At 62.4% G+C, this 56,181-nt stretch carries 57 protein-coding genes, 1 pseudogene and 1 riboswitch (2 of these 59 only partly in view); of the genes and pseudogenes, 30 read left to right on the top strand and 28 right to left on the bottom strand.

Features of this window, described 5'->3' with window-relative positions; translation table 11 throughout:
* On the bottom strand, positions 1–49 hold the 5' end (the start) of the coding sequence (locus tag J3B00_RS18985; protein WP_209870189.1) for an AraC family transcriptional regulator. The gene continues 776 nt to the left of window position 1, outside the view; only the first 49 of its 825 coding nucleotides appear in the window; the start codon lies at positions 47–49; its stop codon lies off the left edge, out of view.
* A gap of 506 nt (positions 50–555) precedes the next feature.
* Here J3B00_RS18985 and J3B00_RS18980 point away from each other — a divergent pair.
* Complete coding sequence (locus J3B00_RS18980; protein ID WP_209870185.1) at positions 556–894, top strand: DUF3077 domain-containing protein; 339 nt, start codon at positions 556–558, stop codon at positions 892–894.
* Positions 895–1,113: 219 nt separating this feature from the next.
* On the opposite strand, the gene J3B00_RS18975 is transcribed toward J3B00_RS18980, so the two are convergent.
* The gene (locus J3B00_RS18975; protein ID WP_209870182.1) at positions 1,114–2,025 is read right to left on the bottom strand and encodes a hypothetical protein; all 912 of its coding nucleotides are present in this window, start codon (positions 2,023–2,025) and stop codon (positions 1,114–1,116) included.
* Between the two features lie 128 nt (positions 2,026–2,153).
* Here J3B00_RS18975 and J3B00_RS18970 point away from each other — a divergent pair, with 128 nt between their 5' ends.
* Complete coding sequence (locus J3B00_RS18970; RefSeq protein ID WP_209870180.1) at positions 2,154–2,312, top strand: hypothetical protein; 159 nt, start codon at positions 2,154–2,156, stop codon at positions 2,310–2,312.
* Positions 2,313–2,645: 333 nt separating this feature from the next.
* Positions 2,646–3,356, top strand: a complete 711-nt coding sequence (locus J3B00_RS18965) for a hypothetical protein (RefSeq protein ID WP_209870177.1) — start codon at positions 2,646–2,648, stop codon at positions 3,354–3,356.
* A gap of 126 nt (positions 3,357–3,482) precedes the next feature.
* Here J3B00_RS18965 and J3B00_RS18960 read toward each other — a convergent pair whose 3' ends face one another.
* Entirely contained in the window at positions 3,483–4,154 is a 672-nt protein-coding gene (locus J3B00_RS18960) for a type II CAAX endopeptidase family protein (protein WP_209870173.1), read from the bottom strand.
* Positions 4,155–4,489: 335 nt separating this feature from the next.
* Between J3B00_RS18960 and J3B00_RS18955 the strand changes: the two genes are divergently transcribed.
* The gene (locus tag J3B00_RS18955) at positions 4,490–4,897 is read left to right on the top strand and encodes a nuclear transport factor 2 family protein (RefSeq protein ID WP_209870170.1); all 408 of its coding nucleotides are present in this window, start codon (positions 4,490–4,492) and stop codon (positions 4,895–4,897) included.
* A gap of 106 nt (positions 4,898–5,003) precedes the next feature.
* On the opposite strand, the gene J3B00_RS18950 is transcribed toward J3B00_RS18955, so the two are convergent.
* The 3 genes from J3B00_RS18950 to J3B00_RS18940 form a co-directional block, all read right to left on the bottom strand.
* Complete coding sequence (locus J3B00_RS18950; RefSeq protein WP_209870166.1) at positions 5,004–5,888, bottom strand: hypothetical protein; 885 nt, start codon at positions 5,886–5,888, stop codon at positions 5,004–5,006.
* 190 nt (positions 5,889–6,078) lie between these two features.
* Positions 6,079–6,777: an RES family NAD+ phosphorylase gene (locus J3B00_RS18945; protein WP_209870162.1), complete on the bottom strand. Its 699-nt coding sequence runs from the start codon at positions 6,775–6,777 to the stop codon at positions 6,079–6,081.
* Entirely contained in the window at positions 6,771–7,172 is a 402-nt protein-coding gene (locus J3B00_RS18940; protein WP_209870158.1) for an antitoxin Xre-like helix-turn-helix domain-containing protein, read from the bottom strand. Before J3B00_RS18940 ends, J3B00_RS18945 begins: the two co-directional genes overlap by 7 nt.
* 163 nt (positions 7,173–7,335) lie before the next feature.
* On the opposite strand from J3B00_RS18940, the gene codA reads away from it, so the two are divergent.
* The gene (gene codA / locus J3B00_RS18935) at positions 7,336–8,577 is read left to right on the top strand and encodes a cytosine deaminase (RefSeq protein ID WP_209870154.1); all 1,242 of its coding nucleotides are present in this window, start codon (positions 7,336–7,338) and stop codon (positions 8,575–8,577) included.
* A gap of 356 nt (positions 8,578–8,933) precedes the next feature.
* Positions 8,934–9,668, top strand: a complete 735-nt coding sequence (locus J3B00_RS18930; protein ID WP_209870151.1) for a hypothetical protein — start codon at positions 8,934–8,936, stop codon at positions 9,666–9,668.
* 1 nt (position 9,669) lies between these two features.
* Here J3B00_RS18930 and J3B00_RS18925 read toward each other — a convergent pair whose 3' ends face one another.
* Positions 9,670–10,245, bottom strand: coding sequence for a WYL domain-containing protein (locus J3B00_RS18925; RefSeq protein WP_209870148.1), 576 nt, complete (start codon positions 10,243–10,245; stop codon positions 9,670–9,672).
* 207 nt (positions 10,246–10,452) lie between these two features.
* A riboswitch (TPP riboswitch) is annotated at positions 10,453–10,571 on the top strand.
* Positions 10,572–10,649: 78 nt separating this feature from the next.
* Here J3B00_RS18925 and J3B00_RS18920 point away from each other — a divergent pair.
* Both J3B00_RS18920 and tenA read left to right on the top strand, forming a co-directional pair.
* Complete coding sequence (locus J3B00_RS18920; RefSeq protein ID WP_209870145.1) at positions 10,650–11,297, top strand: TenA family protein; 648 nt, start codon at positions 10,650–10,652, stop codon at positions 11,295–11,297.
* Positions 11,294–11,962, top strand: a complete 669-nt coding sequence (tenA, locus tag J3B00_RS18915; protein WP_209870141.1) for a thiaminase II — start codon at positions 11,294–11,296, stop codon at positions 11,960–11,962. Before J3B00_RS18920 ends, tenA begins: the two co-directional genes overlap by 4 nt.
* A 281-nt stretch (positions 11,963–12,243) precedes the next feature.
* Here tenA and J3B00_RS18910 read toward each other — a convergent pair whose 3' ends face one another.
* Complete coding sequence (locus tag J3B00_RS18910) at positions 12,244–13,158, bottom strand: LysR family transcriptional regulator (protein WP_209870138.1); 915 nt, start codon at positions 13,156–13,158, stop codon at positions 12,244–12,246.
* Positions 13,159–13,441: 283 nt separating this feature from the next.
* Here J3B00_RS18910 and J3B00_RS18905 point away from each other — a divergent pair, with 283 nt between their 5' ends.
* On the top strand, positions 13,442–15,391 hold the full coding sequence (locus J3B00_RS18905) for a TonB-dependent receptor (RefSeq protein ID WP_209870135.1): 1,950 nt from the start codon (positions 13,442–13,444) through the stop codon (positions 15,389–15,391).
* 151 nt (positions 15,392–15,542) lie between these two features.
* Here J3B00_RS18905 and J3B00_RS18900 read toward each other — a convergent pair whose 3' ends face one another.
* The 6 genes from J3B00_RS18900 to J3B00_RS18875 form a co-directional block, all read right to left on the bottom strand.
* Positions 15,543–16,877, bottom strand: coding sequence for an ATP-binding protein (locus J3B00_RS18900; RefSeq protein WP_209874994.1), 1,335 nt, complete (start codon positions 16,875–16,877; stop codon positions 15,543–15,545).
* Between the two features lie 25 nt (positions 16,878–16,902).
* Positions 16,903–17,655 (bottom strand): response regulator transcription factor, encoded by a 753-nt coding sequence (locus J3B00_RS18895; protein ID WP_209870133.1) that lies wholly within the window; start codon positions 17,653–17,655, stop codon positions 16,903–16,905.
* 213 nt (positions 17,656–17,868) lie between these two features.
* Positions 17,869–18,120 (bottom strand): bacteriocin immunity protein, encoded by a 252-nt coding sequence (locus tag J3B00_RS18890; RefSeq protein WP_209870131.1) that lies wholly within the window; start codon positions 18,118–18,120, stop codon positions 17,869–17,871.
* Positions 18,120–18,704, bottom strand: a complete 585-nt coding sequence (locus J3B00_RS18885; protein ID WP_209870129.1) for an S-type pyocin domain-containing protein — start codon at positions 18,702–18,704, stop codon at positions 18,120–18,122. Before J3B00_RS18885 ends, J3B00_RS18890 begins: the two co-directional genes overlap by 1 nt.
* A gap of 24 nt (positions 18,705–18,728) precedes the next feature.
* Positions 18,729–19,211: a hypothetical protein gene (locus tag J3B00_RS18880; RefSeq protein ID WP_209870126.1), complete on the bottom strand. Its 483-nt coding sequence runs from the start codon at positions 19,209–19,211 to the stop codon at positions 18,729–18,731.
* 105 nt (positions 19,212–19,316) lie between these two features.
* A complete protein-coding gene (locus J3B00_RS18875; protein ID WP_209870123.1) occupies positions 19,317–20,744 on the bottom strand; it encodes a PLP-dependent aminotransferase family protein in 1,428 nt (475 codons plus the stop codon).
* A gap of 333 nt (positions 20,745–21,077) precedes the next feature.
* Between J3B00_RS18875 and J3B00_RS18870 the strand changes: the two genes are divergently transcribed.
* Together J3B00_RS18870 and tam are read left to right on the top strand one after the other, a co-directional pair.
* On the top strand, positions 21,078–22,490 hold the full coding sequence (locus tag J3B00_RS18870) for an amino acid permease (RefSeq protein WP_209870119.1): 1,413 nt from the start codon (positions 21,078–21,080) through the stop codon (positions 22,488–22,490).
* A gap of 102 nt (positions 22,491–22,592) precedes the next feature.
* Entirely contained in the window at positions 22,593–23,369 is a 777-nt protein-coding gene (gene tam / locus J3B00_RS18865; RefSeq protein WP_209870116.1) for a trans-aconitate 2-methyltransferase, read from the top strand.
* Here tam and J3B00_RS18860 read toward each other — a convergent pair.
* Positions 23,366–23,728, bottom strand: coding sequence for a DUF2784 domain-containing protein (locus J3B00_RS18860; RefSeq protein ID WP_209870113.1), 363 nt, complete (start codon positions 23,726–23,728; stop codon positions 23,366–23,368). The two genes, tam and J3B00_RS18860, sit on opposite strands and share 4 nt — an antisense overlap.
* A 130-nt stretch (positions 23,729–23,858) precedes the next feature.
* Positions 23,859–24,728, bottom strand: a complete 870-nt coding sequence (locus J3B00_RS18855) for a LysR substrate-binding domain-containing protein (RefSeq protein ID WP_209870110.1) — start codon at positions 24,726–24,728, stop codon at positions 23,859–23,861.
* A 189-nt stretch (positions 24,729–24,917) separates the two neighbouring features.
* Between J3B00_RS18855 and J3B00_RS18850 the strand changes: the two genes are divergently transcribed.
* From J3B00_RS18850 to J3B00_RS18830, 5 genes are all read left to right on the top strand, one after another.
* Positions 24,918–26,234, top strand: coding sequence for an MFS transporter (locus J3B00_RS18850; protein WP_209870107.1), 1,317 nt, complete (start codon positions 24,918–24,920; stop codon positions 26,232–26,234).
* A gap of 13 nt (positions 26,235–26,247) precedes the next feature.
* Complete coding sequence (locus J3B00_RS18845) at positions 26,248–27,639, top strand: FAD-dependent oxidoreductase (RefSeq protein ID WP_209870104.1); 1,392 nt, start codon at positions 26,248–26,250, stop codon at positions 27,637–27,639.
* 311 nt (positions 27,640–27,950) lie between these two features.
* Positions 27,951–28,664, top strand: a complete 714-nt coding sequence (locus tag J3B00_RS18840) for a YebC/PmpR family DNA-binding transcriptional regulator (protein ID WP_209870102.1) — start codon at positions 27,951–27,953, stop codon at positions 28,662–28,664.
* Positions 28,665–28,752: 88 nt separating this feature from the next.
* Positions 28,753–29,697: a LysR family transcriptional regulator gene (locus tag J3B00_RS18835; RefSeq protein WP_209874992.1), complete on the top strand. Its 945-nt coding sequence runs from the start codon at positions 28,753–28,755 to the stop codon at positions 29,695–29,697.
* 82 nt (positions 29,698–29,779) lie between these two features.
* Positions 29,780–31,192: a DOPA decarboxylase gene (locus tag J3B00_RS18830; protein ID WP_209870099.1), complete on the top strand. Its 1,413-nt coding sequence runs from the start codon at positions 29,780–29,782 to the stop codon at positions 31,190–31,192.
* 260 nt (positions 31,193–31,452) lie between these two features.
* Here the strand turns inward: J3B00_RS18830 and J3B00_RS18825 are convergent, their stop codons facing one another.
* Entirely contained in the window at positions 31,453–32,829 is a 1,377-nt protein-coding gene (locus tag J3B00_RS18825; protein ID WP_209870096.1) for an MFS transporter, read from the bottom strand.
* Positions 32,830–33,158: 329 nt separating this feature from the next.
* Here J3B00_RS18825 and quiC point away from each other — a divergent pair, with 329 nt between their 5' ends.
* Together quiC and J3B00_RS18815 are read left to right on the top strand one after the other, a co-directional pair.
* Positions 33,159–35,066: a 3-dehydroshikimate dehydratase QuiC gene (quiC, locus tag J3B00_RS18820; protein ID WP_209870093.1), complete on the top strand. Its 1,908-nt coding sequence runs from the start codon at positions 33,159–33,161 to the stop codon at positions 35,064–35,066.
* 154 nt (positions 35,067–35,220) lie between these two features.
* On the top strand, positions 35,221–35,892 hold the full coding sequence (locus J3B00_RS18815; protein ID WP_209870090.1) for a TetR/AcrR family transcriptional regulator: 672 nt from the start codon (positions 35,221–35,223) through the stop codon (positions 35,890–35,892).
* Positions 35,893–35,898: 6 nt separating this feature from the next.
* On the opposite strand, the gene J3B00_RS18810 is transcribed toward J3B00_RS18815, so the two are convergent.
* Positions 35,899–36,906, bottom strand: coding sequence for a GlxA family transcriptional regulator (locus J3B00_RS18810; RefSeq protein WP_209870087.1), 1,008 nt, complete (start codon positions 36,904–36,906; stop codon positions 35,899–35,901).
* Positions 36,907–37,191: 285 nt separating this feature from the next.
* Here J3B00_RS18810 and J3B00_RS18805 point away from each other — a divergent pair, with 285 nt between their 5' ends.
* From J3B00_RS18805 to J3B00_RS18795, 3 genes and pseudogenes are all read left to right on the top strand, one after another.
* Complete coding sequence (locus tag J3B00_RS18805) at positions 37,192–37,404, top strand: PLDc N-terminal domain-containing protein (RefSeq protein ID WP_209870084.1); 213 nt, start codon at positions 37,192–37,194, stop codon at positions 37,402–37,404.
* 69 nt (positions 37,405–37,473) lie between these two features.
* Positions 37,474–37,641, top strand: a pseudogene (locus J3B00_RS18800) (RidA family protein); the annotation flags it as partial.
* Between the two features lie 131 nt (positions 37,642–37,772).
* The gene (locus tag J3B00_RS18795; protein ID WP_209870081.1) at positions 37,773–39,875 is read left to right on the top strand and encodes an EAL domain-containing protein; all 2,103 of its coding nucleotides are present in this window, start codon (positions 37,773–37,775) and stop codon (positions 39,873–39,875) included.
* Positions 39,876–40,057: 182 nt separating this feature from the next.
* Here J3B00_RS18795 and J3B00_RS18790 read toward each other — a convergent pair whose 3' ends face one another.
* On the bottom strand, positions 40,058–40,417 hold the full coding sequence (locus J3B00_RS18790) for a response regulator (RefSeq protein ID WP_209870078.1): 360 nt from the start codon (positions 40,415–40,417) through the stop codon (positions 40,058–40,060).
* A gap of 261 nt (positions 40,418–40,678) precedes the next feature.
* Between J3B00_RS18790 and J3B00_RS18785 the strand changes: the two genes are divergently transcribed.
* The 6 genes from J3B00_RS18785 to J3B00_RS18760 all read left to right on the top strand — a co-directional run bounded on the left by J3B00_RS18785 (position 40,679) and on the right by J3B00_RS18760 (position 47,725).
* Positions 40,679–44,140 (top strand): response regulator, encoded by a 3,462-nt coding sequence (locus tag J3B00_RS18785; protein WP_209870074.1) that lies wholly within the window; start codon positions 40,679–40,681, stop codon positions 44,138–44,140.
* Positions 44,137–44,958, top strand: coding sequence for a protein-glutamate O-methyltransferase CheR (locus J3B00_RS18780; RefSeq protein ID WP_209870072.1), 822 nt, complete (start codon positions 44,137–44,139; stop codon positions 44,956–44,958). Before J3B00_RS18785 ends, J3B00_RS18780 begins: the two co-directional genes overlap by 4 nt.
* Positions 44,955–45,530 carry a chemotaxis protein CheB gene (locus J3B00_RS18775; protein ID WP_209870070.1) on the top strand — a complete coding sequence of 192 codons (576 nt, stop codon included), beginning with the start codon at positions 44,955–44,957 and terminating at the stop codon, positions 45,528–45,530. The genes J3B00_RS18780 and J3B00_RS18775 overlap by 4 nt, the downstream gene beginning before the upstream one ends.
* Positions 45,524–46,750, top strand: coding sequence for a hybrid sensor histidine kinase/response regulator (locus J3B00_RS18770; RefSeq protein WP_209870068.1), 1,227 nt, complete (start codon positions 45,524–45,526; stop codon positions 46,748–46,750). The genes J3B00_RS18775 and J3B00_RS18770 overlap by 7 nt, the downstream gene beginning before the upstream one ends.
* A gap of 44 nt (positions 46,751–46,794) precedes the next feature.
* On the top strand, positions 46,795–47,172 hold the full coding sequence (locus J3B00_RS18765) for a response regulator (RefSeq protein ID WP_209870066.1): 378 nt from the start codon (positions 46,795–46,797) through the stop codon (positions 47,170–47,172).
* A 151-nt stretch (positions 47,173–47,323) separates the two neighbouring features.
* Positions 47,324–47,725, top strand: a complete 402-nt coding sequence (locus tag J3B00_RS18760) for a hypothetical protein (RefSeq protein WP_209870065.1) — start codon at positions 47,324–47,326, stop codon at positions 47,723–47,725.
* A 3-nt stretch (positions 47,726–47,728) separates the two neighbouring features.
* On the opposite strand, the gene J3B00_RS18755 is transcribed toward J3B00_RS18760, so the two are convergent.
* Entirely contained in the window at positions 47,729–48,346 is a 618-nt protein-coding gene (locus J3B00_RS18755; protein ID WP_209870062.1) for a LysE family transporter, read from the bottom strand.
* 178 nt (positions 48,347–48,524) lie between these two features.
* On the opposite strand from J3B00_RS18755, the gene J3B00_RS18750 reads away from it, so the two are divergent.
* The 3 genes from J3B00_RS18750 to J3B00_RS18740 all read left to right on the top strand — a co-directional run bounded on the left by J3B00_RS18750 (position 48,525) and on the right by J3B00_RS18740 (position 50,693).
* A complete protein-coding gene (locus J3B00_RS18750; protein ID WP_209870060.1) occupies positions 48,525–48,746 on the top strand; it encodes an MbtH family protein in 222 nt (73 codons plus the stop codon).
* A gap of 10 nt (positions 48,747–48,756) precedes the next feature.
* The gene (locus J3B00_RS18745; protein ID WP_209870057.1) at positions 48,757–49,476 is read left to right on the top strand and encodes an alpha/beta fold hydrolase; all 720 of its coding nucleotides are present in this window, start codon (positions 48,757–48,759) and stop codon (positions 49,474–49,476) included.
* A 134-nt stretch (positions 49,477–49,610) separates the two neighbouring features.
* Positions 49,611–50,693: a DUF1615 domain-containing protein gene (locus tag J3B00_RS18740; RefSeq protein ID WP_348635985.1), complete on the top strand. Its 1,083-nt coding sequence runs from the start codon at positions 49,611–49,613 to the stop codon at positions 50,691–50,693.
* A 104-nt stretch (positions 50,694–50,797) separates the two neighbouring features.
* Here the strand turns inward: J3B00_RS18740 and J3B00_RS18735 are convergent, their stop codons facing one another.
* The 8 genes in view from J3B00_RS18735 to J3B00_RS18700 are tightly spaced (at most 16 nt apart) and all read right to left on the bottom strand, a layout consistent with a single transcriptional unit that may run on beyond the window.
* The gene (locus tag J3B00_RS18735; RefSeq protein ID WP_209874988.1) at positions 50,798–51,703 is read right to left on the bottom strand and encodes a zinc ABC transporter substrate-binding protein; all 906 of its coding nucleotides are present in this window, start codon (positions 51,701–51,703) and stop codon (positions 50,798–50,800) included.
* A gap of 2 nt (positions 51,704–51,705) precedes the next feature.
* The gene (locus J3B00_RS18730; protein ID WP_209870054.1) at positions 51,706–52,605 is read right to left on the bottom strand and encodes a metal ABC transporter permease; all 900 of its coding nucleotides are present in this window, start codon (positions 52,603–52,605) and stop codon (positions 51,706–51,708) included.
* On the bottom strand, positions 52,605–53,351 hold the full coding sequence (locus J3B00_RS18725; protein WP_209870051.1) for a metal ABC transporter ATP-binding protein: 747 nt from the start codon (positions 53,349–53,351) through the stop codon (positions 52,605–52,607). Before J3B00_RS18725 ends, J3B00_RS18730 begins: the two co-directional genes overlap by 1 nt.
* Positions 53,348–54,265, bottom strand: coding sequence for a metal ABC transporter substrate-binding protein (locus J3B00_RS18720; RefSeq protein WP_209870048.1), 918 nt, complete (start codon positions 54,263–54,265; stop codon positions 53,348–53,350). The genes J3B00_RS18725 and J3B00_RS18720 overlap by 4 nt, the downstream gene beginning before the upstream one ends.
* 16 nt (positions 54,266–54,281) lie before the next feature.
* The gene (locus tag J3B00_RS18715) at positions 54,282–54,851 is read right to left on the bottom strand and encodes a DUF6162 family protein (RefSeq protein WP_209870045.1); all 570 of its coding nucleotides are present in this window, start codon (positions 54,849–54,851) and stop codon (positions 54,282–54,284) included.
* Entirely contained in the window at positions 54,848–55,168 is a 321-nt protein-coding gene (locus J3B00_RS18710; RefSeq protein ID WP_209870042.1) for a hypothetical protein, read from the bottom strand. The genes J3B00_RS18715 and J3B00_RS18710 overlap by 4 nt, the downstream gene beginning before the upstream one ends.
* Entirely contained in the window at positions 55,165–55,704 is a 540-nt protein-coding gene (locus J3B00_RS18705; RefSeq protein ID WP_209870039.1) for a thiamine pyrophosphate-binding protein, read from the bottom strand. The genes J3B00_RS18710 and J3B00_RS18705 overlap by 4 nt, the downstream gene beginning before the upstream one ends.
* Positions 55,701–56,181, bottom strand: partial view of a PepSY domain-containing protein gene (locus J3B00_RS18700; protein WP_209870036.1) — the final stretch only. It continues 719 nt past the right edge of the window; 481 of the gene's 1,200 nt are visible here — the last part of the coding sequence; its start codon lies off the right edge, out of view — the gene reads right to left on this strand; it ends in the stop codon at positions 55,701–55,703. The genes J3B00_RS18705 and J3B00_RS18700 overlap by 4 nt, the downstream gene beginning before the upstream one ends.

The raw sequence follows: 56,181 nt of genomic DNA, 5'->3' as shown, positions 1-56,181 counted from the left end.
TACGTATGACCCAGTCGGGGGTGGCTGTGTGGGTTGTTTTTCGTGCCATGAGTGGTTTGCTTGCGATTCGCTCAGAGTGATTGATTATTGCCTGAATGCGAGATTTCAGGGGGGTGATGGTATGTGGAGTACATATGTACTCCTTCTGGCTATCGTTGCCGGTGGCCAGCTTGAAGCGGCCATGCATTCATGCGCTCTTGCACAGCTGCGGCCTCTTCAGGTCAAGCGTCTAGTTATATACGGCTACAAATGCCCGCTGCATCTTGTAGGAAATCGGCATTTTCGTCTGATGATCGTGTAGTCCATTTCCCAATGGGCACCTTTCCCCCTGTACCCCCGTTGTGGCGTTTTGGAGGCCGCTCTAGTCTCGGCTCGCCTGTCGTTTTTCACCGCTGTGGTTGGCCAGGTTACGGGCAGCGATCTGCGTAGGGTTGCGCGGGTCGGCGTGGCGGGCCGCGGCGGTGTTGAGCGACAGGCTCCTTTTTACAATCGGGCGTGGGTAGGGTTGTCGCTCGCGGCAGACTTTTCCGCGCCGTAAGACAGCGGGGTAGGAGCATGGAAAAGGACAATCAGCCCAAGCAGGCGGGAGGGCTCAAGGTGGTGAGCGTGGTTGGGCGTGCACGCAAAGGCGCACATCGCGATTGGGTCAAGGGTGACGGCGAACTGCCCATCAAGGAAGTGCTGGAAGAAACCCTCTTGATCCTCGAGTGCATTACCGGGCTTAGCCAGAAGGCACTCGAAAAGCCCAGTGAAGCCAAGGCATTGATGCGCGCCACTTACTATTTGAGCGGAATGGCCAAGGCAATGGTCGATGCGCAACTGCCGGGGCTTATTCGGCAGATGGTGGCGGAGGGGAAAGCACGCCGGGAGGAGGCTGAGACCGAAACAGAGTGATAGGGGTTAATCAAGCCGCTTTGAACCACCCGCCTCAATGGCGGGTTTTTTATGCTTGCCATCCGGGCCTACCTGGAAAAGCACTATGGATGCAGTGATCCACGCCTTCAAATCAACCATCGAAGCCGCTGATCGGTCGATCACGGCTCGCCGAGTGGGGGAGCGTATGGAACTGGGCTGGTTGATGGAGGTGTCGCTGAGAGTGCAGGGCCCGCTGATTCAGGCCGCAGACCGCCGCCAGTGCAATCTTTGCCTGACGCCACTGAACACCAGCAGCAAAGGCACGTTCAACAAGATCCAGCCACCGAGGAAGCCTGCGGCGAGGCTCAAGCCCTTCACGTAAATGTACGCGACGACGACGCAGACAATTACCGACAGCAGCGGCTTGGCTTTGGGCTTGGACTGCACGTGGGCGAGGCAAAAACCGGCCCCGGCAAGCACCAATGCAACTGCCAGGCTCCAGCACGAGACGAGATAGCCGCTCTGATATGGTTCCGTGCTTATCCAGCTCATCCGCGCTGCATGGATCAACGCCACCTCAGTGAAGATGGATGAAACTGCCACCCAGGCGAAAACATAATGAAGCGCGTGCAGAATCTTTGAGAACACCGGTGCTTCGAGCTGCTCATCCTCTTCCCGTGTACGGGTGGAGGTCGCCACTGCGGTCAGCAGACCCGCACCAAAGCCGCCAAGCGTCATGGCGGCAAAGTTGGTCATGACGCCGGCAAGGTCGATCTTGATTTCCTGCTGTTGTGCGTCGTCTTCAAGCGTGAAACGTTGCTGATTGAGGTCCTGGCGCTGTTCGGCGGTAAGTCGCGGGGCACTGACCTGGATTTTGATCTCGGCAATACGCTCCTGGAGGTTTGCCAGCTCGCGTTTGGCCACCAGAGCGCCGGAGGCCGAGGACAGGCAGATGACCACCGCACCAATCGTCGCGATTGCGAACCCTAGCAACTGTGCACGGGTGCTCTTCACCAGGAGCGGGATACCGGCAGCGAAAATGGCAAAGGTCGCCCAGACAGCCAATGCGGCGAAGTAGGGCATTTGCTGCAGTGCGGCAAACGGGACAGGGGGGTTGCTGTATTCGAGGGTGATTGCAGCAACCAGTGAAGCAAAGGCTGTCGTAGCCACGTGCAGGATCCTTTCAAAAATTCAGTCGGTGAAAATCAAAGGGCGCATCTTGCCGTATGCGGCGATTGGGCATCAATGCCGGTCAGCAGGGGCGGATGGAGGTGGTTGAAGGAGGGGATACGGCCTTGGTGATCATAGAGACCTCGCTGTCGGTCACCGATGCCTCTGGACCGCGTGAGTCGTTCACGCGGCGGGCGACTTATGTATTCCGCCAGGTGGGGGAGCGCTGGTTGTGCGTGGTGGAAAATTCGAATGGCACCGGGTTGCTTGATGCGGTCGTCAACTAGGGGGTTGGCATTGAGAATGCTGGGGCTGCTGCGCAGCCCTTTCGCGACACAAGGCCGCTCCCACAGAGACCGCGCCAACCACACTAAACTTGGGGGTCGGCCAATGCCCTTATCTATGGCAGGCCGCTGCTGTGTAAATGCCACGTGGCTACGGCAGAAGATCACTCTTCCTGTTCCCGCATTACTGTCCATTCTGGTGTTAAACACCACCCTGCATCCCCCTATTAACTAGCGACGCAGGGCAGGCTCGTGTTGTTTTACTTGAGCGTTCATGCATTGACCTGTACATTCTGGAGTAACTTAACTTAGACGCAAGGAAGCAAGGGTTAGTAGATGCTTGAATTTTTCAAATCTCAGATGGACAGTGGAATCGGTACCGCAGTCGCAGTGATTGGCTTGATTGCATTAGCCGCTAAAAGCGCATTCAATATATTTGCGCTCTACGATGAGCACTGGTCGCGGCGATATTATAAAAAATTGAAGGAGTTGCACGCAGCTGAATCGAGTGACGGCCCGCTCAGAAAATATCTTGATGATGCGTTGTATCTTGAGGCTTTTCGTATTGCGAGCGGGCTCAGCACCAATAAGATAACGGTAGACTATTTAAAAAGGGTGGCTAAGGGTGGTCGTTGGAATCGTCACCAGATTAAGCAGATCTCAAAGTTTTTGGCAATAAGGTCTGGCGCGCCAACCCCCACTTTTGTAATCACTGGATGGCAAACTGCAGGAGCCAGGTTCTCACTCTTAATCACCGCATTTTTCATAGGATTGGGTTTGTTCTTCGGGGTTGGGGTCGCGATCAGTGGAGCAGTGACTCTTTCTGGAGTTCTCGCTGGATTTAGCGTTGAGATAGCGTTCATAGTTGCTGCCGCGTGGATTGGTATTCCCTACAGTGACTACAAGGTCGCCCGCGCGTTCGAGGCCTACCTAGAGAAGCACCCTGAGATTCTTGCGGAGAGTGAGGAGCAAAGTTCAAACACCCTCGCTAGCGCTCCGGCCGGACAAGCAGCTGCCCCTCGTCTCCCTACAGCAGTGGTCCAGTGAGTGTTGAGTAATGAACAACGCGTTGTAGCAATAGTGTCGAGGTGCGCATCGGGTGATGCGCTATAAAGCAGGCCAAGCCATTGCTGCAACTGGCATCCAGGCTGCCATCGGGGCCAACTCCCGCGATCAATCCATTTGCAGGTAATTGAGGCTGATCGCCACCACTTCCGCACACGCATGCAGCAGCACCGGCACCAGCAGCCCGCCGCTGGCTACGCGGGCGATGCCGAGAATGAGGCCGACCAGCAGCAGGGTCACCAGGGTGATGTAGTTATCGTACTGACTGTGCAAACCAACAAATACCAGTGTGCTGACCACGATCGCAGTCCATTGCCAGAACCGGCCCTTGTGCAGCGGGAACACGCGCATCAGGTAGTGGCGGAACAGCAGCTCTTCGGCAACCGGTGGGAACAGCACCAGGGTGACGCTGAGCAGGGCAATCTGGGTTGGGCCGAGGCCGTCGTAGAAATGCACCATGAAGCTTTCACGGGGGATCTCGAACAGGTACATCAGCACGCCACCGAGGGCGTAGGTGGCGACCATGGCAACCAGTCCGTACAGCAACGGCCGGCGCAGGTGCGTGCCGAGGGTAACCTCAGCGAGGCCTTGTTTGCGGTGCTGCAAGTACAACAGCACCAGCAGGCCGATGCCGGCATAACCCATCGTGTTGATCAGTCGCTGGCTGGTGAGGGGGGCGGACGGGTCGGGGAGGACGACAATCAGGCTTGCCGCAACATAAATGACGATAGCCAGCGCCAGCATGCCGAGGCGCTTGAAGACGTTGTAGTTCGAAGGCATGGGGGCTGCGGGAGAGGGGAATACGGGTGCAGAGGTTTGCACGGGACGGTCCTTGTGTGGGCAATTCGCCGGGCATCTTGCCGGTGTGGTCGCCGCGTGATCAATGGCCTGGCAAACAAATAGATTATTAACCTGCGCTGCTTGCCAGCACCGTAGTTGTATTGCCGCTCAACCTGCGGCAAAGTCGACCCATGACGATCCCATCCGTTTTCCGCGCCCCGCTGATTATTACCGCCATCATCACCCCGGCGGGCTAGCGCGTACCACGCACACACCACCCGCCTCGATGGCGGGTTTTTCATGCCCGCCATCCGGGGCCTACCTGGAGAACCACCATGGATGCAGTGACCCACGCCTTGAAATCAACCATCGAAGCCGCTGATCGTGCGATCACGGCTGAGGACTTCGATGCGCTGATGGACTTCTACGCTGATGAAGCCACATTGGTGGTCAAGCCGGGGCTGAAGGTGAGTGGCAAACCGGCTATTCGCCGGGCGTTCGTCGCTATCGCCGAGCATTTCAACCACAGCCTGCAGGTCGGGCAGGGGCGGATGGAAGTGGTCGAGGGCGGGGATACGGCTCTGGTGATCATGGAAACGTCACTGTCGGTAGCCGATGCTTCTGGGTCGCGTGAGTCGTTCACGCGGCGGGCGACTTATGTGTTCCGCCGGGTGGGGGAGCACTGGTTGTGTGTGGTGGACAATTCGTATGGCACTGGGCTGCTTGATGGAATTGACGGCTGAGCGTGCACGGCGCGCGGGTGCATGCCGCAGAACGCTTGCACTCCAACTGTGGCCTGATACCACTGAACAGCAGCAAAGGCAGGCTCAACATCATCAGCCACGCCGGTCAGTTCTGGATCTCAGTTTGTGGCCCTAGCATCGCGTTGATCTGAGCGCGGGTCTTCTTCAGTGGAGGGCATTCGACCGGCTCGAAGCGATAGCCGAGCGTCTCGTCAGGGATGGCCACGGCGCTGGTGTCGCCTTGCAGCGGTGCGATCAGGGCGCCGCTGTCATCGGCCAGGCCGCAGTAGGACGCCGGCAGGTTGAATGCGGCGAAGGCGATTGCCTCGCGGGCCGGCCTTTCGTAGGTGCCTTTACCCGATAGGTCTGCAACGGCGTTGAGCGAAATCAGGGCGCTTAGGTAGGTCGCTGCAACGGCAGCGAGGTCTGGCAACACGTCATATTTTTGCTTTTTGCGCAGACTGACGTAGTCGCGAATCATCGCGCGCAGCATCAGCCCGAGGGACACGAAGGCGAAGCAGCCCTGGGCGATGGCCACGGCGACGCACCAGAGCAGCACGGTCATGCACACTCCCAGCAGCAATTGTGCGCCGAGCAGCTCGCGCGGGGGCAGGCGGGTCAGGTCGGCGATGACCTGATCTGACAGGATCTTCGACAGCGTGGCCACTGTGATTGCCAGCAGGGCGCCAAGGGTTTTCCAGGGCAAACGGGTGCGCAGTGAGCTGATTTCGAAGTAGCAGTAGAGGTATGCCATTGCGCTGAGCCAGGTGAGGCTGATCAGCGTCCACCCGAGCATGGGTGCGAGCGGTATGCCGAGCATTTTCAGCGCGCCGGTTGTGTAGAGCAGGGCGGTGAACAGGGCAAAAGCCAGCATGGCGTGGCGTAGCTGTGGCCAGTCTTTGATGATGAGGAAGTTACGGTAATACCAGACGCGCTTTGCGGGGGAGGCGTAGACATTGGCGCGGTAGCCGAGCAGGGCAGGGGCGATCACGAATAGCAGGAGTAGAGCGGGTAACGCGGACATTGGCTTTCCTTAATCTAACGGGCAGCACTGAACCTGTAGGAGCGGGCTTGCCCCGCGAAGAGGCCAGCCCAGCCACCGCGGCGGATGGCACCGGCTCTGCCGGTTTCGCGGGGCAAGCCCGCTCCTACAGGGTTTGGGCGTGCTTGCGGGGTAGAAGTCACACCCCGGAAACAAGCTTGTTCACGCTGGTAATCCGCTGATTCCAGACCATCTCGTAATGGCTGGACTGCACCACCGACGTCACCACCCGAGGTGTCATCAGCGCCCAGCATGTATTGCCCGGCGACCTCACCGAGTGATAGCGCAAACCCACAGCCTGTGCCTTCCTGATATCACGGCCAAGCCCTTGGGAAGCGCTGTAGCTATCCGGCGCGTAAATGGCATCCGAGAGCGGCAGGGTCGTGGCGTTCAACACCCCGGCCTCATTGAAATGACACACCAGTCCGCGGAACACGAACCGCTCATAGCTCAGCCCTTCAACCTTGCTCCAGTAAGCCTGCTGATGATGCCGAACCTCGGCAACTGCGGTCTCCAGGGTGTCTGCCAGGTACAGCACGCCAAAGCTGCCATCGCCAAAGCGCGAGCCCTCTGGATTGACATGGGTAAACGGCGCAGTTGCATACGAGCAACCGGTGATGCCGAACGGAATCTCGCTGCGGGCGATCAGCTTGAGCGCGCCAAGCTCATTTTGCAGGCGCGGATTGGTCAGGGCCTGGATCTGATAAAGGATGTCGAATTCATCCGCGCTGGCCACGTCGTCGAACAGCGCAATGGGTGGGTATTTGGAATTCACCAATCGGTAGGATCTGATCTCCTCGCCGCCCTCTATGGCCTGCAGATCAGCGGCGCTTACCACTGCGCACCTCGCAGCACATCAATGCGGCGGAAGGTTTCATAGAGTTGGATGAACGAGCCCTGCGCCATCACCTCAAGGGGCGACTGGCCGTCGAAGAAGTCGTTGTTGTTTTTCATCGAGACAAAGCCGTAGACATTGTCCGGATTGTCAAAAACGGTACGCAGCGCCGCGTGCATGTTCAGCACCAGGCTGATGCGGGCCATCTGGTCGCTGTCGAGGCTGACCGCGCGCTGATGATCTTTTGCGCGAGCATAGGTGCTGCGAGAAATGCGCAGGACGTTCTCGATCTGCTTCGAGTTGGCCTGCCACTTTTCCATGATATTGATAGCCGTACGCAAGGCGACCGCGCCCACATCCTTGGTCGACGATGCTGGGACTGCAGTAGCGTGGCTCATGGATACTCCGCTCTATTTATCTGTAGATTCAATAGTAGGTAATTTGCGTCTAGAGATCAAATTACGGCTGCATAATGACTCATCGCTCTGCTTTTCCGTATGAATGCTGCGGTCATTATGCTGATATGGCGCATGACCGAAGCTCAAGGCAAGGAGTAGTCCCATGAACATCATCAATGCACGCTTGCGCGGCAAGGCCGGGCTGTTCCGCATCGAACTGAACGGCGACCGCATTGCTGCTATCCAGCCGCAGGCGGATGTGGCGGCGCCAGGCCATGCAGATGACCTGGATGCCCAGCAGAACCTGGTGATACCGCCGTTCATCGAGCCGCACATACACCTCGATGCCACGCTGACCGCCGGCGAGCCAAACTGGAACATGAGTGGCACGCTGTTCGAGGGCATCGAGCGCTGGGCCGAGCGCAAGGAGCTCAACACCCACGCAGACACCAAGACCCGCGCCACCAAGACCATCGGCATGCTGGTCGACCACGGCATCCAGCACGTGCGCACCCATGTCGATGTGACCGACCCCAAGCTGACCGCGCTCAAGGCGATGGTCGAAGTGCGCGAAGAGGTCCGCCACCTGATTGATCTGCAGATTGTCGCGTTCCCGCAGGAGGGGATCGAGTCGTACGCCAATGGCCGCGCGTTGATGACCGAGGCGGTGGCGATGGGCGCGGACGTGGTGGGCGGTATTCCGCATTTCGAGAACACCCGCGACCAGGGTGTGTCGTCGGTGAAGTTTCTGATGGACCTGGCCGAGCGCACCGGCTGCCTGGTGGATGTGCACTGTGACGAGACCGATGATCCGCAGTCGCGCTTTCTCGAGGTGCTGGCCGAGGAGGCGAGGGTGCGCGGCATGGGCGCGCGGGTGACGGCCAGCCATACCACGGCGATGGGCTCGTACGACAATGCCTACTGCTCGAAACTGTTTCGGCTGTTGAAGATGTCCGGGATCAACTTTGTGTCGTGCCCGACCGAGAGCATTCACTTGCAGGGGCGCTTTGATACTTATCCCAAGCGCCGTGGCCTGACCCGGGTGGCGGAAATCGACCGGGCGGGGATGAACGTGTGCTTCGGCCAGGACTCGATTGTTGACCCGTGGTACCCGCTGGGCAATGGCAACATCTTGCGTATTCTCGAGGCGGGGCTGCATATCTGCCACATGCTCGGCTATGAAGACTTGCAGCGCTCGCTCGACCTGATTACCGATAACAGCGCGCGTACGCTCAACCTGGGTGAGCGCTATGGTATCGAGGTGGGGCGGCCAGCGAACCTGCTGGTGCTGTCGGCACCGGATGATTACGAGATGGTGCGCAGCCAGGGGCATGCGTTGCTGTCGGTGCGCAATGGCAAAGTCCTGATGCGCCGCACACCGGCGCACATCGAGCGATTGGGCTGAGTGCCGATCTGGGGCCGCTTTTTCAAGGTCTTTGCATTTTGCCGGAGTTGGTTTTTGACTTGAGCTCGCTGGGGCCGCTGCGCGCCCCTTTCGCGACGCAAGGCCGCTCCCACAGGGATGCCTGTGTTGCCCATTTGTTGGTTTAATACACCCATTACTGCACGGCGCCGTCCATGTGGGAGCGGCCTTGTGTCGCGAAAGGGCTGCGCAGCGGCCCGGGGCGAGCTCGCCGCTGGCATCGATCCCGGTATCCCTGGCGCGTTGAGTGCAATTCGCAATTGCCCCTCAGGCGGATCGGTGGCACGCTTTGCCGGCGATTTTGCATAGCGCTTCACGCGATAGAAGGAACCGCCAAGGTGAGTTGGGAAAAAGTCGGGAAGTCCCTCGTGGGCCTGCTGGTCGTCGGCGCCTGCGCTGCCGGGCTGTACACGACGTTCAAGGAGGAACCCGCCCTCGAGGCGCGGCTTACTTACGCCTATCTCACCTACCCGAGCCAGTTCAGCGAACGTATCAGCCAGGCCAATGACCTGCTCAGGTACGAACGCCTGCACGAGCGCATGAGTGCGATCAGTGACGGCCAGCTCAGCCACCAGCAGGTCGACAAATTGGTCGACCTGGCCCAAGAACCCTACGCCGAGCTGTTTGCCAAGCCGTTTGAAGCCGGCCTGGTGGACCATCGCACCGGCCTGTTGATCGAGCTACAGAACACCCGCGAGGCGCCGCTCAAGGACGTCCAGATTCGCCTGCCGGCCAAGGGGCTGGTGCAGATTCGTGACGATGCCGGCAACGACATCATTCCCCAAGAGGCTACCAGCGTGATCGACATCGCCACGCTTGGCGGCCGTGAAGACTGCAAGGTCTGGGTGTATTTCGACTCGGATTATTCGCAGATCCGCCAGGGCGGGCTGAGCATCCGCCATGCCGATGGCGTCGCCCAGGTGCGGGCCTACCGCGAGTTCATCGGCTTCCCGGCGACGGTGGCCAAGTACAGCCAGGTGCTGGTAGCGGCGCTGGTTGCACTGGGCCTGGCCGTGCTCGGCCTAGGCTACGCGTACCTGCGCCGCACCGCCGCTCCTACAAAATTTAGCTAGATCAATGAGTTAGCGTGCATTCATCAGAGCTCCCAGCCGCTTTTGCCTCGTGCAGCGCCAAGCTCTGACGTAGCTGCATGAGCATGGCCTCGCGCAGCCCTTCCGGCGCCTGTAGCCGAATCGATCCTGCATGCGACAGCAGCCAACCCATCAAGGCGCGATTGTCGTCGACCGTGGCCTCCAGCCTAGCGCCGCCTTCGGCCAGAGACTCCAGGCGCATGTCATCCGAAAGCGGCTGCTCTGCCAGATGCAGCGCCAGCCCCTGATCAACCCAGGCCTGCAGCGCGATCGGTTGCGCGCTGGCAAAATCGCCCGGCAGCAGCCGGTACGCTTCGCCCAGGCTCAGCCCCGGCTGCCAGTACCAGCCATAGGGCACCCCCTTGCTGTTGCACTGCAACGGGAACAGCACCACCAGCTCATTCAGATCACGCTCCACCGTGCGCTTGCTGGCCTTGTGGCCGGCTTCGCTCAGGGCGAATTGCAACTGCGAGGTGCTCAGGCCTGGGTGGCGATGGGGTAGCAGTTTCAGCAGCTGCCACTGGCGGGCAATGGTCTGGCGGGTGGGGTTACTGGGCAAAACGGAGATCCTTGGCAATCGACAGAAAACTGATTGCTTCAATGGTGGCAATTGGCTATTGCGCTAAGGATAACCTGACCCGTTGCAGGATCCAAGGTGAGGAAGGGGATGAGCGAGTTGTTGATGTCGGTTTCACTCGGTAAGCGCGAGCACCCAGTCCTCAGTGCAGTGATGAAATGACAACCCTCTGCCCCTCCTGTATACCTATCCGTCACCAAGGGGAGCCCCGGCAACGGGCTGAGAAACCGCTGGCACTAGCTGCAGCGCGGTGACCCTTCGAACCTGATCCGGATCATGCCGGCGAAGGGATGGGACTGCCGACCTGCCTTTCAGCCGGCCTCACTGCGAGGCCGCTCCATGCCACACTGCCACGGTCTCGCTGTCACCTTTCAGAGGACAGCACCATGAGCGAACGCTTTACCGAATCCCTGCGCCGTCAGAGCGAGCCGACCTGGTCGGCCGCCGTTGGCCACCGTTTCGTCACCCAACTGTGCGACGGTACAGTGGCCGACCCGGTGATGGTCCGCTACCTGGTTCAGGATCACCGCTTTCTCGACAGCTTCCTGACCCTGCTCGGCGCCGCGATCGCCACTGCCGACACCTTCGAGGCGCGGCTGCGCCTGGGGCGTTTCGCCGGGATGATCTCGAGCGATGAAAACACCTATTTCCTGCGTGCCTTTGAAGCCCTAGACGTCAGCCCGGCACAGCGCGACGAGCCGGCTGACACGGCACCGACCGCAGGCTTCAAGGCGATCATGCGCGAAGCTGCCGCGACCCGTTCGTACGCTGCGGCGTTGGCGGTGCTCAACGTTGCTGAAGGGCTGTATCTGGACTGGGCGATCAAGGCGCCGCAGCCGTTGCCGGCGAACTTCGTCCATGCCGAATGGATCACTCTGCACGACAACCCGTTCTTCCAGGACTTCGTCGCCTTCCTGCAGGCAGAGCTCGACCGGGTCGGGCCGCAGGATGCTGAGTTGAGCCGCGACTTCTACCTGCGCACGGTGGACCTGGAACTGGCCTTTTTCGACGCGGTGTATGAGGGTGAGGCATGAGCATGGACATCTTTGATCGGCTCAAGGCCGCCGCCGCGCCGCAGTGGTCCAGTTATGTCGACCACGATTTCGTCCGGCAGATGGGTGAGGGCACGCTGAGCGAGGAAGCGTTTCGTACCTACCTGGTCCAGGATTACCTGTTCCTGATCCAGTTCGCCCGCGCCTGGGCGCTGGCGGCCTACAAGAGCCGCCTGCCGAGCGACATTCGCGCGGCCCAGGCGGGGCTGGCGGCGATCCTCGACGAGACTGAATTGCACCTGCGCCTGTGCGCGCGCTGGGGGCTGTCGCAGGCCGATATCGAGGCCGCGCCGGAGCATCAGGCTACCGTGGCCTATACCCGTTATGTGCTTGATTGCGGCGCGGCGGGTGATCTGCTCGAGCTGCATGTGGCGCTGGCGCCGTGCGTGATTGGCTATGCCGAGATTGGCCGCAGGTTGTCTGAGAATATTGCCGATATGGCCAGTCATCCTTACCGCGAATGGATTGCCGAGTATGCCGGAGAGGCGTATCAGGGCGTGGCAGCGGCGGCGCGCAAGCACCTGGATGAGCTGGCGGCGCGGAGCATGACCGAGCAGCGCTTTGTCGAGCTGGCGGGGATCTTTGGCCAGGCGTCGAAGCTGGAGGCGGACTTCTGGCAGATGGGGCTGGATGGGGCTTCCAGTTGATTTAGTGGTGCCTGGGCTGGCCTCTTCGCGGGACAAGCCCGCTCCTACAGGATTTGCGTCGAATTACAGCTTCCGGCCTCCACGCAAATTACCTCTTCGCGGGACAAGCCCGCTCCTACAGGATTTGCGTCGAATGCACCTCCCGGCATCCACGCAAATCCTGTAGGAGCGGGCTTGTCCCGCGAAGAGGCCGGCCCAGCGAACGTGGTGTATTGGTGTATGGCACCGGCTTCGCCGGTTTCGCAGGCCCCTGCTGAATCAATGAGTTAGCATTAGTTCTATCACGGATGTTCCAGGCACTCCTGCAGCAGCCCGATAAACACCGACTCCGCCCGACTCAACCGCTGATCCCGATTCCAGAGCAAATGAATATCCACATCGGCGATCCCCTCCTGCGGCGATAACCGCCACAACAACCCAGCCTCCACATCCGGCGCCACCACATGCTCGGGCAAACAGCCGATGCCAAACCCGGCAATCACCAGCCGCCGCACTTCCTCCAAGCTCGGCGATGACGCGACGATACGCCCACTGAAGCCCTGCTGATCACGAAAAATAGTCAGCGGCGAGAGCATCCCGCCAATCTGGTCGCTGGTGAAACTGACGAAGTTCTCCCGCTGCAGATCGCCTTCGTATTCACCGAACAACGCATGATGCTTGCCGCAGAAAAACGCATAGCGCTGGCGCAAGAACAGCCGCTGCTCAAGGCGCGGCTGGGGCCGGCGGTTCAGGCTCAGGCCAGCTGTGGCGGTCTTTTCCTGCAGGGCAGCGACGATGTCCGAGCTGCGCATCACATCGATCTCCAGGTCGATCCGCGGATGCTGCCGGTGGAAGCCGGCGAGAAACTCATCGAAGCGCTCCGAGCAGATGCGGCTGATCATCAGCAGGCGCACCTTGCCCTCCAGTTCATCAGTGGGTTGTTCCAGCAGCCCGCCGATCTGCGACATTTGCCCATACACCTCGCCCGCCAATTGGAACAGCTGCTCACCCATTTCGGTCAGCACGAAGCGTGGCCCGCGCCGGGCGATCAGTTGGCGCCCGAGTTGCTCCTCGAGGCGCTTGAGCGCCTGGCTGACCGCCGGCTGAGTCAGGTGCAGGCGGGCGGCGGCGCGGCTGATCGAGAGTTCCTGGCCAATCACCCGGAAGGTGCGCAGGAGGTTCCAGTCGAGGCGATCATTGAGCAGGCGTTCTTGCATGGCGGGCTCTGGATAATAAATGTTCGTTATAGTTGGAATGATAAATAGAAAAGTGACTAATCATAGCCTTGGGCCAAGGAAGCGGCTACCACCTGGAAAGCCTGGAAGACAACGCCCGGGCGTTCTTTGCCGACAAACACGACTGGCGATAACCCCTTGGATCCTGGGGCTGCGCAGCAGCCCCGGCATTCTCAAACCTTCCACCGTTGTCACACTTTGTCCCATCTCCGCCAATGCAGCTGATTAGGATTCGCTTTTACAACGAATCCACAAGGTCATCCGCATGCCCGCAACACGCCGCCTCCTCAGCCGTTCATCCACCCTGGCCGTGCTTCTGGCCAGCGCCGCCCAGGCGCAGAGCAACGAGCCAGTGCCGCTGGTTCTGGAAGACATGGTCGTCACCGCCGCCGGCTTCGAGCAACGCGTCGAAGACGCACCCGCTTCGATCACCGTGATCGAAGGTGAAGACCTGCGCCGTAAATCGTACCGTGACCTCGGTGATGCTGTGCGCGATGTGGAAGGGGTAACGGTCAATGGCGGCGCCAACGAAACCGATATCTCGATCCGCGGCATGCCCGCCGACTACACCCTGATCATGGTCGACGGCAAACGCCAGAGCGCGCGCGAATCGCGGGTCAACGGCAACTCCGGCTACGAACAGAGCTTCGTCCCGCCGGCTGCGGCCATCGAGCGTATCGAAGTGGTGCGTGGGCCAATGTCTTCGCTGTACGGCTCGGATGCCATCGGCGGGGTGATCAACGTTATCACCCGCAAGGTGGCGCCGGAGTGGGGCGGTTCGATCGGCTACGACTATTCGGCGCGTCAGCACAGTGCCGAGGGCAATGCCGGGCAGACCTCGTTCTACCTGAGCGGACCGTTGAAAGAAGACCTGCTCGGCTTGCAGGCCTGGGGCCGCTACCTCGACCGCCAGGCCGACGATGACCTGGAGCAAACCAACGGCCACAGCAAGGCCGACCACCGCGACCTGACCACGCGCCTGTCATTCACCCCGACCATCGACCACGACATCCTGCTTGAGGCCGGCGTCACTCGCCTGAAGAACGGCGATGGCCTGAGCGCCAACTGGGCTACCCGCGAGCAGGAGAACAACCGCGATCACTGGTCGCTGTCGCACCAGGGCCGCTGGGGTTGGGCGACCTCTGACGTGGCGCTGTATCAGGAAACCACTAGCCGCGAAGGCAAGGCCACCCCGGACCAGACCGACATCTACGGCCGCAAGCCAGAAATCCGCAACCGCGTGCTGGATGCCAAACTGGTGGTGCCGACCGCACACAACGTCAGCACGGTGGGCTTGCAGTGGCAGGAAAACCAGGTCACCGACTGGAACCAGGGCCTGGGCGACCGGGTCAATCGCGAGTTCAAGGTCACCCAGCGCGCGCTGTTTGCCGAGAACGAGTGGTCGGTCACGGATAACTTCGCGCTGACCACCGGGCTGCGCCTGGATGACCACGAAGAGTACGGCAACCACTTCAGCCCGCGGGTCTATGGGGTTTGGCGTGCGCACCCGCAATGGACCCTCAAGGGCGGTATCGCCCGTGGCTTCAAGGCACCTGAGCTGCGTGCTGTGGTCGCCGATTACGCCTACCTGCGGCGCAACCGCTTCGTCATGTTCGGCAACCCTGACCTCAAGCCCGAGACCAGCACCAACTACGAGGTCTCGGCGCTGTGGTCCAACCGGGCCGACCTGTCTGCCGGGGTTACCCTGTTCTACAACGACTTCCAGGACAAGCTGTCTACGGTGACCACCGACCAGCTGTGGAACGGCTACATCATCATGGACCGGGTCAACGTCGACAAGGCAGTGATCCGTGGTGTCGAGCTGACCGGGCAGTGGGATATCAACGATGCGTTCCTGGTCAAGGGTAACTACACCTACACCGACTCCGAGCAGAAGTCCGGTGCCAACGCCGGTGCACCGCTGGCCCTGACCCCAGAGCGCAAGGCCAACCTGCGCGGTGAGTGGCGGGTCAACGACCGTGCTCAGGCCTGGGCTGCGGTCAGCTACTACGGCGAGGAGACGGGCAATACGATCACCGCCGAAAGTGCGCCGGGTTACACCACGGCAGACATTGGTGGATCGTTTGATGTGACCCATGCGCTGACGTTGAACGCGTCGTTGAACAACCTCACCGACAAGCGTTTGGACGATGAGACCTATGGCACGGTCAACTATGGCCGCACCCTTTGGATGGGCGCCACTTACAACTTCTGAAAAACGAGCCTGACGCAGTCTTATTGAGTTAGCAGGGACCTGTAGGAGCGGGCTTGCCCCGCGAACACCGGCGAAGCCGGTGCCATCCATCTTCATTGCCAGGGCTGGCCTCTTCGCGGGTCAAGCCCGCTCCTACAGGATTGCGTCGGTCTCACTGGCCCACCGGCAACCGCACCATCGCACACAGCCCCTGCGGCGGCCGGTTCTCCAGCAGCAACTCACCGCCGTGCGCCTGAATACACGCCCGCGCTATCGCCAACCCTAGCCCAAGCCCGCCACCACTGCGCGCATCCGCGCCACCACGGCCCAACTGCACAAACGGCTCGAACACCTTCTCCAGCCACGCCTCAGGCAACCCCGGCCCCTGATCGATGATTGCCAGGTACACCTGCCCGCCGCGCAAGCTCAGCTCCATATGGGTGGCACCGCCATGCTTGAGCCCGTTGTCGATCAGATTGGTCAGCGCCCGCTTCAGTGCCAACGGCCGGCAACTCACCCACAGCTCATCGCCACCGCCCCAGCTCAAGGGCTCACCCATCAAACGGTAGCGGCGGGCCAGATCGTCCAGCAGGTCGTTCAAGCACAGCCGGCAGGTCTGCTCCTGCACCGCATCGCCGCGGACGAACTCCAGCGTTTCGCGCACCATCGCGGTCAGCTCGGCGAGGCTTTCCAGCAGGTCATCGCGGGTTGGCCCGGGCTCGAGCAATTCCACCTGCAGCCGCAGCTCGGTCAGCGGTGTGTTGAGGTCGTGGCTGATCGCCGCGAGCAGGCGTGTGCGGCCCTCGACATGCCGGGCCAGGCTGGCCTGCATGGTGTTGAACGCGCAGGTCAGCTCACGGGCTTCCTGCGGCCCGCTCAAGGCCAAGGGCGCGATCCACTCGCCGCGGCTGACGCGCTCGGTGGCCTTGGCCAGGGTCTTGATTGGCCGCACTACACGGCGCAGGCACAGCATCATCACCAGCAATACCGGCAGAGTGGTCATCGGCACGCTGTAGGCCAGCACCGTACTCCATTGATAAGCGCCACTGGGGTGTTGCACGGCGTTCAGGTACAGCCCATCGCCCAGCGCCAGGCTGCTGCGCAAGCGCAGCGCGGCCCAGCCGCCGGGGCTGAACGGATAGGCGCGGGCGTCGGCGCCATTGACCCGCTCCAGTTGCAAGGTGATGGCGTGCTCGGCGGGTAATTGCAGGCGCTGGCGCAAGTCGTTGGCCAGCCGTCGCTCCTCGGCGCGCGGCGGGAATGGGCCAACTTCGGCAGTGCTGGCAATCCAGAAGCGCGTCTCCGGATTGCCCATCTGCGCCAGCAAGCGTTCTGCCTGTGGCCGTGACAGGTCGTGCGCCGCATGAAAGGCCGTCGACAAGCGCTCCAGGCTGGCATTGCGCGACAACGGGTGGAGCAGGCTGCCGTGGCGGTGCAGCAAGAGGATGCCGATCAGGTGCGAGGTCAGCAACGCCAGGCACAGCAGCAGCAACAGTTGATGCAGCAAGCGCTGCGGCCAGAGCCTGCGCAGGCTATTCAAGGTCGACATCGGCGGCCAGCAGGTAGCCGCTGCCCCACAGCGTGCGCAGCAACTCTGCCGTTTGCCCGGGGCACTCGAGCTTGCGCCGCAGGCGGCTGACCTGGCGGTCGATGGCGCGCTCGCTGATGTCGCTGTCGTGGGCTGCGGTCAGGTCGACCAGGCGCTGGCGGCTCAGGCTGGCATGCGGATGCGCCAGGAACACCTGCAACAATTTGCCCTCGGCGGTGCTCAGGCGCACCGGCTCGACGCCTGCACGGCTGAGGGTGGCGGTACTGGCACAGTATTGCCATCCAGCGAAGCGATAGCGGCGTGGGCTCGGCGCGGCGTCTACCGGCGCTGCCTGCGCGCGTGCCTGGGTCGCCTGGTGACGGCGCAGCACGCTGTTCAGCCGTGCGACCAGCTCCCGCGGTTCGAAAGGTTTGGTCAGGTAGTCGTCAGCACCCAGATCGAGCCCGCGCACCCGGTCTGCCGTGGTGTCGCGGGCGGTCAGCAGGATCACCGGCAGGTTGCAGCGCCGGTGCAACTGCTGGCACAGCTCGAAGCCATCGCCATCGGGTAGCATCACATCGAGCACCGCCACGTCGAAATCCTGTTGCTTGAGCAACTGCCACAGCCCGGCGGCGTCCGCAGCGGTACGTACCTCGAAACCGTGTCGGCGCAGGTAGGTCGCCAGCGGGTCGCGGATCTTGCGGTGGTCGTCGACGACCAGTACCCGGGGGGCGGGCAGGGGCTGGGTGGGGAGCATGGGTCATCGGGAGTGGGTGAGGGTGGGGCGGGATATTACTACGAGTCATTATCATTTGTGACATGGGAATGGTGGCAGGTTGTCACAGGTAGTATCCAAAGGCCGAGCACGATTGGTCGTCTTCATCGTAGGGCAAGCCCAACCCACGCATTGCAGGACATGAGAACGGCTTGCCAGTTGATGAAATGAGAATTGCATCGTATTGGAGCGGATCTACTCAGTTTTGAACCCTGGCTTGTCATTTCTCAAGCGCCAAGCCTTGACCTCCGCCACAATAAGCTCCGGACTGTCTTTTCCTGGTTCAGGGTAGAAGAATAAATCTGAACCGGCGGGGTGCTGGGAAATGCGCTCAAAATGATGAACCGCGCTGCGGTGGTCTTCATCCGTATCGTAGTCGACAGTACATATTTTTCTTACAAACAGTAAAAACTCAGATTCAGTTATTTCGCTGATAGATTTTTTCATTATTGTTTCCCTCTGTGGAGTTCTATGTGCAGTCGGGGCATCGTGAGGAAAATATTTTCCAAATTATATACCTCGCCACCTTGGGAGATTAAATTTTTGTGGTGAAGTTCAAGGACGTCACGCTTGCCGGCGCGTTCGCTTTTTGGTACGAAGGGAGCAAATCCTTTTTTCATCCTTTCGATATTCCCGATGCTGAATTGTTTGGAGAGGTAGTCATCATTGGCCACGGCCATCCAGAGTGACTCTCTCATGGCTTTCCAGTTTGCGAAACCTTTGCCCCTCAATAAATCTGCAATCTGCTTCGGTACGGGCGATCCGTCACCATTGGCGGCACCCCTGGCCCACGACGCATCTACTTCAGGTCCAGATCCTATTGCTCTTCCCGGATCCTCCCGCCGGTCCCAAAACATTGTATAGATCGGCGGCAGTCCTGAGTCTGCAGGAAACACAATGATGTAGTCATCGAAACTGGCGTCGGCCACGCCTGGGTAGCTGTCAATTTTTACTTCTATTGGGGTGAGCACCGCTGCCGGAATATATTGCCGGCTCGGATGGTTCCTCTGGCAACATCGTTGAAGAGTCACCGGGGGTAACGGCGGGTGTCCAGGTCAAGGTTCGCGCAGGCACGTCCCAGGATCATCATCAATCTTTCCGTAGCGCTGTTCGTAAGCGTGTAGGGTGGCAGCAGTAGATTTCCAAAGAGGATGGTGGCCTAGAAGTTTATTTACGTTGGCTTCGTGAATTTCGAAAGCGTCCAGTTTCTTTATGGCCAGCGACTCTAATATTTGTGTTCTGTGGTCAGGGTTATCCCTATTTAACCCTGCCTCCGCGATTGCCGATTCAATCTCGACATCCACCGCAGCGGATAACGTTTGAAGGTCCAAAGATGTCTTAGCATCTTCGTGGATCGCTTCAAGTGTTTGCGCAGGCGTTGGCTTTGTCGGAGATGTTGGGGGTAGTGCCGGAACTAAAAGCCCGCCAGCGGGGTAGGGCCAGCGGGGAAGACCGAATGGATAAAGGGGTGGGAGTATGACAGGAATGGAAGGCCTGCCGATGACATGCGAATCGGGCAGGAAAACTGTGCCTTGCATTGGAACCTCCATGCTTCACAGCAGCAGGGTGCTGCTTGAACCACGCAGGATCTCTGTTAAGCCGCTACCAATGCAGAGTGAGCATATTCCCGTAATGGAGCAGTTTCATGGGTTACTTGCCCGTCGCACATGCTTCACCAGCACCTTCTCCAACAACTCCCACATCGCCGGATCAGTACTGAACGCCACGTTGAACCGCATCCACCCGGTAGCCTGCGCATCGACCATGAACAACTGCCCAGGCCCGAGCATGATGCCTTTCTCCAGCGCGTCATCGAGCAACGCCGCGCTGTCCGGGATAGCCGGGTGGCGGGTCCACACGTACATGCCTTCGTCCGACTCGATGAACAACTCGAAGCCCAACCGGTGCAGATGCCGGCCGACCTCCTGATGCGCCTCGGCCAAACGCTGGCGCAGGCGCTTGAGGTGCTTGCGCCAGCGGCCATCGATGACCGCGGCGTAGACCACGCGCTCCATCACCTGCGAAGTGGTCAGGCCTGAGCGCATCTTGAGGCTGAGCAATTGCTGCATCAGATCGGGGTTGGCCAGCAGGTAGCCGACCCGCACGTTGGGCGAGATGCTCTTGGAATAGCTACCGACGTACACCACCTGCTGCAAGTGATCGAGGCTGGCCAGGCACGGCTGCGGCTCGGCGACCATGTCGGCGTACAGGTTGTTTTCGATCAGCCGGAAGCCGTGCTGGCTGGCCAGTTGCAACAGGCGGTGCAGCTGCGGCAGCGGAGTGCGCGAGCAGGTTGGGCTGTGCAGGTGCGGCTGGGTAAAGAAGGCCGTCGGCCGGTGCTGGGCGAGCAGTTGCTCCAGCTGATTGAGGTCGTAGCCGGCTGGTGTGCGTGGCACGCCGATCAGGGTAGCGCCCTGAAAACGCAGGATGCTCATCAGGTTGGGATAGCCAGGATCGTCCACCAGTACCACGTCGCCGGGGCGCACCAACGTCCGCACCGCCAGGTCCAGGGCCTGGCTGGCGCCGTGGGTGAGCATCAGTTGCGCCGGGTTGGCGACGATCGACAGCTCCTGCTGCAGGTTCTGCGCGGTCAGCGTGCGTAGCTCGGGCAGGCCCATCGGGTCGCCGTAGCCGGACAGCTCCAGCGGGCTCCCGGCTACCTGGCGCATGCCGCGGCGCAGGCCGTCTTCGTACATCCAGTCATTGGGCAGCCAGCCGCAGCCGGGTTTGAACGGCAACTGGCGGGTCTCGAAGATCTGTTGCAGGTACCACTCGGAATTGAACGACGGACGGCTCGGGTCGGCTTCCTGGCTCTGCTGCTCGAGCAATTCGCCCGCCGCCCGATTGACAAAGAACCCGGCGTTGCCACGGCTGACCAGCAAGCCCTGGGCTACCAGGCGGTCATACGCCTCGACCACGGTAAAGGTGCTCACCGAGTAGGTCGCGGCAAACGCGCGAATCGAGGGGACCTTGGCGCCGGGCTTGAGGGTCTGGTTGTCAATCAGCGCGCGTAAACCGTCGATGATCTGGTTGACCAGCGGGGTCGGAGCGTCTGGATGTAGTTCGAACATGGGCTGCCTTCAGGTGCGCGGAACGCTCGGCGCCCGCGGGGTGTTGCCGGTGTATTGCATCGAGGGCCTGTACAGTGCAGTGCGACTTTCATGCCACTGTGCATGGCTCTCTGTGTCGGACATTTTTACATTAGGTGTCTGAGATCGCCAGACACCTTTTGTTTCAGTTCGTTCGAGGGGCCCTCGGACGCGAAAGACAGGCCGCCACGGAAGGCCTGCGTGTGCCTCGTGCACACCTCCTGCGCGCATTAGCACTGATGTACAGGTGAAACCGCTAGCCATCGGGGTTTCACGCATTTCCTTGGATAAAAAGAAGCACGGGGTACACAACTGATGGACGCAACATCCACATCCACCGCATCCGCCAAAGGGGCGCCGGAGAGCAAGCTCAATGCTTCGCTCAAGCCGCGCCACCTGACGATGATGTCGATCGCCGGGGTTATCGGCGGCGCACTGTTCGTCGGTTCCGGCAGCGTGATCCACAGCGCTGGCCCGGCCGCGGTACTGGCCTACCTGGCCGGCGGCATCCTGGTGGTGCTGATCATGCGCATGCTTGGCGAAATGGCCACGTCGTCGCCAGACACCGGCTCGTTTTCGACCTACGCCGACCGCGCCATTGGCCGCTGGGCCGGTTTCACCATCGGCTGGCTGTACTGGTGGTACTGGGTCATCCTGATGGCCTGGGAAGCCTACGTGGCGGGCAAGATCCTGCACGGCTTCTTCCCGAGCGTGAGCGTCAACGTCTTCGTCCTGGCGACGACCCTGGTGCTGATCACGGTCAACTTCTTCAACGTCAAGCACTACGGAGAGTTCGAGTTCTGGTTCGCCTTGATCAAGGTGATCGCGATCGTCTGCTTCCTGATCGTCTGCGGCGCGGCGGTGCTGAACATCTGGCAATTCGGTGAAGTGCGCGGCATTACCCACCTGACCGCCGAAGGCTTCATGCCCAATGGCATCACCACGGTGATCGGGGCGTTGCTGGGTGTGATGTTTGCGTTCCTCGGTGCCGAGATCGTCACCATCGCTGCTTCCGAGTCCAAGGACCCGGCCGGGCAGATCGTCAAGGCCACCAACTCGGTGGTGTGGCGTGTGTGCCTGTTCTACGTCGGCTCGATCTTCCTGATCGTCTGCCTGGTGCCGTGGAACGACCCGCACCTGGGTGAGTCGGGCTATGGCGCCTACCGCCGGACCCTGGAGCTGCTGGGCGTGCCGTACGCCGAGCTGCTGATGAACTTCGTCGTGCTGACCTCGGTGAGCAGTTGCCTGATCTCCGGCCATTACACGGCGTCGCGCATGCTGTTCTCGCTGGCCCAGCGTGGCGACGCGCCGTCGTTCTTCAAGATCACCCGCGCCGGTACCGGCGTGCCAGTGTTCGCCATCGTCGGCTCGTGCGCCGTGGCAGTGGTTTGCGCGCTGATCAACTTCAGCGAGACCCTGCGTCCAAAAGACGTTCTGGACACGCTGATGAACACCACCGGCATGATCGCCTTGCTGGTGTACCTGGTGATTGCCTTCTCGCAGCTGCGCATGCGTCGCAAGCTGGTCGCCGAGGGCAAGGAAATCCGCCTGCAGATGTGGCTGTTCCCCTGGCTGACCTACCTGGTGATCGCGTTCATCGTGGCCGCCCTGGTGACCATGGCGTTCATGCCTGACTACCAGATCCTGGTGATCTCCACCGGTATCGCCGCGGGTATCGTGGTGGCGATGGGTGTGGTCCATCAGATGCGCAGCGCCAAGAAACACTAAGCGCTGAAGCGGGTATGAAGCGGCCGGGACCTGATGGGGTTCCGGCCGTTTTTGTTTGTGATTGGCTTATGCTAGAGGGACTGTCCGCCAAAGGAGGCCACCATGGCTTGGTCCGCCAATCAGTATTCCCTGTTCGAAGACGAACGCACCCGCGCTGTGCGCGACCTGCTTGCCGCCGTGCCGCCACGCTCGGTGCGCCATGCCACTGACCTGGGCTGCGGCCCGGGCAACTCCACCGAGGTCCTGTTGCAGCGTCACCCCGATGCTCAGGTCACGGCGCTCGACAGCGACCCCGACATGATCGCCAAGGCCCGCGAGCGACGCCGGCTGTGCGTGCCACGGGTGCGCTGCGAAATTGCTGATATCGCCAGCTGGAAGGCGCCCGAGCCGCAGGACTTGATCCTTGCTAATGCATCTCTGCAGTGGGTGGCCGACCACGCTTCGCTGTACCCGCACCTGCTGCGCCAGCTCAGTGAGGGCGGCAGCCTGGCGGTGCAAACCCCGGACAACCTCGATGAGCCGGCCCATCGCCAGTTGCGCGAGATCGCCAGCCGCGGGCCGTGGGCCGCCAAGTTCGCCGATTTTGCGCTGCCGCCGCGACACACGGCGGCCTTCTACTACGATCTGCTCAGCCCGCTGTGCAGCCGGGTGGATGTCTGGCGCACGACCTATCACCACCCGTTGATGGGCGGCGCCGAGGCGGTGGTGGAGTGGTTCAAGGGCTCGGCGCTGCGCCCCTACCTGGCGCGGCTTGAGGAAGGGGAGCAGGCGGATTTTCTTCAGGTGTATCTGCAAGCCATGCAGCGGGACTATCCGGCGGCGACCGATGGCAAGGTCTTGCTGCCGTTCCCGCGTTTGTTCGTGGTCGCCACCCGCTAGCGACGCCATCGCCAGAGCACGTAGCCGTACACGGCGAGGTTGAGCAGCAGCACGATCAGGCCTAGCTGGAGCTGAATCTGCGCGGTCAGCCCGGCCGGGTAGATCAGCGGCCAGACGTAGTGCTCGATGAACCCGCCCGGGTAGCCGGCATCGCCGGCGGCGGCGCGCATGCGGTTTTCCCAGGCGGTCAGCGGGCAGTCGAGGTGCAGCCATTCAACGGCAATGCCCCAGGCCACGGCGGGTAGATGGACGAGCAGGGCGGGGCGCCATTTGAGCACCAGCAGGCCGCCGAACAGCACCAGCAGGATGAAGGCCAGGTGCAGCAGGACCAGGGCGTCGGCGGTCAGGCGGTAGAGCATGAGGAGGTATAGGTAGTGGATTTGAGCCTTAGCATAGGCTGATTTTTGCTGGGCCTGTACTGGCCCTTTCGCGGGGCAAACCCGCGCCTACAGGATCGGCGAGGCGCCGTGGCGAGGGGCTGTACCGCGATCACAGCGCTTCCTGAACCATCTGCAAAAATGTCGCGACCACCCGCCGTGTGCGTTGCTCGCTCAGGCACACCAGGGTCTCGGTCAGGTGCCGCTGGCAATCGACGATGGGCAACGCACACACCCGCGCATCTGCGCCAAACTCCGCCGCCGATACCACCCCCACACCAATTCCCACCACCACCGCCTCCCGCGCGGCTTCGCGGCCTTCAACCTGAATTGCCGGGCGGATACGCAGGCCGGCGCGCTGCATCTCCTCTTCCAGCGTCTGCCGCGTCACCGAGCCGGGTTCACGCAGCACCAGCGGCGTGTCGTCGAGGTCGGCCAGGCTGATCGAGCCACGGCTTGCCCAGGGGTGCTGATGGGCAACAAACGCCACCATCGGGTCGCGCCGCATGGGCACGCAGTACAGCCGCTCATCATCGACGTCACGCCCGAGCAGGGCGAGATCCGCCTGATAGCTGAACAGCCGCGCCAGCGACGCGTCAGTGTTGCCCGTCTCGATCTTCACCTGAATGCCGGGGTAGCGCTGGCAAAAGCGGGCAATCTGCGGCAGCACATGCACCGGTGCATCCACCGCCAGCACCAGGCTGCCCGAAAGCAGCGCGCGCGAGTCCTGCAACAGTTCAAGCGCCTCGGCCTCGCAGGCGAATAGCCGCTGGGTGACGCCCAGCAGGCGTTCACCGAGGTCAGTCAGTTGCACCGAGCGCTTGTTGCGATGAAACAGCAACACGCCAAAACGCTCCTCCAGTTTGCGCACCTGATCAGACACCGCCGGCTGGGTCAGAAACAGCTTGGCCGCCGCGCGGGTAAAGCTGCCGTGTTCAGCAACGGCATGAAAGGCCTTGAGTTGAGCCTGGGAAACCGACATGACGCCTCCAGTAACAAGCTGAGCTTATGTGTGAAATACGATAAATCGATTTTCGTTATCAGTCAGCTCCTGCTTTGATGATTGCCAGACCCGACGACGACCAGCGTCATGCAGTGCATCACAACAACAACAAGACAGGCGTTTCTTCACATTCTGCCGGCACACTTGAGCAAGAGGTCAGACACCCACATGAACCCTTCACTAGCCACAATCAAACGCTGGCGCATGCAGATTTTCGCCATTACCTGGCTGGCTTATGCCGGCTTCTATTTCACCCGCAAGGCCTTTTCAGTGGCCAAGCTGGGTATCGCCGAAGACCCCAACTTCATGCTCGACAAGGCCGCCATGGCCAACCTCGATGCGATCTACCTGGCGGCCTACGCGGTCGGCCAGTTCACCTGGGGCATGCTCGCCGATCGCTTTGGCCCGCGCGTGGTAGTACTCGGCGGCTTGCTGATTTCTGCGGCGGCGGCGGTGGTGATGGGCAGCTACGCGACCTTCCCGATCTTCGCGACCTGCATGCTCATTCAGGGCCTGGCACAGTCCACCGGCTGGGCGGGGTTATGCAAGAACATCGGCAGCTTCTTCCCGTCTGCCCAGCGCGGACGGGTGCTCGGGCTGTGGAGTTCGTGCTATGCCTTCGGCGGCCTGGTCGCCTCGCCGTTCGCCGGCTGGTGGGCCTACACCCTGGTCGGCAGCTGGCACGCGGCGTTCTTCTCCAGCGCCGCCGTGGTGGCCGGTGTGGCGCTGCTGTTCTTCATCTTTCAACGCAACAAACCCGAAGACGTCGGCCTGCCGGCGGTCGAGCCGCAGCCGCAGAGCATGGTGCCGGGGTCGAACCTGTGCAGTGTCTGGGCGCCGCTGCGCGAGATCCTGCGCAATCGCACGGTGCTCACCCTGGGGCTGGCGTACTTTCTGCTCAAGCCTGCCCGCTACGCGATTCTGCTGTGGGGGCCGGTGATCGTCTTCGAGCAGATGCCGACGGTGGGCAAGGTGGGTGCGGCGATCATCCCCACGGCATTCGAACTGGCCGGGTTGCTCGGGCCGATCATCATCGGCCTGGCCTCGGACAAACTGTTTGGCGCCCGGCGCATGCCGGCCTGCGTGATCAGCCTGCTGCTGTTGACGGTGACCTTGGCGCTGTTCATGGCGGCAATGAACAGCGGCAGCGTGGCGCTGGTGGTGGCCCTGCTGTTTTTCATGGGCCTGACCTTGTACGGGCCCGACTCGATGATCAGCGGCGCTGCCGCGATCGACTTCGGCAGCGCCAAGGCGGGTGCCACCGCAGCGGGCTTCGTCAATGGCTGCGGCTCGGTCGGTGCGGTGCTCGGCGGGCTGCTACCCGGTTACTTCGACACCCTCACGGTGTTCATCGTGTTTGCCGCTTGCGCGCTGTTTTCGGCCCTGGTGCTGCTGCCGCACTGGAACAGCCGCCCGGCAAGTGCCGAGCACGCCAGCGATGTCGCGCCCAATACCAGCATGGCGATCAAGCCACTGCGAACCTAAAGGAACCGAGTAGATGAGACCCTTCTGGCTGCAACAGGCCCTGGACCAGGATAACGACGCCGTGTGCCTGCCGCTGGCCGGCGATGAGCGATGTGACGTGTGTATTGTCGGCGGCGGCTACACCGGGCTGTGGACGGCACTGATGCTCAAGGAGCAGGCGCCCCAGCTCGATGTGCTGTTGATTGAAGCGGATATCTGCGGCGCCGGCGCCAGTGGCCGTAATGGCGGCTGTGCGCTGTCGTGGTCGGCCAAGTACTTTACCCTCGAACGCCTGTTTGGTGCCGTCGAAGCCGTGCGCCTGGTGCAGGAGTCCGAGCGCAGCATCGCCGCCATCGGCGAGTATTGCGCGGCCAACGGCATCGACTGCGATTACCGCATGGACGGCACCCTGTATACCGCCAGCAACCCGGCGCAGCTAGGCGCCACCGATGCAGTGATTGGCGCCTTGGCGAACAAGGGCATCAACTCGTTCGAGCGCCTGCCGCTGGAGCAGGTGCAACGCCTGGCGGGCTCGGCGCGGCATCTGGAGGGCTGGTTCTCACCGGCGGCCGCGACGGTGCAGCCGGGCCGTTTGGTACGTGGGCTGCGCCGGCTCGCCCTGCAGCGCGGCGTGCGCATTCACGAAGGCACGGCGATGACCGGGTTGGAACACGGCGCGCCGGTGCAGGTACGCACCCGCAACGGCACGGTCCGGGCTGACCGCGTGGTGCTGGGGATGAACGCCTGGATGGCGCGGGCATTTCCCCAGTTCGAGCGCAGCGTGGCGATCGTCTCCAGCGACATGGTGATCACCGAACCGTGCCCTGAACTGCTGGGCGAGATCGGTCTGGACAGCGGCATCAGCGTGCTCGATTCGCGGATCTTCGTGCACTACTACCACAACACCAGCGATGGCCGGCTGATGCTGGGCAAAGGTGGCAATACCTTTGCCTATGGTGGGCGCATGCTGCCGGTGTTCGATCAGCCGTCGCCGTATCAGCCGTTGCTGCGCGACACCCTCAGCGAGTTTTTCCCGGCACTGGCCCAGGTGCCGGTGGCGGCCAGCTGGAATGGTCCATCGGACCGCTCGGTGACCGGGCTGCCGTTCTTTGGCCGGCTGGATGGCCAGGGCAATGTGTTTTATGGCTTTGGCTACTCGGGCAGTGGCGTCGGGCCGTGTCACATGGGTGGGCAGATCCTCGCTTCGTTGGCGCTGGGGCTGGACAACGCCTGGACGCGCTCGGGGCTGGTCAAGGGCCCGCTGGGGCAGTTTCCGCCGGAGCCGATTCGCTACCTGGGGTCGCTGCTGGTACGCAACGCGATCCGGCGCAAGGAACGCGCGGAGGACCGTGGCGTGCGCCCGCGCCAGCTGGATGTACGCCTGGCACGCTTTGCCGCCGCCGCAGGCAAGGCCGATAAAGGCTGATGGCCATAGGGGCTGCTGCGCAGCCCTTTCCGACCGGCCCGGCGCTTCGGCAAGGCCGCTCCCGCAGGGATCGCGCTGACGTTTAGGTTTTGTGCAAGGCAGTTGCCACAGAGGTCGCGCATGCCTCAAGACTGGCGCTGTGTTTGTGGCAGCGGCCTTGCCGGAGCGCAGGACCGGTCGGAAAGGGGCCCCATACCGATCAACGGCAGCAAGCAAGATTTCTTGTCGATCCACCGCGCGAGGGCGTATAAACTGCACCCACTTTGGCCGGTCGCTTCCTGAACCGGCCCGCTGAAACAAAGAGAGTCGACATGGGCGCACAGTGGAAAGCCAAACATCGAGAAGTCGCTGCCAATGCCAAAGGCAAGGTCATGGGCAAGCTGGCCAAGGAAATTCAGATCGCTGCAAAGTCCGGCGCTGACCCTGATTCCAACTCACGCCTGCGCCTGGCAATCGAACAGGCGAAAAAAGCCTCGATGACCCGCGAGACCCTGGAGCGAGCGATTCGCAAAGGCGCTGGCCTGGATGGCGATGCGGTGCAGTACACCGCAGTCACCTATGAAGGCTTTGCCCCGCACCAGGTGCCGCTGATCGTCGAGTGCCTGACCGACAACGTCAACCGCACCGTGGCCCAGATCCGCGTGCTGTTCCGCAAAGGCCAATTGGGTGCCAGCGGTTCGGTAGCGTGGGACTTCAACCACGTCGGCCTGATCGAAGCCACCCCGGCCAACCCTGATGCGGACCCGGAAATGGCCGCCATCGAAGCCGGCGCGCAGGATTTTGCTGAAGGCGAAGAAGAGGGCGCGACCCTGTTCATCACCGACACCACCGATGTCGATGCCGTGCAGAAAGCCCTGCCTGGCCAAGGCTTCACCGTGATCTCGGCAAAAATCGGCTATACCCCGAAAAACCCGGTCAGCGCTGACGGCCTGAGCGCCGAGGCACTGGAAGAGGTCGAAGCCTTCCTGGCGGCGATCGACGACAACGACGACGTGCAGAACGTCTATGTCGGCCTGACTGACTGATCAGCGTATGAGGGCCGCGCTGCGGCCCTTTTCGCGGCGCCAGGCCGCGCCTCCAGGGATGTTCTTGTCCCTTCAATCGCTGCCCGCCATGAACCCTGCCTTCGCCTCCCTCAGCCTTGCCCACCTGCGCACCCTCGACTGCCTGCTGCAGTTGAAAAACCTCAGCCACGCCGCCGAACGCCTGGGCTGCAGTCAATCGGCGTTGAGCCGTCAGCTGTCGCACCTGCGTGAAGCGTTCGATGATCCGCTGCTGGTCCGTCAGGGCCGTGGCTATGTACTCAGTGAATACGCCGAAGCGCTGCTGGAACCGTTGCGCCAGGTCCTCGAAGAGCTGCACGCGCTGCGTCAGCCGGCGGTGTTCGACCCGGCGCGGTGTGAACGGCGCTTTTGCCTGGCCGCCTCCGACTATGTCGCCGAACACATGCTGCCGATCCTGGTGGCGGCGCTGGAGCGCGAGGCCCCCGGTGTGTCGCTGGAGTACCGCACCTGGCAGGCCGGGCAGTACGCGTTGTTGGCCAGTGGCGAGATTGACCTGGCGACAACCTTGTTCGACGAGTCCCCGGCCAACCTGCACGGGCGCCTGCTGGGTGAGGATCGGGCGGTGTGCCTGATGCGCCAGGACCATCCGTTGACTGTGCAGGCCGTGCTCAGCCAGGACGACTACCTGGCTTTCAAGCATGTGCGGATTTCCGGGGGTGGCGACAAGGACAGTTTCATTGACCGTCATCTGCGGGCGCAGGGCTTGCAACGACGGATCAGCCTCGAGGTGCCGTTCTTCTCCGCCACGGTGCAGGTGATCGGCAACGGCCAGGCGCTGGCCACGGTGCCCGAGCATATCGCCCGGCAGCTGTGCCGCTTGCATGACCTGACCTGGCGACCACTGGGCTTTGTTGAGCACACCCAGCGCTATTGGGTGGTCTGGCACCAGCGTCTGCAGGCCTCGGCTGAACACCGCTGGCTGCGCAATCGAGTCTTCGAGCTGTGGCGTGCCTCGCAGTTCGGCGTGCAGGGTGGGCATGCGCGTTTGCCATAGGAGGTATGCGCGAAGCGGGGTTCTTCGACCAGGCAGCGGCACCTAGACTGGCCTCACTGACACCCCGCCCAGGAGACCGCGCGTGACCCCAGAACAATTTCGCCAGTATGGCCACCAACTGATCGACCTCATCGCCGATTACCGCCAGACCATCGCCGAACGCCCGGTCATGGCCCAGGTCGAACCCGGCTACCTCAAAGCCGCCTTGCCAACCACGGCACCGCAGCAAGGCGAACCTTTCGAGGCGATCCTCGACGACGTCAACCAGTTACTCATGCCCGGCCTGTCGCACTGGCAGCACCCCGACTTCTACGGCTACTTCCCGTCCAATGGCACGCTGTCGTCGGTGCTTGGCGACTTCCTCAGTACCGGCCTCGGAGTGCTCGGCCTGTCCTGGCAATCGAGCCCGGCCCTGAGCGAACTGGAAGAAACCACCCTCGACTGGCTGCGCCAGTTGCTTGGCCTGTCATCGCAATGGAGCGGGGTGATCCAGGACACCGCTTCGACCAGCACCCTGGTGGCGCTGATCTGCGCCCGCGAGCGCGCCAGCGATTTTGCCCTGACCCGCGGCGGCCTGCAGGCCCAGCCCAAGCCTCTGATCATCTACGTCAGCGCGCATGCCCACAGTTCGGTGGACAAGGCCGCGCTGTTGGCAGGTTTTGGTCGCGAGAATATCCGCCTGATTCCTACTGACGAGCAGTTCGCCATGCTCCCGGCGGCGCTGCAGGCGGCGATCGACGCAGACCTGGCAGCGGGCAACCAGCCGTGCGCAGTGGTCGCCACCACCGGCACCACCACGACCACAGCGCTCGACCCGCTGCGCCCGATCGGCGCCATCAGCCAGGCGTACGGGCTTTGGCTGCACGTGGATTCGGCCATGGCCGGGTCGGCGATGATCCTCCCCGAGTGCCGCTGGATGTGGGATGGCATCGAGCAGGCGGACTCGGTGGTAGTCAACGCGCACAAGTGGTTGGGCGTGGCCTTCGATTGCTCGATCTACTACGTGCGTGATCCGCAGCATCTGATCCGGGTGATGAGCACCAACCCCAGCTACCTGCAGTCGGCGGTCGATGGCGAGGTGAAGAACCTGCGTGACTGGGGGATTCCGCTGGGGCGGCGTTTCCGCGCCCTGAAGCTGTGGTTCATGTTGCGCAGCGAAGGCGTCGAGGCGTTGCAGCAGCGTCTGCGCCGTGACCTGGACAACGCCCGCTGGCTGGCCGAGCAGGTTGAGGCGGCCGCAGGCTGGCAGGTGTTGGCGCCGGTGCAACTGCAAACGCTGTGTATTCGGCATTGCCCGGACGGGCTGGCGGGGGAGGCGCTGGATGCGCATACGCGAGGGTGGGCAGAGCGGCTCAATGCCTCGGGTGACGCCTATGTGACGCCGGCGACGCTGGAAGGGCAGTGGATGGTGCGGGTTTCGGTGGGGGCGTTGCCGACAGAGCGTGAGCATGTCGAGCGGTTGTGGGCGAGGTTGCAAGAGGTGGTCAAGGTCTGAGATCGCTGGGGCCGCTGCGCGGCCTATCCGACCGGTCCCGCGCTCCGGCAAGGCCGCTCCCACAGGTTACTGCGCGTCCTGTGGGAGATTGCGCAGAGAACAAAGCCCGTAAATGCGGCGCATACCCTGTAGGAGCGGGCTTGTCCCGCGAAACCGGCGAAGCCGGTGCCATACAACACGGCGGCTGGACCGGCCTCTTCGCGGAGCAAGTCGGATCGCCGCACCGGTCGGAAAGGGCCGCGTAGCGGCCCCCCGCGGTCTTAATGTGTAGCGGCGCTGCTCAGGCTACCTTTACGGCTAGCCTCGTACGCTTCCTTCTCCATCGGCTTGGCATCTGGATTACCCAGGTCTTCCATCGCCAGGCGATGCGTCTCTGGTGCCACATAGGCAGCCAGGGCGCAGATGCAGGTGATGAAGAACGCCGAACCGCCAACCACCAGCCAGATGTTCTCCGAGCCCGGTGGTGCAATCGCGGCGAACAGTGCAGGCAGCATGGCAGTGAGCATGGTGCCGACGTTCTGGGCGATGGCCATGGCCGAGACGCGGTAGCGGGTGTTGAACAGCTCTGGGTAGAAGCTTGGGAATACCGCGTTGTAACCCTGGTAGACCATACCCCACATCACGATCGAGGCAGCGAAGGCCAGCGGAACGTTCTGGATGCTGATGGCGTACAGGTAAACAAAGGCCAGCAGACCCGAGCCCAGGCAGCCCGCGATCATCGTCGGGCGACGGCCGATCTTGTCAGACAGGTTGCCCACAAATGGAATCACCAGCACCGCAACGATGTTGCCGACCACCGGAATCCACAGGTACACGCTCTTGTCGAAGCCGATGCCATACGCCGGCTGTACCGCGTAGGCCGCACCGAAGACGGTGGCGACCACCGGGATCACGTTCATCAAGGCCATGAACATGACCAGCACCATGTGCTTCCAGCTGTATTGGAAGGCTTCACGGATAGGCGACTTGGCAATCTTGGCCTGTTTCTCTTCCTTGACGAAGGCAGGCGTCTCGTGGACTTCCTTACGGATGATGAAGCCGGCCACCAGAACAAATGCACTCAGCAGGAACGGAATCCGCCAGCCCCAGTCGTTGAAGGCTTCAGTCGGCATGAAGTAGGCCAGTGGCAGGAACACCGCCGCAGCCATTACCTGACCCGCCTGCACACCTTGCAAGGTGAAGCTGGCGTAGTAGCCTCGCCGGCCGAATGGCGCATGCTCCATGATCATCGAGCTGGCTCCGGAGATCTCCCCGGCGACCGCAAAGCCCTGGATCAGGCGCAGTACCACCAGAATGATCGGGGCGAGAATGCCGATGTCATGGTAGGTCGGCAGCAGGCCGACGGCCATGGTCGAGATCCCCATGAGGAACATGCACAGCAGCAGGACATTCTTGCGGCCGCGGGTATCACCCCAGTGGCCAAGGACAAAAGCACCCACCGGACGGGCCAGGTAACCGACACCGTAGGTCGCCAGCGAGGCGATGATGGCCATTTTCGGGTCCATCGACGGGAAGAAGATTTGCGGGAAAATCAGGGCTGCGGCTTGGGCGTAGATGAAGAAGTCGTAGTACTCGAGAGCCGAGCCTATCCACCCACTGGCGGTCGCTTTCTTGGCTTGAGAGCTGGAGTGAGCCATCGTTGTCTCCGTTGTTCTTGTTATTGAACTTATTATGTCGTGACGCTGGGCTTGGCGGTACAGGATCCGTCGAACGTTCGCAGGGCAGTGAGGGGCGTTCGGCTAGCCTGTAACTGAGGGTCATGGTTGATCAGGGTCAAGCACTGAATCAATTCGCTAAACCCGCTTTTGTTCGGTAATCGCACAAAAACTAACCGTTCCGTACAAAACACATTGCTGGGCAGACTTTACCTGCGAATAATTGATCGTGCCAGAAACCCGCAAGGGTTTTCGGCTTCGTCGTTTCTGCGCAGCTTCATCGCTGCGCTCCAATAACAAGGAACTCCCGCATGCAGCGTTCGATAGCCACCGTGTCCTTGAGCGGCACTCTGCCGGAAAAGCTCGAAGCCATCGCCGCCGCCGGCTTTGACGGCGTTGAAATCTTCGAGAACGATCTCCTTTATTACGCCGGCAGCCCGCGCGAGATCCGCCAGATGTGCGCCGATCTCGGCATCGCCATCACCCTGTTCCAGCCGTTTCGCGACTTTGAAGGCTGCCGCCGCGACCGGCTGCAGAAAAACCTCGACCGCGCCGAGCGCAAGTTCGACCTGATGCAGGAGCTGGGTACCGACCTGGTGTTGGTCTGCAGTAACGTCCAGGCCGATGCCCTCGGTGATGAACAACTGCTGGTAGACGACCTGCGCCTGCTCGCCGAACACGCCGGCGCCCGCGGTCTGCGCATTGGCTACGAAGCCTTGGCCTGGGGCCGCCACGTCAATACCTACCAGCAGGTGTGGAACCTGGTGCGCCAGGCCGATCACGCCGCGTTGGGGGTGATCCTCGACAGCTTCCACACCCTGTCGCTCAAGGGCGACCCCAGTGCGATCCGCGAGATCCCGGGCGACAAGATCTTCTTCGTGCAGATGGCCGACGCGCCGATCCTGGCCATGGATGTGCTGGAGTGGAGCCGGCATTTCCGTTGCTTCCCAGGCCAGGGCGAAATGGACCTGCCAGGCTTCCTCGCGCCGATCCTGGCCACGGGTTACCGTGGCCCGCTGTCGCTGGAGATCTTCAACGACGGCTTCCGCGCCGCGCCGACCCGGCAAAATGCCGCCGATGGCCTGCGCTCGTTGCTCTATCTGGAAGAGAAAACCCGCCTGCAACTGGAACGCGAAGCGCGCCCGGTAGAACCTGGCGTGCTGTTTGCCCCGCCTGCGGCCAGTGCCTACGACGGCGTCGAGTTTCTCGAGTTTGCCGTCGACGAGGCCGTTGGCGCCCGTCTGGGTGGTTGGCTCAAGCGCCTGGGCTTCGCTGAGGCCGGCGCGCACCGCAGCAAAGGCGTACGGCTGCTGCGCCAGGGCGATATCAATATCGTGCTGAACGCCGAACCCTATTCGTTTGCGCACAACTTCTTCGAGGCCCATGGCCCTTCGCTGTGCGCTACCGCCTTGCGGGTCAAGGATGGCCAGGCTGCGCTGCAGCGCGCCACCGACTACCGTGGCCAGCCGTTCCGTGGCCTGGTTGGGCCCAACGAGCGCGAGATCCCCGCGGTGCGTGCCCCCGACGGCAGCCTGATCTACCTGGTCGAGCAGGCCGGTGCGGGTGAGACCATCTATGACAGCGACTTCCGCCTCGGTGCGGGCGAGCAGGCCACCGGTGGCCTGCAGCGGATCGACCACATGGCCCTGGCCTTGCCGGCCGACTCGCTGGATAACTGGGTGCTGTTCTACAAGACCTTGTTCGACTTCGCTGCCGACGACGAGGTCGTGCTGCCCGACCCTTATGGCCTGGTCAAGAGCCGTGCCCTGCGCAGCCAATGTGGCAGCCTGCGCCTGCCGTTGAATATTTCCGAGAATCGCAATACCGCGATCGCCCATGCGCTGTCGAGCTATCGTGGCTCGGGGGTGCACCATATCGCCTTCGATTGTGCAGACATCTTCCGTGAAGTTGCGCGAGCCAAGGAAGCGGGCGTGCCTTTGCTGGAGATCCCGCTCAATTACTATGATGACCTCGCCGCGCGCTTTGACTTCGACGACGAGTTCCTCAGCGAGCTGGCCTACTACAACGTGCTGTACGACCGCGACGCGCAGGGCGGCGAGCTGTTCCATGTGTACACCGAAGCGTTCGAGGATCGTTTCTTCTTCGAAATCATCCAGCGCAAGGGCGGCTATGCCGGTTATGGCGCGGCCAACGTAGCGGTGCGTCTGGCAGCCATGGCCAAAGCACGTAGCGGCGCGGCACGCAAGCCGGTGCTGTAGGGCCCGCTAGCCAGTGTGGTGTCAGTACTTGCCCCGTTTGGAGGCCTGCACTGACACCCCACAAACCTGACCAGTCGACCAACAGCGCGCTTCCCTGCACCGCGCTGCTCACGGATAATCCCCCTTTATTCCAATAATTAGCCTGTGAGTGGGTATGAGTGATTCCGTAGTCAGCCTCGGCGAGCCTGCCATCGAAGGCGGGCGCAAGGCACGCAAGAACAATCCTGAGAAGACCCGTGAGGATATCCTCCAGGCCGCTATCAGCGAGTTCGTCCAGCAGGGCCTGGCCGGTGCCAGGGTCGATGCCATCGCCGAGCGCACCGCCACCTCCAAACGCATGATCTACTACTACTTCGGCAGTAAAGAGCAGCTCTACGTCGAGTGCCTGGTCAAGCTCTACGGAGACATCCGCAAGACCGAGCGAGGCCTGGACCTCGATGCGCTGCCTGCCGAGCAAGCCGTGCGCCGGCTGGTCGAGTTCACCTTCGACCACCACGACCACAACGTCGACTTCGTGCGCATCGTCTCTACCGAGAACATCCACTACGGCGAGTACGTCAAGCAATCGCCGGTGATCCGCGAGATGAGCAGCGTGGTCATGGAGACCCTCGGCAAGACCCTCGAACGGGGCGTCAAGGAAGGGGTGTTCCGCGCGGGCATCGAAGTCATCGACGTGCACATGCTGATGAGCTCGTTCTGCTTCTATCGCGTCTCCAACCGACACACCTTCAGCGAGATCTTCCAGATCGACCTCGCCGATGACCAGATCAAGAAGCGCCACAAGCAGATGATCGGCGATGCCGTAATGAGCTTTATCCGCGCCTGACCGTTGTCATTCGCCCAGCCGTTGCTCGCGTGACGGCGGGTAGCCGAAGTAGGCCGCATAGCACTTGCTGAAGTGCGACACCGAGACAAAGCCGCAGGCCACCGCCACGTCCATCACCGACAGGTCGGAGTACTGCAACAGGCGGCGGCTCTTGGTGATGCGCAGTTCCATGTAGTAGCGCCGCGGTGAAGTGCCCAGTTGAGCCTGGAACAAACGGTCGATCTGGCGCCGCGAGCGGCCGCTGTAGGCGGCCAACTGGTCAAGGCTGAGGGTTTCTTCAAGGTTGTTTTCCATCAGCTCGACGATGGTCCGCAGGTGCAGGCTCATCGACTTCTTCGCCCCCGGGCCTACCTGGCGGTAGCGCGCGCCGGAGAACGACAGGATCTCCTCGACCCCTTCTGCCAGCCCATCGCCATACAAGCGCCGCACCAGGCCGAGCATCAGCTCCATGGCGCCGTTGGGGCTGGCGGCGGTCAGGCGGTCGCGGTCAAGGGTGAAACTGGCCGGGGTAATACGCGTCTGTGGGCTGCGCTCGGCAAGGCTCGCACGTTGCTCGGGGTGGATGCTGCAACCATAGTCGGCCAGTACCCCGGCGCGGCCGAGAAACCAGGCGCCATTCCACAAGCCGCCCATGGCCATGCCATGGGCGCTGCAGTCGGCCAGCAAGCGGTCGAGCTCCGGGTATTTCAGCGGGGTGCGCAGGCCGCCACACACCACCAGCAAATCCAGCCCCTTCAGCGCGCCAGGCTCAAGGTCGCTGGCAATCAACTCCAGCCCCAGGTCACTGACGACCCGCTCACCGTCCAGCGATAGCGGGGTAAAGCTGAAACTGTCGGCACGCAGCAGATTGGCCGTGACCAGGACGTCCATGGCCACGGTGAAGCTGGCCATCGAAAAGTGCTCGAGCAAGATGAAGTCGACCCGGTAAGGCGTTTGCACGTCACCGGCTGCGGACTTGAGCCGGAGCATGTTGGTGGTGCCGGTCTTCTTGCTGAAATGACGTGGTGTGGGCACTGCGGACTCCGCTTCCTGGCTGGCGCAGAGGAGTGTGCTCGTGGCACCGGAGAAAGACAACCGATCGGGTGCTGAGGTGGTATTGGATGTCGTATGCAGGCAAGTGCGTGAGGTCTGGCAGTGGTGGCCGCTTCCCAGGGCAAGGCGCAAGTGCGCCAGATCACGCTGCACCGCCTGCACAGCACCTGCGAGCGAGCTAGAGTGGATACAGGTAGCTGATTATCAGAATGAACGCTTCGCGCTGCTTGTAACCCAATGCAGTACCTGTACACCGGAGGAACGCTTATGGAAATCGGTACGATCTGGATCATCGTCGCCGCCTTTGTGATCTTGTTGGAGATCGCTGCCATCTGGCAGATCATTGGCAGTGAACGACGCGCTGAACGCAAGATGTTGTGGATCGTCTTCGTGGTCTATGCGCCGATTCCCGGCTTGCTCTTCTGGCTGTGGCGCGGGCCGCGCGCGGTCAAGGGGCGCGCGGTGCTCGAAGAAAAATAGAACGGGCTTGACCTCGACCTTGCTCGAGGTTTGATACTCGGTCGCTCTTTCACTCGATGGAGCGACCTCATGCCAACTGCTTTCCAGCTGTCCAATCCCGAAGGCTTGTATGACCCCAGTGGCAACGCCTATTCGCACGTCGCCGACGTCCGCGCCGGTAGCCGTTTGCTCTACGTTGCCGGGCAGGGCGGCGAAGATGCCGAGGGCCGCCTTTCGCCATTATTTGCCGAGCAGGCGCGCCGCCGCCAGATTGTGTGACGCAGTTCACAAAATTGCCCGAGTCGCGGCATAATGCCATTACTTAATCCTCTACCCCGGTCCATTCGGCCGGGGCGTCATCGCATGTGCCGCAGGTTCAGGGAAATTCCATGTCGCTAGTCGCAAGTCCCGACGTCATGTACCGACTGTTGATTCAGAGCGTGGTGGACTATGCCATCTACATGCTCACGCCCGAAGGCGTGGTCGCCAACTGGAATCCCGGAGCGCAGCGGGCCAAAGGCTACAGCGCCGAAGAAATTGTCGGCAAGCATTACTCGCTGTTCTACGAAGCCGATGAGCGCGATGCCGGCGTGCCCGAGCACAACCTTCAGCAGGCGCTGCTGACGGGTCGCTTCGAGGAGCAGGGCTGGCGGGTGCGCAAGGACGGCAGTGCCTTTCGCGCCCATGTGGTGATCGATGCCGTGCGTGACGACCAGGGACAGTTGGTGGGATTTGCCAAGGTCACCCGCGATATCTCCGAGCGCCACCGCTATGAGCTGGAACTGCTGGAGGCGAAAGTGCTGGCCGAGCAGTACAGCCAGGAAATGGCCAACCTGTCGCGCTTTCTCGATTCGGTAATCGCCAACATCCCGGCCAGCGTCATCGTTCAGGACCTGCACTCGCAGCGTATTCTGCTTGCCAATCAGCAGGCTGAGCGGCTGTTTGGCAGTCAGGGTGCGAGCATGATCGGCCAGTTGCCAAGCGACTGCCTGATACCGCCGGCCGTCGACTACCTGGAGCAGCAGCTCGCGCGTGGCGCGCGCAGCAGCAAGGGTTACTCTGCCGAGACCCGCGTCGACACCGCCTGCGGCTCGCGCACCCTGCGCAGCCGTGCGCTGCTTAGCCAGCACCGCGACGGTCAGGCCGACTATGTCTTGTTCGTCGCCGAAGACGCGACCGAAGAGCTGGCCGCGCATGCGCAGATCCACCACATGGCGCACCACGACGCACTGACCGGCCTGCCCAACCGCACCCTGTTCCATGAACGGCTCAAGCAGGCACTGCTGCGCAGCGAAGACAGCGGCAAGCTGACCGCCGCGCTGTGCCTGGACCTGGACAATTTCAAGAACATCAACGACTCGCTTGGCCACGCCTTCGGTGACAAGCTGCTGCGGGCCCTGGGCAAGCGCCTGCGGCGCGAGCTGCGCGAGCATGACACCCTGGCCCGCTTGGGCGGTGACGAGTTCGCCGTGGTCCTGACCAGCCTGGACAGCGCAGAAGCCGCCAGCGTTACCGCACGTCGGCTGATCGAAGCGATTGCCCCGCCATTCCAGATCGAAGGGCATCAGTTTAGCGTTGGGGTAAGCATCGGCATCGCCTTGTCTCCGGATGACCATCACCAGGCCGAGCAGTTGCTCGGCTATGCCGACATGGCGTTGTACGAGGCCAAGCGCAACGGTCGCAACCGCTATGAATGCTTCCATCTTGAGCTGGATGTCGCCGCCCGCCAGCGCCGCCTGGTCGAGACCGACCTGCGCACCGCGCTGCACCTGGGCCAATTGCAGCTGCATTACCAGCCCGTGGTCGATCAGCAAAGTCAGGACGTCACCGGCTACGAAGCGCTTCTGCGCTGGGAGCATCCGGCGCGCGGCATGATCATGCCGATGGACTTCATCCCGATTGCCGAAGAGACCGGGCTGATCCACGAGATTGGTGCCCGCGCACTCAACCTGGCGTGCCAGGAGGCGGCGAGTTGGGGAACAGAGCAGATCATCTCGGTGAACCTGTCACCGGTGCAGTTCAAGAACGCCAACCTGGTGCATATCGTCACCTTGGCGCTGGCTGACTCCGGGCTGTCGCCGTTGCGCCTGGAGCTGGAGATTACCGAGTCGGTGCTGCTTGGCAACAGCGAAGAGAACGTGCGCACGCTGCGTGCGCTGAAAGACCTCGGCGTGTCGATTTCGCTGGATGACTTTGGTACCGGCTATTCGTCGCTGGGGTATCTGCGTTCGTTCCCGTTTGATCGAATCAAGATCGACAAGTCTTTCGTGCATGACATGTGCGATAGCCGAGAGGCGATGTCGATCATCCGTGCGATTACCGAGCTGTCGAATAGCCTGATGATCAAGACCACGGCCGAGGGGGTTGAGTCGGCGGAGCAGATGGAGCGCCTGCGCGCGGAGGGCTGTTCGCATTTCCAGGGGTATCTGTACGGGCGGCCGGTGCCAGCCAGTGAGCGCGTGACCCATATTGGCAAGATCGGCGTTGACTGAACCAGGGGTCGCTACGATGATCGCTATGCAGCGCATACCCTGTAGGAGCGGGCTTGTCCCGCGAAACCGGCGAAGCCGGTGCCATACGCATACACCACGTTGGCTGGACCGGCCTCTTCGCGGGACAAGCCCGCTCCTACAGGGTCGCGCTGCGCAGCAGCCTCAGCGATCCAGCCGCCAGCCTAGAGCGCGTCAGGCGCGCCCAGAATCGCCACCACCTTGTCCCGCAACTGGTCAATGCTGAACGGCTTGCCGATCAGGTGCATGCCCTCAGGCACGTTGAAACTGTCGGCATAACCACTGGCAAACAGCACCGGCAGCAGCGGGCGGATTTCCCGTGCCTTGGCCGCCAGCTCTTCGCCGCGCATGTCCGGCAAGCCGACATCAGTCATCAGCAGGTCCAGCGGTTGATCGGCGCTCTCGAGAATGCGCAGGGCGGCCGTGGCGGTGTCCGCCTCGATGGCCGTGTAGCCCAGCTCGTCGAGCACTTCGACCATCAGCATACGAACGATGTCGTCGTCTTCGACTACCAGAAGGTGCATTGATAGGGGTCCTGTGCAAAAGAAGTGTCTCTACTCTGTGCCCAGAGCAATGGTAGAAGTTCCCCAGCATAACGTTCGCTGCAATTCGATGGAACGATTGGCGCATGCCGTTCTCAAATACTGGCTAAATGCCCCTGCCAGAAGCGGCAAAGCTGGTTAGAATTTGCCTTTGAACCAGCAAACGGCAACAGCGGGCGCCATCACCTCAGGCGCAATCCGCCATCGGTATTCAACGGACTTTTTTCGCTCGGGCGTTATCAGATGATTCAAGCAGCCTCGATGGACCAGCAAAGCTTTCGCAAGCTGTTGAGCCGCAACATCGGCTTGCCTCTTGGGGTGGGCCTGTTAGGCGCCGTGGCTTTTGTCGCGGTGATCAACTACCTGCTCTCGGCCATGCAGTGGGTCGAGCACACCGATCGGGTGATCGGCAATGCCAATGAAACGGTCAAGCTGTCGATCGACATGGAAACCGGCATGCGCGGGTTCCTGATCACCGGCGATGAGCGCTTCCTCGACCCCTACGAGGTGGCCAAGCCGCGGATCTTCAGCAGCCTCGACAGCCTGCGCGAACTGGTCGCGGACAACCCGGCGCAGGTCGACCGGGTCAATCGTCTGATCGCCCTGCAGCACGCGTGGAACGACTTCGGCCAAGAGATGATCAACCTGCGCCGTGAGCAGGCTGGCTATCAGACGGCGATTGGCAATGGCCGAGGCAAGCGCATCACCGACGAAGTCCGCAAGGAATTCGACGGTTTTATTGCGACCGAGCAGCAACTGCGTCAAGCACGCAATGAAACCGTCAGCTCCGTCACGCTGACCGCGATGACTGCCTTCGTGCTGTTTATAGTCGCCCTCAGTGGTTTGCTGGCCTACCTCGGCCGCCGTGACCTGCTGGCGCTGTCGGACAGCTACGTAGGCAACCTGCACGCCCAGCAGCGCGCTACCGAGCGCCTTGAGCACAACGCGTGGCTGCGCAACGGCCAGACGCAGCTGGCCGAGCAAGTGCTGGGCCAACTGACCTTGCCCATGCTCGGCGACAATATCCTGCGCTTCTTCGCGACCTACCTGGGCAGCGTCGTTGGTGCGGTGTATGTGCGCGATGAGCACGGCGGCCTGGTCCGCGTTGCCAGCTATGGCCTGAGTGCCGATGAACAAGCGCGCACGCAGGCGCTTGCCGCCCATGACGGCTTGCTGGCCGAGGCCGTCCGCCAGGCGCGGTTGGTGCGCCTGGATCAGCTGCCTGAAGATTACTTCCGCCTGAGCTCGGGGCTTGGCAGCGGCCTGCCGCGCAGCGCGATGCTGATGCCGACCCGCGACGATGGCCAGGTCAACGGCGTACTTGAGCTGGGTTTCCTGCGGCCACTGAGTGAGCGTGACCAGGAGATACTCGAGCGAGTCGCGGAAAACCTCGGCATGTCGATCGAAAGCGCCCGCTACCGCCAGCGCCTGCAAGAAGTGCTGGCTGAAACCCAGCAGCTCAACGAAGAGCTGCAGGTACAGCAGGAAGAGCTCAAGACCGCCAACGAAGAGCTGGAAGAACAGTCACGCGTGCTCAAGGAGTCGCAGGCGCACCTGGAGACCCAGCAAGCAGAACTGGAACAGACCAACGAGCAGTTGTCCGAGCGTACCGATGCGCTTGATCGCAAGAACAGCGAACTGAACCAGGCCCAGCAAGAGCTGCAGGCCCGCGCCGAAGACCTGCAGCGCTCGAGCACGTACAAGTCCGAGTTTCTCGCCAACATGTCGCACGAGCTGCGCACGCCGCTCAACAGTTCGCTGATCCTGGCCAAGCTGCTCGCGGAAAACGCCGACGGCAACCTCAGCAAAGAACAGGTGAAGTTTGCCGACTCGATCTATTCGGCCGGTAACGATCTGCTCAACCTGATCAACGACATTCTCGATATTGCCAAGGTCGAGGCCGGCAAGCTTGAGGTCCGTCCCGAGACGACCCAGGTCGAGCGTCTGGTCGAGGGGCTGCGCGGGATGTTCCAGCCACTGGCCGCGGACAAGGGCCTGACCTTCCAGGTGCAACTGGAGCGACCGCTGCCGGCAACCCTGTTCACCGACCGCCAGCGCCTGGAGCAGATCCTCAAGAACCTGTTGTCCAACGCCATCAAGTTTACCGAGCACGGCCAAGTCAGCATGACCATCAGCCAACAGGCCGGGCTGGGCATCGTGTTTGCGGTGCGCGACAGCGGCATCGGCATTGCTGCAGACCAGCAGCAAGCTATTTTCGGTGCCTTCCACCAGGTCGATGGCACCAGCAACCGCCGCTACGGCGGTACCGGCCTCGGCTTGTCGATCTCGCGTGACCTGGCGCATCTGCTCGGCGGCCAGATCAGTGTCGACAGCAGCCCTGGCCAGGGCAGTGTGTTCAGCCTGATCCTGCCGGAGCGCTATGAGTCGGACGAGGAGCCGGTCGAGGTGCACACGTTGCGTCCTGCCGTCGATCAGATGCCACCGGTGCCGCAGATTGCCGCTCCTGCGCCGCTACCACGGCATCCGTTTGCCGATGACCGTGACCTGGCGCCGTTCAGCAACCGCTGCATTCTGGTGATCGAAGACGAGCCGAACTTTGCCCGGATCCTCTTCGACCTGGCCCACGAGCTGGGCTACAGCTGCCTGGCCGCGCAGGGCGCTGACGAGGGCTTCCAGCTCGCCGCGCAGTACCTGCCCGATGCGATCCTGTTGGACATGCGCCTGCCCGACCACTCCGGCCTGACCGTGTTGCAACGTCTCAAGGAGCAAGCCAGCACTCGCCATATCCCGGTGCACATCATCTCGGTCGAGGACCGCGTCGAGGCCGCCATGCACATGGGCGCTGTCGGCTATGCGGTCAAGCCGACCAGCCGCGACGAGCTCAAGGAAGTCTTCGCCCGCCTGGAAGCCAAGCTCACGCAGAAGCTCAAGCACATCTTGCTGGTAGAGGACGACGATCTGCAGCGCGAGAGCATCGCCCGCCTGATCGGTGACGACGACATCGAGATCACCGCCGTGGCCATGGCCCAGGACGCCCTCGAACTGTTGCGCGAGAACATCTACGACTGCATGATCATCGACCTCAAGCTGCCGGACATGCTCGGTAACGAGCTGCTCAAACGGATGACCGCCGAGGATATCCGCGCGTTCCCGCCAGTGATCGTCTACACCGGGCGCAACCTGACCCGCGAAGAAGAGACCGACCTGCTCAAGTACTCGCGCTCGATCATCATCAAGGGCGCCCGTTCGCCGGAGCGCCTGCTGGACGAAGTAACGCTGTTCCTGCACAAGGTCGAGTCGCAGTTGTCCAACGAACGCCAGCGCATGCTCAAGACCGCGCGCAGCCGCGACAAAGTCTTCGAGGGACGCAAGATTCTCCTGGTGGACGATGATGTGCGTAATATCTTCGCCCTGACCAGCGCCCTCGAGCACAAGGGGGCCATCGTCGAGATCGGCCGCAACGGCCGCGAGGCGCTCGAGCAGCTTGAGCAGCATGACGACATCGACCTGGTGCTGATGGACGTGATGATGCCGGAAATGGATGGCTACGAAGCCACCCGGTTGATCCGCAAGCAGCCGCGCTGGCGCAAATTGCCGATCATCGCCGTGACCGCCAAGGCGATGAAGGATGACCAGCAGCGATGCCTGCAGGCTGGCGCCAATGACTACCTGGCCAAACCGATCGACCTGGACCGACTGTTCTCGTTGATCCGCGTCTGGCTGCCGCAACTGGAGCGAATTTGACTAGCGAGCGCAACACCGACATCGAGATCCGGCTACTGATCGAGGCGATCTACCTCAAGTACAGCTACGATTTTCGCAATTACTCCGGCGCTTCGATCAAGCGGCGGATCCTCCATGCCGTGGGCCAGTTCGAATGCCGCACGGTATCGGCGCTGCAGGAGCGGGTGCTGCACGACCCGGGCATGTTCATGCAGTTGCTGCAGTTTCTGACCATTCCGGTCAGCGAGATGTTTCGCGACCCTGGGCACTTCCTCGCATTGCGCGAGGAGGTGGTGCCGCTGCTGCGCACCTGGCCCTCGATCAAGATCTGGATCGCCGGCTGCAGTACCGGCGAGGAGGTCTATTCCATGGCTATCCTGTTGCGTGAGGAGGGGCTGCTGGAACGCACCATTCTGTATGCCACCGACATCAACCCGCGCTCGCTGGAAAAGGCCAAGCAAGGCATCTATTCGATGCAGAACATGCACGCTTATGCCGAGAACTACCGCAAGGCCGGTGGCCGCCGGGACTTCAGTGAGTACTACACGGCCGCCTATGGCAACGCCATCATGGACAGCAGCCTGCGTGACAACGTGACCTTCGCCGACCACAGCCTGGCCACTGACAGCGTGTTTTCCGAGACCCAACTGGTGTCGTGCCGCAATGTGCTGATCTATTTCAACAAAGACTTGCAAGACCGCGCCCTCGGGCTGTTCCACGAGTCGCTTTGCCATCGGGGTTTCCTGGTGCTGGGCAGCAAGGAGTCGGTAGACTTCTCGGCTTACAGCGAGCGCTTCGAGCCGCTGGTCAAGCCCGAACGGATCTACCGCAAATCATGAACGGCGTCGAGGCGGTGGTCATCGGCGCCTCAGCGGGCGGCGTCGCGGCGCTGTTCACGGTGCTTGGCAGCTTGCCGCAGCATTTTGCCATCCCGGTGCTGTGCGTGCTGCACTTGCCCGATGATCGCCGCAGCCAGCTGGCCGAAGTGCTCCAGCGCAAGATCGGCCGGCCGGTGCGCGAGGCCGCTGACAAGGCCATGATCGAGCCCGGGCTGATCTATGTGGCGGGTCCCGGCTATCACCTGTCGGTTGAGCATGACTTCAGGCTCTCCCTGAGCCAGGAAGCGCCGTTGCATTTTTCCCGGCCGGCGATAGATTTCCTGTTTACCTCTGCGGCCGACGCCTATCGCGTGGGCTTGCTTGGCGTGCTGCTGACCGGTGCCAACGAAGACGGCGCCCAAGGCCTTGCCTACATAAAACAATGCGGAGGCCGGACCGTGGTCCAGGACCCCCAAGACGCACAGGTCGCGCTGATGCCAGAGGCCGCACTGGCCTTGCACAGCCCTGACCACATACTTTCTCTGAGCGGTATCGGGCACTTGCTCGCAACCCTGGAACCCAGCGCATGCTAAGCCAAATCATCGCCAAACTGCTGATCGTCGACGATCTGCCGGAGAATCTGCTGGCCCTCGATGCCCTGATTCACGGCGAAGACCGCGAAGTACACCAGGCACAATCTGCCGAGCAGGCGTTGTCACTGCTGCTCGAGCACGAGTTCGCCCTGGCCATTCTCGATGTGCAGATGCCCGGCATGAATGGCTTCGAGCTGGCCGAACTGATGCGCGGCACGGAAAAGACCAAGCACATTCCCATCGTCTTCGTCAGCGCCGCCGGGCGCGAGATGAACTACGCGTTCAAAGGGTATGAGAGCGGTGCGGTGGACTTTCTGCACAAGCCGCTGGACACCCTCGCGGTGAAGAGCAAGGTCTCGGTGTTCGTCGATCTCTACCGCCAGCGCAAGGTTCTCGACCGCCAACTGCAGGCGCTGGAGCGCAGCCGCCAGGAGCAGGAACTGCTGCTCGGCCAGTTGCAGGTGGCGCGTGGCGAGCTGGAGCGGGCGGTGCGCATGCGTGACGACTTCATGTCGATCGTTTCCCATGAAGTGCGCACCCCGCTCAATGGCCTGATCCTGGAAACCCAGTTGCGCAAGATGCACCTGGCCCGAGGCAACCTGGAGGCGTTCAGTGCCGACAAGCTGCAGGCCATGGTCGAGCGCGACGAACGCCAGATCAACAGCCTGATCCGTCTGATCGAGGACATGCTCGACGTATCCCGTATCCGCACCGGCAAGTTGTCACTGCGGCCCAAGCGCTTCGACCTGGCTCAACTGGTGCGCGGCCTGGTGGAAAACTTCGTCGCGCAAGCCACGGCGCTGGAAACGTATATCGAGCTGGAGCGCTGCGAGTCGCTGGCTGGCGAATGGGATGAATTTCGGATTGAACAGGTGGTGGCCAACCTGTTGTCCAATGCGTTGCGATACGGTGAGCGACGACCGGTGCGGGTGAGGGTATTTGCCGACGGCGACATGGCCTGCGTGCAAGTCCAGGACCAGGGTATTGGCGTCAGCGCAGCCAACCAACAGCGGATTTTCCAGCAGTTCGAGCGGGTCGCTGCGCACCAGGCCAGTGGTGGCCTGGGCCTGGGGCTGTATATCTCCGAGGAGATCGTGCACGCCCACGGCGGGCGTATTCAGCTCGACAGCGAGGAGGGCAGGGGCGCTACGTTCAGCGTGTTGCTACCGCTCGAGACATTGTCAGCACAAACCGACCAGGCGAGGGCAACCTCTGCGTAAGCCTGGGGTCAGATGGCCAACCTGTTGAATTTCAAGGCGTTGTCATGAGCGAAGATGCACAAGATGTGGTACTGATCGTCGAGGATGAACCGGCGATTCGAATGATCCTGCGGGATTATCTTTCGGGCGAGGGTTACCACGTGCTGGTGGCCGAAGACGGTGAGCAGGCGTTCGAGATCCTGGCGAGCAAGCCGCACCTGGATCTGATCGTCACTGACTACCGCTTGCCAGGCGGCATTTCCGGGGTGCAGATTGCCGAGCCTGCGGTGAAGTTGCGACCGGACCTGAAGGTGATCTTCATCAGTGGTTATCCGGCGGAAATTCTCGAGTCGGGCAGCCCGATTGCGCTCAAGGCGCCGATCCTGGCCAAGCCGTTTGACCTGGATACACTGCATGAGCAGATCCAGCTGCTGTTGCGCTGAAGCGGTCGCCCCCTTCGCGGGGCAAGCCCGCTCCTACAGGGTCTGCGTCGATCACAGGATTGGCGGCTGACTCAAAACCTGTAGGAGCGGGCTTGCCCCGCGAAGAGGCCGGACCGGCCACCCGCGATTCGCCAGAGGCTATGCTAGGTCCATGACCAGCACCGAACGCCAGCGCCAACCGTGCCCTCCCGGCGCCTGCAATTGCGGGCGCGAACACCTGCACGCATCACCTGCGGCTGCCCAGCGCATCCTGCGCCTGACCCGTCAGGAAGAAAAACGCCTGCTCGAGCGGCTGGAAAACCTCAGCGGCCTGGAAGACCTCGAGCGTCTGCAGCAGCTGATGTACGAGCAACTCGGCATCCGTGTGCAGATCACCCCCAGCTTCAACGAAGTGCGTACCATGCGCGGTATCCTCATCGAACTGGCCGAACAGCCCGGCCTCTGTCGCAAGACCCGCCAGGCGATCCCCGCGGCCATTCGCCGGGGCCTTGAGCGCAACCCGCACGTAGCCTTCCGCCTGCTCGACGCCCACGACTTGCTGCGCGACGCCTGAGCCTCAGCGCATCGCCGCCAGCTTGATCCCGAAGCCGACCAGGCACGCCCCGGCCAACCGCTCCAGCAGGTTGGACATCTTCGGGCTGGCGCGCATCCGCTCAGCCAGGAGATGGGTCATCACCACCGCCACCAGGCCATAGAGCAAGGTCAGCGCAGCTATCGTCACCGCCATGAAGCCGAAGGTCAGCATGCCCTGATGGCGTACCGGGTCGACGAACAACGGGAAGAAGGCCATGTAGAACATGATTGCCTTGGGGTTGAGCAGGGTGATCATCATGGTCTGGCGCAGGTACTGGCCATTGTCCATGCGGCCTGCCTGCGGCGCCTTGCCCGGCTTGCTCAGTACCATGCGCAAGCCCAGCCAGGCCAGATAGGCCGCGCCGGCCCACTGCACCACGTGAAACGCTGCCGGATAAGCTGCGAGCAGCGTGGCGACGCCGGCCACCGCCAGCCACATCAATACCTGATCACCGAGGATCACCCCGCAGGTCGCCGCCAGGCCGCCCTTGATACCGCCCTTGCCGGTGGCAGTGATCAGGGCAAAGTTGCCCGGGCCGGGGATCGCCAGCAGGATCAGGAAGGCAATCACGAAAGCGCCGTAGTCGGTCACGCCAAGCATCGGTCAATCTCCAGTCAGGGCATTGGATGGGGTGAGTCGATATATGCCAGCTTCTGCTGCGCTTGCAAAGCAGTGCTTGAAGCTCTTGGCCGATTAATTTTTTTGCAGCTTCCTACGTTTAAGGAGAGCAGCCCTGCGCATCGCGCGTATCTGCCTTCATCATTCAAGGAGACAGGCAATGACTTCCGTTTTCGACCGCGACGACATCGTGTTCCAGGTAGTGGTCAACCACGAAGAGCAGTATTCCATCTGGCCCGACTATAAGGCGATCCCCAACGGTTGGCGCGCGGTGGGCAAGAGCGGCCTGAAAAAGGACTGCCTCGCCTACATCGACGAGGTCTGGACCGACATGCGCCCACTCAGCCTGCGCCAGAAGATGGCAGAAGCCGTGGCCCAGTGAGGCATCGCCGGTGAGTGCAGTGAACCTGTTGTGCCTGCCGTACTCCGGTGCCAGTGCCATGGTCTACAGCCGCTGGCGGCGCAAGCTGCCAGCCTGGCTGCAGGTGCGCCCCGTCGAATTGCCCGGGCGCGGTGCGCGCCTGGGTGAAACGCTGCACACCGATATGCAGGCCCTGGCCCGCCAGCTCGCCAGCGAGCAGCGCTTGGCCGCCAGCGCGCCCTACGTGCTGCTCGGGCATAGCCTGGGCGCGTTGCTGGCGTTCGAGTTGGCCCATGAGCTGCAGGCGCTGGGCTGCCCGCCGCCGCTGGCATTGATTGCCTGCGGTACCGCGGCGCCGACCCGACGCGAAGACTACGACGGCAACAACTGGCGCGAGCCGAAAAGTGATGCCGAGTTGATCGACGAGCTGCGTAACCTGCAAGGGACGCCGGAAGAGGTGCTGGCCAATGATGAACTGATGAGCCTGACCTTGCCGATCCTGCGCGCCGATTTCCTCCTGTGCGGTCGCTACGCCTATCGCCAGCGTGCGCCGTTGGCTTGCCCGCTGCACGTGCTGGGAGGCGAGGATGACCGCGCCAGCGAAGATCAACTGCTGGCCTGGGGCAAGCAAACCCTGGGTGAGTTTTCCCTGAAGATGTTCCCTGGCGGGCACTTCTTCATCCATGAGCACGAGGACCGTGTGCTGGGGGTGCTGATCAATGCCCTTGAGCCGCATCGACTGTCCGCCTGATTGACGTCCTCCCTTGCTTGCGAGAGGCTTGAGCTTTGCCCACGCAAGGGATGAACAATGCTCATCGAGCCCCACAAGGCCGCCTCACCTGTGTTCCGCTCTATCAGCAAGATCTACCTGGTCGGTGGCCAGCCCTGAACGTGCGGCTGGCCACCACCGGGCTGCTGCTGTTGGCCTTGCTGCAGGGCTGCGCCGGGCGCCGCGAGGAGGCGCCGGAGGCTGACCCGGCCAAGGTCCGTGCGCAGTTGCTGCGCCTGCTGCCTGCGCAGGCCAAGGACCGCCAGGGCTGGGCCGAGGATATCCAGGTCGCGTTCGAGGCCCAGGGTATTGCCCCGAGCAAGAGCAACCTGTGTGCGGTGCTGGCGGTGACCGAGCAGGAGTCGACCTTCACTGCCGACCCGCAAGTAGCCAACCTGGGGCGCATAGCCAGAGCAGAAATCGACCGCCGCGCGGCGCGCTTGCACATCCCCAAGCTGCTGGTGGACGGTGCCCTGAAAACGCCCTCGGGCAACGGCAAGACTTACCAGCAGCGCTTGCTGGCGGTGCGCAGTGAGAAACAGCTGAGTGGCCTGTTCGATGACTTTATTGCCGGGCTGCCCCTTGGCAAGACCTTGCTCGGTGGGTTGAACCCGGTGCACACAGGCGGGCCGATGCAGGTCAGCATTGACTTTGCCGAGCGGCATGCCAAGGATTATCCCTACGTGTATCAGGGGACGATTCGCCAGGAGGTGTTCAGCCGGCGCGGTGGTATGTACTTCGGCATTGCCCACCTGCTGGGCTACCCGACCCACTACGAGCGGCAGCTGTATCGCTTTGCCGACTTCAATGCCGGCTGGTACGCCAGCCGCAATGCTGCCTTCCAGGCAGCCTTGAGCCGGGCGACGGGGGTCAGCCTGGCGCTGGATGGCGACCTGGTTGCACTGGGGGCGATCATGCCCGGCACCACTGAACAGGCGGCGCGCAAATTGGGGGTGAAGCTGGGGCTGCGTAATACCCAGATCCGTAGCCAGCTGGACAAAGGCGACAGCCTCGAATTCGAGGATACCGAGCTGTACAGCGGGGTGTTTGCCTTGGCGGATGCGAAAGCCGGCAAGGCGCTGGCGCGTGCGGTGTTACCGGGGATCGAGCTGAAGAGCCCGAAGATTACCCGCAAGCTGACCACCGCATGGTTTGCCGGGCGGGTGGATGAGCGTTATCAGCGCTGCATGAAGCGCTGATCGGGCGGGCCTCTTCGCGGGGCAAGCCCGCTCCTACAGGATTTCCACCGAACCTGTAGGAGCGGGCTTGCCCCGCGAAGAGGCCATCACCAACAACACAGGCCTCAACCCTGCTGCAACGCCCCGATCACCTGCTCGACACTGGCCTTCAGCCCAGCGACGGTATCTTCCGCATCACTGTCGACCACCAGCAACCTGGCCCCGGATGCCTTGATCACCGCCGCCACCTCCGGCGTCGGCTCGCGGTGGTGCACCACCAGCGCCACATCCTGCGCCTTGAGGTTGTCACCCAGGGCCTTGAGCGCTGCGCTATCCCACTTGTCATCGGCCGGCAGCGGCTGATCCACCACATCCAGGTTCAGGCCACTGGCCAGATACCCCAGGCGCTCCGACAGGCTCACCACACTCAGGTTGTCGACCTCGGCCAGGCGCGTCTGGCTGCTGGAAATCAGCTCCAGCATCTGCCGCTTGAGCCCGGCCAGGTTGGCCTGGATCTTGTCCTTGTCGGCCGGCGACAGGCGTTCCAGGTCATTGGCCATGACATCGGCCATGCGCCCCAAATTGGTTGGGTTGAGCCATGGATAACCGGCAAAGGCCTCATCGCCCTGCACCGCGATCCCCGGCAGCGCACCGTCTACCGGCCGTGCAGCGTCGATCTCGACGATGCGGATATTGCTGCGCCGCGCCATCGGGTAGAGCGGGTCATCCCGCCAGATCGAGCGCAAGCCGATCACCGCGTCGGCCTGAACCGCCGCTTTCTCCAGGCTGGCGCCCCCACGACCACTGAAATACGACGGTTGGCGGCTGGCCGGCAGGTTGGCCGGCGCAGCCCGCTTGAGCTGCACCGAGGTGCCTTCGAGCAGGGCCACGGCCAAGCTGTGGGTGACTGGCAAGGTGGTCAGCACAGCCGTCGCATCGGCCTGCGGCGTGCGTGCGCTGCTCGGGGCTGCCACGAGCATGGCGGGCAGGCCGGCCAAGGCCACGGCCAGGGTCAGGTGCTTGAGGTTCAGAGTCATGCCGGGTTTCCTTGCAGGCGAGGGACGAGGGCGCGGGCCAGGGCGGCGAGGGCGAAGCAGATACCGGCAACCAGGATGATTGCGGCGCCGGATGGCACCGGCAGGTCGAAGACGATCGGCAGCAGGATCCCGCACAAGGTGCTCAGGGTGGCGATCAGCACCGACACGAAGAAGAACCCTTTCAGGGACTGGCTGACCAGGCGCGCGGCAGCAGCCGGAATCACCAGCAGCGCACCGACCAGAATCGCCCCGATGACCTTGACCGACGCCACGGTGACCAACGTCACCAGGACCACGAACAGGTAATCCAGGGTTTTTACCGCCACGCCGCGTACCGCTGCCAGTTGCGGGTTGAAGCTGGCCAGGATGATCCGGTTGTACAGCGGCAGGGCCAAGGCCAGCACCAGCACCGCGACGATGCCCAGCACTACCAGATCCTGGGCACTGACCGTCAGCACCGAGCCGAACAGCACGTTCTCGAGGATGTGCACGTTGATCTTGCCGGCCAGCATCAGCAGCAGGCTCGCCCCCAGCGCCAGCGACACCGAGAGAAATACCCCGATCAGGGTGTCTGGCGACAGCCCGGTGCGGTTACGCAGGAAGTTCAGCAAAATGCCGAACAGCAGGCAGTAGCCAAACAGGCTGCCATACGGCCCGGTGTAGGGCTCGCCGAGCAGGATGCCGATGGCCACCCCGGTCAGCGCGGCGTGGCCGACGGCCTCGGAGAAGAAGGCAAAGCGTTTGACCACCACCAAGGTGCCGAGGCCGCCGAGCACCGGGCCGATCATCAGACCGGCAATCAGCGCGTTGATCACGAAGCCATAGGCCAGGGCCTCCGGCAGGTAGCCAGCGCTGGCCCATTCCTGGACCAGTTGGCGGAATGCTTCAAAGCTCATCAGGCGAGGCTCTCGCTGCGGGGATGGACGGAGAACAGCCCAAGCAGGCGCTCCGGGGTCAGGGCTTGCGCCGGCGGGGCATCGAACAGCACCTTGCGGCTCAGTCCGGTGACGCGGTCGGCCATGCGCAGCACCGCTTCCAGGTCGTGCTCGATCCACAGCACGGTGGTACCGGCCTGGCGCCAGCCATGCAGCAGTTGCTCGAACACCCGAATGCCCGCTTCGTCGAGGGCCGACATCGGTTCGTCGAGCACCAGCAGTTGCGGTTCAGGGATCAGCCCTTGGGCGAGGAGCACGCGCTGGCGCTCGCCGCCGGACAGTGCGCCCATCCGCCGCTTGCGCTTGTCGAGCATGCCGACCCGTGCCAGGGCTGCGTCGATGGCGGGCTGTACGCGCCGCGACAGGCCGAGAAACGCTGGCCGGCGCTGGCACATGGCAGCCATGAAATCGTCCACGGTCATTGGCAGGCCGCGGTCGAACTCCAGCGCCTGCGGCACATAGCCGATCACTTCGCGCTCGCTTGGCCAGTGCAGGGTCAATTGGCCCTGATGCGGCATCTGCCCGAGCAGGGTCTTGATCAGCGAACTCTTGCCGCCGCCATTCGGGCCGACGATGGCGTGCACGCTGCCGGGCGCGACACTGAACGCGACCTGCTCAAGGATCCGCGTGCGGCCCAGGGTCAGGTCGATGCCGGCGAACTCGATCCGCGGGCCGTGCGCCGTGATGAGGTTGGCCGCCGCAGTCATGCACGGTTCTCCTGAATCGCCTTGACCACCGTGTCGAGGTTGCGCTTCATCTCCACCTCGTACTTCTCCGTGGTGTATTCGCCGTAGGAGATGTGCGTCAGCGGATAGATGTGCACGCCGGACTCACGCTGGATGGTTTCGACATAGGCCGAAGGGAAGTCCATCTCGGAGAAGATCACCTTGACGTCCAGCGCCTTCAGCTGGTCGATGGTTTTCTTCAGCTGCGCCGGGCTCGGTTCGATACCGTGGGCCGGCTCGACCACCGCAGTGACTTCCAGGCCGAAGTCGCGCACCAGGTAGTCGTAGGCGGCGTGAATGGTCGCCACGCGAAACTCGGCATTGGGTGCCTCGGTGACCTTGGCCAGGGCATCGGCGCGCAGCTTGCGCAGGCGCTTGGCGTAAGCGCGGGCGTTCTGCGTATAGAACTTGGCGTTGTCCGGGTCGAGCTTGCCCAGTTCGCGGGCAATGTTGTTGACCTGGGCAATGGTGGCGCTGATCGACAGGAAGGTGTGCGGGTTGACCACCTTGCCGGCGCCACGCGCGGCGATGCCGGTGGCGGCCAGCAGCGGAACGTTGGCGTTGGCCTCGATGGTCTTGATGTCGGGCTTTTCGCTGGCGACGATCATCCGGTCGGCGAAATCGTCGTGGCCGACGCCATTGAGCACGATCACATCCAGGCTGCCGATGCGCTTGATGTCCTCGGCGCGTGGCTCGTACGCGTGCGGGTTGAAGCCGGCCGGAATCAGTGGCACCACTTCGGCCTTGTCGCCAACGATGTTGCTCACGTAGCTGTAGTAGGGGTGCAGGGTGATGCCGATGCGCAGAGGCTTGCCGTTTTCGGCCTGGGCAAGGGCCGGCAGGGCGCAGGCCATGAGCAGAGCGAGAACGCGGCGGACGAAGGCGGAGCGAAGCATTGGGCAGTCCTTGGGTTCAGTGACGGTGTTGGCGGGTGACGCCGGCGTCGTAGTGGCTGACGATCTGCTGCCAACCGGCGGCGACGAGTGCCTGCTGATCGAGCGCGTCTGGCGTTACTGCTGCGCTGTCGCGGCGCAGCCAGACGTCAGCAGCGCCGTCAGCCTGCTCTGGCAGGATCAGCAGGAAACTGCCGGCCACCTGCGCGTCCTGGCTGCGGCCCAGGTAGGCACCAGCCTCCAGCCATTGCCATTGGTGGCGGCCACGGCTGGCGCTGGCCGCATCACTGACGAAAGGCGGCAGGCCTTCCTCGGCGAGGGTGGCGACCGCGGGTGTCACGCTGTCTTCTGCGCGGAGCATCTGGATCTCGTCAAAGGCCACCCACAGGTCAGTGAACACGCCTTGCTCGGCGGCATTGAGATCGCGGCGGGCATCGATCTGGTGACTGGCGATGCTGACTTCATCCTCGCGCTCACCGCGCAGCATTACCACGCTGGCAGCGACGGCGAGGATCAGCAGGGCGACCAGCAGCACATAGAGGGTTTCGTGCCCGGCACCGGCCGGGCGTATCACGTGGGCGCGGCTCATGGCTCGCCTATATCGGCATGGTCAATTTCGACCACATGGCCTGGGCCGGCATCGAACAGCACATAGAACTCACCGTCGGGGCGCTTGAAGGTCAGGGTCGAGTCCTCGCCGAGCTTGCTTTCGACCAGCTTTTGTTCGTCATAGCCGATCACATCGAGGATTACCCCCGGTGCACCGCTGCCATCGGAAAAACCGCCAGTGCATTTGATCTGGTCGCCGCCCAGCGGTTCGCACTCGCACATCGGGTTGTGTGCCAGGGCCGGGCCGGCAGCCAGGGTCAGCAGGGGCAGGGCAAGCCTGCGCAGCAGATATTTCATTTCTTGCCTCCTTGTTTCTCGAGCCAGGCTGCGGTGGCCGGCGATGCCTGGGCCAGGGCTACCGAGGCCTGGTGCATGCTGCCGTCCCAGCCTTCGATGGTGATCCAGATCTGGGCGTCGGGTTTGGTTTTTGGCGAGACCGGCAGCGAGGTGATCATGCGGTACGGCGCGCCAAAGAAGATCGTGCCCGCCGCACGCAGGCTGCGCGGTTTGCCGATGCGCAGGTACACCGCCTTGACTTCCTGGGTGCAGGTCTTGCACAGCGCGGCGTTGAACAACTTGAAGTGGCCTGCCGGACCATCGGCCTTGGGCGCTTCTTCGCGCAACTCGGCCAGGTCCAGCGTGTACGGCCCGACATGGATGTCGCTGACCTGATTGAAGCCCAGGCCGCTGTCGCCGCGGAACATCGCGGCGTCGGCAAAGTACTTGGGCATGAAGCCGAGCGGAATCAGGATCAGCAGGATATTCAGGTGAAAGCGCCACTTCAGCCAGAACTGCTTCAATGGGCTGGCGGGCAGGGCTCGGGCCTGGCTCATGGCTGAATCTCCACGGGGGTTTCACTGCGGGCCTTGCTGGTGCGGGGCGCGCGTTCGCTGCGTTTGAGGGCGGCAGCAGTGGCCTGGGCGGTACGTTTGGTCCAGATCAGCAAGCCGCTGAGTACCATCAGGGTGAGCACCAGGCCGAAGAAGAACCAGATCAACTTGATCGCCAGCCCGCCGAAGTCGCCGGTGTGCAGTGGGCGCATGGACTCGGTGACGAACTCCAGCGCAGAGCGGTCCTCGAGGAGGAACTTACTGTCGACATTGCTGGTGTAGGGGTTGACCGAGGCGGTCTGGAACATCAGTGGATACCAGCCGCGGCCACCCATGTCGACATGGCTGTAGGCGGTACTGGGCAGGCTGACGAAGGAGATGTCCAGGCCTGGTATGGCTGCGGTGGCAATGCGCGCCGCTTCATCCAGATTGATGCGTGGCGCAGGGCTGCCATCGACGGTCTGCGGGACCTCTTCGCGG

Source organism: Pseudomonas sp. BP8 (assembly GCF_017875955.1).
GTDB lineage: Bacteria > Pseudomonadota > Gammaproteobacteria > Pseudomonadales > Pseudomonadaceae > Aquipseudomonas.
Note: the sequence above shows the minus strand (reverse complement) of the source record. Positions and strands in the feature narration are given on the sequence as shown.

Coding starts and splice junctions, on each gene's coding strand:
- J3B00_RS18765 (WP_209870066.1), top strand. CDS start 46,795: ATGAGCGAAGATGCACAAGATGTGGTACTGATCGTCGAGGATGAACCG.
- J3B00_RS18875 (WP_209870123.1), bottom strand. CDS start 20,744: ATGTTCGAACTACATCCAGACGCTCCGACCCCGCTGGTCAACCAGATC.
- J3B00_RS18775 (WP_209870070.1), top strand. CDS start 44,955: ATGAACGGCGTCGAGGCGGTGGTCATCGGCGCCTCAGCGGGCGGCGTC.
- quiC (WP_209870093.1), top strand. CDS start 33,159: ATGCAGCGTTCGATAGCCACCGTGTCCTTGAGCGGCACTCTGCCGGAA.
- J3B00_RS18795 (WP_209870081.1), top strand. CDS start 37,773: ATGTCGCTAGTCGCAAGTCCCGACGTCATGTACCGACTGTTGATTCAG.
- J3B00_RS18710 (WP_209870042.1), bottom strand. CDS start 55,168: ATGAAATATCTGCTGCGCAGGCTTGCCCTGCCCCTGCTGACCCTGGCT.
- J3B00_RS18955 (WP_209870170.1), top strand. CDS start 4,490: ATGGATGCAGTGACCCACGCCTTGAAATCAACCATCGAAGCCGCTGAT.
- J3B00_RS18750 (WP_209870060.1), top strand. CDS start 48,525: ATGACTTCCGTTTTCGACCGCGACGACATCGTGTTCCAGGTAGTGGTC.
- J3B00_RS18940 (WP_209870158.1), bottom strand. CDS start 7,172: ATGAGCCACGCTACTGCAGTCCCAGCATCGTCGACCAAGGATGTGGGC.
- J3B00_RS18725 (WP_209870051.1), bottom strand. CDS start 53,351: ATGACTGCGGCGGCCAACCTCATCACGGCGCACGGCCCGCGGATCGAG.
- J3B00_RS18920 (WP_209870145.1), top strand. CDS start 10,650: ATGAGCGAACGCTTTACCGAATCCCTGCGCCGTCAGAGCGAGCCGACC.
- J3B00_RS18760 (WP_209870065.1), top strand. CDS start 47,324: ATGACCAGCACCGAACGCCAGCGCCAACCGTGCCCTCCCGGCGCCTGC.
- J3B00_RS18870 (WP_209870119.1), top strand. CDS start 21,078: ATGGACGCAACATCCACATCCACCGCATCCGCCAAAGGGGCGCCGGAG.
- J3B00_RS18705 (WP_209870039.1), bottom strand. CDS start 55,704: ATGAGCCAGGCCCGAGCCCTGCCCGCCAGCCCATTGAAGCAGTTCTGG.
- J3B00_RS18770 (WP_209870068.1), top strand. CDS start 45,524: ATGCTAAGCCAAATCATCGCCAAACTGCTGATCGTCGACGATCTGCCG.
- J3B00_RS18720 (WP_209870048.1), bottom strand. CDS start 54,265: ATGCTTCGCTCCGCCTTCGTCCGCCGCGTTCTCGCTCTGCTCATGGCC.
- J3B00_RS18835 (WP_209874992.1), top strand. CDS start 28,753: ATGAACCCTGCCTTCGCCTCCCTCAGCCTTGCCCACCTGCGCACCCTC.
- J3B00_RS18755 (WP_209870062.1), bottom strand. CDS start 48,346: ATGCTTGGCGTGACCGACTACGGCGCTTTCGTGATTGCCTTCCTGATC.
- J3B00_RS18980 (WP_209870185.1), top strand. CDS start 556: ATGGAAAAGGACAATCAGCCCAAGCAGGCGGGAGGGCTCAAGGTGGTG.
- J3B00_RS18850 (WP_209870107.1), top strand. CDS start 24,918: ATGAACCCTTCACTAGCCACAATCAAACGCTGGCGCATGCAGATTTTC.
- J3B00_RS18890 (WP_209870131.1), bottom strand. CDS start 18,120: ATGAAAAAATCTATCAGCGAAATAACTGAATCTGAGTTTTTACTGTTT.
- J3B00_RS18910 (WP_209870138.1), bottom strand. CDS start 13,158: ATGCAAGAACGCCTGCTCAATGATCGCCTCGACTGGAACCTCCTGCGC.
- J3B00_RS18880 (WP_209870126.1), bottom strand. CDS start 19,211: ATGCAAGGCACAGTTTTCCTGCCCGATTCGCATGTCATCGGCAGGCCT.
- J3B00_RS18895 (WP_209870133.1), bottom strand. CDS start 17,655: ATGCTCCCCACCCAGCCCCTGCCCGCCCCCCGGGTACTGGTCGTCGAC.
- codA (WP_209870154.1), top strand. CDS start 7,336: ATGAACATCATCAATGCACGCTTGCGCGGCAAGGCCGGGCTGTTCCGC.
- tam (WP_209870116.1), top strand. CDS start 22,593: ATGGCTTGGTCCGCCAATCAGTATTCCCTGTTCGAAGACGAACGCACC.
- J3B00_RS18825 (WP_209870096.1), bottom strand. CDS start 32,829: ATGGCTCACTCCAGCTCTCAAGCCAAGAAAGCGACCGCCAGTGGGTGG.
- J3B00_RS18785 (WP_209870074.1), top strand. CDS start 40,679: ATGATTCAAGCAGCCTCGATGGACCAGCAAAGCTTTCGCAAGCTGTTG.
- J3B00_RS18845 (WP_209870104.1), top strand. CDS start 26,248: ATGAGACCCTTCTGGCTGCAACAGGCCCTGGACCAGGATAACGACGCC.
- J3B00_RS18790 (WP_209870078.1), bottom strand. CDS start 40,417: ATGCACCTTCTGGTAGTCGAAGACGACGACATCGTTCGTATGCTGATG.
- J3B00_RS18840 (WP_209870102.1), top strand. CDS start 27,951: ATGGGCGCACAGTGGAAAGCCAAACATCGAGAAGTCGCTGCCAATGCC.
- J3B00_RS18960 (WP_209870173.1), bottom strand. CDS start 4,154: ATGCCTTCGAACTACAACGTCTTCAAGCGCCTCGGCATGCTGGCGCTG.
- J3B00_RS18715 (WP_209870045.1), bottom strand. CDS start 54,851: ATGAGCCGCGCCCACGTGATACGCCCGGCCGGTGCCGGGCACGAAACC.
- J3B00_RS18730 (WP_209870054.1), bottom strand. CDS start 52,605: ATGAGCTTTGAAGCATTCCGCCAACTGGTCCAGGAATGGGCCAGCGCT.
- J3B00_RS18815 (WP_209870090.1), top strand. CDS start 35,221: ATGAGTGATTCCGTAGTCAGCCTCGGCGAGCCTGCCATCGAAGGCGGG.
- J3B00_RS18860 (WP_209870113.1), bottom strand. CDS start 23,728: ATGCTCTACCGCCTGACCGCCGACGCCCTGGTCCTGCTGCACCTGGCC.
- J3B00_RS18805 (WP_209870084.1), top strand. CDS start 37,192: ATGGAAATCGGTACGATCTGGATCATCGTCGCCGCCTTTGTGATCTTG.
- J3B00_RS18855 (WP_209870110.1), bottom strand. CDS start 24,728: ATGTCGGTTTCCCAGGCTCAACTCAAGGCCTTTCATGCCGTTGCTGAA.
- tenA (WP_209870141.1), top strand. CDS start 11,294: ATGAGCATGGACATCTTTGATCGGCTCAAGGCCGCCGCCGCGCCGCAG.
- J3B00_RS18965 (WP_209870177.1), top strand. CDS start 2,646: ATGCTTGAATTTTTCAAATCTCAGATGGACAGTGGAATCGGTACCGCA.
- J3B00_RS18905 (WP_209870135.1), top strand. CDS start 13,442: ATGCCCGCAACACGCCGCCTCCTCAGCCGTTCATCCACCCTGGCCGTG.